The following is a 56761-nucleotide window of genomic DNA, read 5'->3' as shown; positions in this document are numbered from 1 at the left end:
CTGTGCCGTCCGTCCGAGACCGTGCTGGACATCCTGCCTGGCGCACAGCAAGGGGCTTTCTCCAAGGAAGACGGCCAGGCCGTCATCGACGCGAAAGGACAACGTGTTGCCAATCACTGAACTGCCCAACCTGGACCCGCAATCGTTTGACGCCCCCAGCCTGCAGCGGCTGCTGCCGCAGGCACGGGCCACGCACGCGCCCCGCATCCTGCTGCTGTATGGCTCGGTGCGCGAGCGCTCCTACAGCCGCCTGCTCACCGAAGAAGCTGCCCGGCTGCTGCGCCACATGGGCGCCGAGCCCCGCATCTTCGATCCGCACGGCCTGCCCCTTCCCGATGCGGCGCCCGACAGCGACCCCAAGGTCCGCGAACTGCATGGGCTGGCCCGCTGGACCGAAGGCATGGTGTGGACCTCGCCTGAACGCCACGGCGCCATGACCAGCATCCTCAAGGCCCAGATCGACTGGATTCCCCTGTCCTTCGGCGCCGTGCGTCCCACCCAGGGCAAGACCCTGGCCGTGATGCAGGTCTCGGGCGGCTCGCAATCCTTCAACGCCGTCAACCAGATGCGCGTGCTGGGCCGCTGGATGCGCATGCTCACCATCCCCAACCAGTCGTCGGTGGCCAAGGCCTACCAGGAGTTCGACGACGCAGGCCGCATGAAGCCCTCGCCCTACTACGAGCGCGTGGTGGACGTGATGGAGGAACTGGTCAAGTTCACCCTGCTGACGCGCGACTGCACCGGCTACCTGGTGGACCGGTACAGCGAACGCAGGGAGAGCGCCGAGGCGCTATCGCGGCGGGTCAACCAGGGCAGCATCTAGCAAAGCGCACGCGGGCACTGGCACTGGCACTGGCACTGGCACTGGCACTGGCACTGGCACTGGCACTGGCACTGGCACGGGCGCGGGCACGGGCGCGGGTCCTCCCCAGCCGACGAGCAGCCTTTCATGATCTTTCGGCACATGCTGCAGCAGTACCCGTGCATCAAGGCCGGCAGGCAGCCGGACCGCCCTCAGTTCATGCGCGGCAGATTCGCCGCCTTGATGGCCGCGCCCATGGACTCATGGCCCTGGACCAGCTTCCTGCGGTATTCGGCGCCGGTGAGCGGCGCCGGGTCCACACCGGCTGACTCGAAGATGCGCGCCACGTGGGGCCCCTCGGCGGCTGCCATGGCGACGCGCTCCAGCCTGTCGCGCAGGGCGGGGGGCACGCCCTTGGGGTAGGCCAGGCCGATCCAGGAGTCGATCTCCACGTCGTAGCCCTGCTCCCTGAGCGTGGGCACCTCGGGCAACTCCTTCCAGCGCATGGGGCTGGCGCTGGCGAGCAGGCGCATTTTTCCGGCCTTGACGTGCTGGACGATGTCCGAAGGGTTCTGCACGATGACATCGACCTGCCCGCCGATCAGGCCGGCCACGGTCTCTGCGCCGGACTTGTAGTTGATCTCCTCGAACCTGCCGCCCGACTTGCGCCCCAGCTCGTACATGGCCAGGTTGTTGGGCGCGGACGGCGCGCCAAAGAAGATGCCCTTGCCCTGGCGGGACGCGGCCACCAGATCGGCCATGGTCTTGTAGGGCGAGTCCGCGCGCACGGCCACGCCATAGCGGTAGCGGGCCACGCCTGCGATGAAGTCGAAGTCATCGACCTTGTAGTCCACCTTCATGAGGTGGGGCGTGATGGCGATGGTCGAAAACGTCACCACGCCCAGCGTATAGCCGTCAGGCTTTTGCCGGGCCAGAGACGAGACGCCCAGCGTGCCCTGCGCTCCCGCGCGGTTGTTGGGCACCACGGGCTTTTTGAGCAGGCCCTCCATGGCATTGCCGATGGCGCGCGAGGCCACGTCGGTATTGCCGCCTGCGCCGTAGTTGATGATCAGGGTCAGTTCCCACTCGGGAAACGCGTCCGTGCCCTGGGCCAGCGCCGGGGCGCCGGCTGCGGCCGCCAGCGCTGCCGCGCAGAAGGCCGAAAGCAGGCATCTGCGAGATGCGGGGGATGGATATGCATGCATGGTTGTCTCTCGTTGCGATCTTGGGTTCTGTCGTCTTTGGAAGTCGTGCTTTCACGGTGCTGCGCACTACCCACTGACCGGGAAACAGGCACGCCCTGGAAGTGGGGGCACCGAGGAAGGGCAGCCCCGCACCGAGAGTGCCGTCCCCCCCGCGAAGCGATATGGGGAAGCGGCGCAGCCGCTCAGGGGGTCGTCCTTCCTCAATTCATGAAAAAGCCGCCGTTGACGTCGATCACGGCGCCATTGGTGAAGCCCGCAGACTCGCCGCACAGATAGCGGATGGCAGCGCCGACCTCGGCTGCCTCGCCCAGGCGCCGCACGGGGATCTGCTCGGCATAGCGGCGGTTGACCTCGTCGCCGGCCTGCTGCGCCATCGGCGTCAGGATGCGGCCCGGCGCCACGCAGTTGGTGGTGATGCCGTACTGGCCCATCTCCGAGGCGATGGAGCGGCTCAAGCCCAGCACGGCGGACTTGCTCAGCATGTAGGCGGGGCCGGCCCCCAGCCTGACCTACCTGGTGCGCCTGCTGGGCTATGGCGCACCCCATCTGGCGCAGCAGACCCAGGCGGCGCTGCGGCTGGCGCGCGAGCAGCTGGCCAGCTGCCGCATCGACGGAACTACCTGGTACTGGCCCGCCGACGAGAACCCACGCTCGCGCCGCCATGCCTTCGACGAGCGGCTGCGCCTGCTCGCGCCCTTCGATCCCGTGGTCTGGGACCGGCGCCGCTTCACGCTGCTCTGGGGCTGGACCTACAAGTTCGAGGCCTATACGCCACCGGCCCGGCGCCAGCTCGGCTACTACGCCCTGCCCATGCTCTGGCAGGGCCATGTAATCGGCTGGGCCAACCTGCAGGCGCGCGACGGCCGGCTGGAGCCGTCATTCGGCTATGTGGCCGGCGCGGCGCCCGGCGATGCCGCCTTTCGCAGCGTGCTGGATGAGGAGCTGCAGCGCATGGAGCAGTTTCTGGCGCCGCGCTGAGGCTCAGGCAATCGCCCCCTGCGCGCGTTTGCCGCCACACAGGATCAGCGGCAAGACTGCACAGGCGCAGTCCACTCAGAAGGTTCCGCGCAGCGTGAGCGTGGCATTGCGCGGCATGCCGTAGTAGGTGCCGTTGCGCGCGCCGCCCACGGCGGCCCAGTAGACCTTGTCGGTCACGTTGCCGATGTTGAGCGCCGCCGTCCAGTTGCGGTTGATGCGGTAGGAGGCGCGCAGGTCCAGCACGGCATGGCCGGGGTTCTGCACGGTGTCCACGCGGGCATGGCTTTGCGCGCTGAGGTTGGCGCCCACCTTCCAGGCCGACCATTCGCCGGGCAGCGCGTAGCTGGTGGACACGCGCAGCAGGCTGCGGGGTGTGTCGGTGCTCAGCGAGCTGCCTTCGTCGTCGCGCGTGTTCAGCCAGGTGTAGCCGCCAGAGACCTGCCAGCCGCGTGCAAGCTCGCCGCCGATCTCGGCGTCGAAGCCCTTGCTGCGCAGCACGCTGGAGTTGCGGTAGCAGTCATTGGTGGTGACGCCAGGGCACAGGCCTTCGTTGCCGGTGTCGAACACGGCCACGTCGCGCTTCTTGATGTTGAACACCGAGAAGGCCACGTTGAGCTTGCGCTCGAACAGTTCGCCCTTGATGCCGGCCTCGTAGTTGGCGCCCACGGCCGGCTTGAGGCGGTTGCCCTGCACGGTGGCGTACTGCGACTGGGGCTGGAAGGTGCTGGTATAGCTGGCGTAGACCGACCAGAGCGGATCGATGTCGTAGACCAGGCCCGCATAGGGCGTGAAGCGGCCGTTTTCGCGGTAGTCGTTGGTCAGCGCGCCGGTGAAGGTGTCGTTGGAGCGGAACTTGAACCAGTTCAGGCGCCCGCCCAGGTGCAGGTGCAGGCGTTCGGCCAGCTGAAAGCGCCCGCTGCCGTAGATGCCCAGCAGTTGCTTGCGTTCCCTGAGACCGAAGTCATAAGGGGGAGCCACGGGATCGGGGATGCGCGAATGGTCGAAACGGAAGACGTCCAGGGGCATGGCCTCGCCAGAGGAGGCCGACTGGGTCAGCACCTTCTGCTGGGACCAGCTGGTGCCGAACATGACCTTGTGCGTGCCGCCCAGCGCCTGAAAGCTGCCGGTGACGTTGGCATCCAGCCCCGTGGCATCGATGTCGCGCGCAATGAAATCGTTGCCTACATAGCGCAGGCCCTGCAGGGTAACGGGATCGATGGCGCCGCGCGCCGATCCCAGCTTCTGGTCGATGGTGGTCTTGCCGTGGTTGAGCGTGAGCTTGGCCACCCAGTCGCCTCCCATGCGGTGCTCGACCTCGCCGAACACATCGTCCACCTGGGCCTCGTGGCGGTTCCATCGCTGGCCCAGCGAAGTGGAGCGCGGCAGGCCCAGCGAGGCGCCGTTGGAGTAGCTGGGCAGGCCGAAGATGCTGTAGCCGTCGATGTCGGTCTGCTCATGGCGGTAGCCCGCCGTGACCTTGGTGCCGGCGCCCAGGTCGGCGTCGATCACGCCGTAGAGCATGGGCGAGCGCGAATGCACCAGGTCGATGAAGCTGTGGCGGTCGGTATAGGCGGCCACCACGCGGCCGCGCACCGTGCCGGCCTCGTTGAGCGCGCCGCCTCCATCGATCTCGGTGCGGAAGTTGTTCCAGGAGCCGATGCTCTGGGCAAACTCGAAATGCTTTTCCGCACGCGGGCGCTTGCGCACCATGTTGACCACGCCGCTGGGGTCGCCCGCGCCCACCACCAGGGCGCCTGCGCCGCGCAGCACCTCCACGCGGTCGAGAATGGCCGTGTCCATGGGCACCCAGCCCGTGGGGCTGTAGGTGCCGCCGGCCACGCCGTCGAGCAGGTAGTTGGAGTCCGGGATTTCGTAGCCGCGCATCATGTAGACGTGGGCCCCGAAGTTGCGCTGCGACTTGGTGGCGCCCGTGGTCTGCAGGATCACGTCCTCGACGGAAGACAGGTTCTGGTCATCCATCTGCTGGCGCGTGACCACGGTGACCGACTGCGGTGTCTCGCGAATGGACTGCTCCATCTTGCCGATGCTCAGAGCGCGCGTGGTATAGGAGCCGGTCTGCTCGGTGGTGGGGCTGGTGATGGCCTGGGCCGTGACGCGCACCTCGGCCATGGCCTGGGCCGTGCCTGCGGTGCGTGCAGCGGCAGCTGCGGAGGCTGGAGCGGGCGCTGCGGTGCGCAGGCCCCAGTTGCCCGAGCCCGTGCGCACAAGCTCCAGCCCGCTGCCCTGCAGCGCCGCGCGCGCGGCCTGCTCGGGGGTATAGCTGCCGCGCACGGCGGGCGCGGTCAGGCCGCGCACCAGCTCGGCGTCAATGCCGATCTGCTGGCCGCTTTCGGCGCCTATGCGCGCCAGCGCGCTGCCCAGCGGCTGGGCCGGCAGGTCGTAGCTGCGCACGGACGAGGCGGCTGGCGCAGCGGGCGCGGAAGGGGAAGTCTGGGCGTGGGCGCTCAGCGCGCAGGCCAGGGCGGCAGCGGCCAAGGTGCGCAAGGGCAAGGGGCAGGAGAGCAGCATGCGGGTTCTCGACAAGGAGGTTGGAAGGGCCTGAAAAGCAGGTTTCCAAGGCTTGTCGAGCGCGCCACAAAAAGTGTTCATTTTTTTGCGCGCAGGCACCGACCTCACCCGATAGTCACTCGACAGTCACTCGATGGTCACCAGCCAGCCACGCTGGTAGACATTCACGGCAATGGGCAGGGTCTCGGCCAGCGCCGCCAGGGCGCGGTCGGTGTCGTCCAGCGAGAAGGTGCCGTAGACATGCAGGGCCGCCGCACGCGGCGCCACGCGGATGAAGCCCGCGCGGTAGGCGCGCAGGGCCTGCACCACATCGCCCAGCGGCTGGTCGTGCGCCTCCAGCATGCCGCGCTGCCAGGCCGACGCGGTGCCGGGCTCGGTCGCATCCTCGGCAATGCCCGCCGGACCGAAGCGCGCACTGCGGCCTTGGGCCAGCACCTGGCTTGCACCCTGGGGCGTGGTGATCTCCACGCTGTGCTCAAGCATGCTCACCAGGCTGCTGCCGGCCTCCTGGCGCACCACGAAGCGCGTGCCCAGCGCGCGCACCTGGCCATGGACCGTGCGCACGATGAAGGCGGCGGCGCCTTGCCCTGCCTCCCAGGCCTGTGGCGCTGCATGCGCCAGCAGCGTGCCCTGCCGCAGGATGACGGTGCGGCGACCACCACTGAAGTCCAGGTCCGCGGCCGAACGCGCATCCAGCCTGACGGTGCTGCCATCGGGCAACGCAAAATCACGCCGCTCGCCCGTGCCGGTGCGCAGGTCGGCAGCCCATTGGCTGATGGGTGTGTGGCGGTGGGCCACGAAGGCGGTGCCCACGGCCATGCCGCCCAATCCCAGCGCGCCGCGCAGCAGGCTGCGGCGACGGCGGATGCGCGATTCGGCACGCTGCAGCGCCTGGCCCATCAGGCTGCCCGAGGCCGCAGGCGCGCCGGTGCGCAGCGGCGACAGCATCTGCTGCAGCGGTGCCTGCAGCCGCTCCCAGGCCAGGCGGTGACCGGCATCGGCCCGGAGCCATTGCTCGAAACCCTGGCGCTCGCCATCGCTGACGGAGCCCGAGTTCAGCGTGACCAGCCAGCCCACGGCCGCCTCGGTGGCAGCATCCAGACTGCTGCCGTCCTGTGAAAGAGAGGCCGCCATGTCAGCCGCCGCGCGCTACGGCAATGCCGGCCTGCTGGCGGGCCAGCGCGATGGCGATGCGCCGGAAGGCCTCGGCCATGTGGCGGCGCACCGTGCTCAGGGAAATGTCCAGCTGGTCGGCAATGGCCTGGTAGGTCAGGCCGTCGATCTGGCTCAGCAAAAAGGCCTGGCGCGCCTTGAGCGGCAGACCGTCCAGCGCCTGGGCGATGTGCTCCAGCGTCTCCAGCAGCACGGCACGCTCTTCGGGAGAAGGCGCCAGCTCCTCGGGCTGCAGGGCCAGGGTCTCCAGATAGGCCCGCTCCAGCTCGCGCCGGCGCCACAGCGTGAACAGCAGGCGCTTGGCAATGGTGGTCAGAAAGGCGCGCGGCTCCTGCACCACGGCAGCGGGGCGCGCGGCCACCACGCGCACAAAGGTCTCGGACGCCACATCCTGCGCCTCGGCCGTGTCGCGCAGCCTGGCCTTCAGACGCGACAGCAGCCAGGCATGGTGGCCCACATACAGCTGCTGGACCTGGAGCATGGATTCTGGAGGCGTGTGCGGCACGGACATGGGGCGGTATTTTAGCCGCCCGCAATAAGAATGGTTTGCATTCCACCCATGAACGCGCCAGCCATGACGCCCGCCTACCCAGGGGCGATGCCCACGCGAGCGCGTCCCAAGCATCCCAAAGCCAGTGGTAAATTGAGGCTTGGCTTTTGCAAACCACATCTCGCGAGACAGACAGGCAATGAAAAAAATAGCAATTGTGATCGCTGCAACGTTGGCGGCATCGGCGAATGCAGCTTGGCAATACCAGCAGCAGGAAGACAGGATGACGAGTGAGAAAATGCAGTTTGCATATATCGAAAGCAACAACTCACTCAATCTACCGTTCCCTTATGCCGGGAAAAACCACGGCACGCTGACTGTACGCAAGCAACGCAAGGCGGGACTGGAGGTCTATCTCTCCATTGAAAAGGGCCAGATCATTTGCCCCATTTCCAGCGGCTGCAAGATTCAGGTGAGATTTGATGATGGCAAACCCATGGATTTCTCGGGATCGCCTTCAGCCGACCATGACTCGACAATCGTCTTCCTCAAGGACGCACAGCGTTTTATCAACGCAGCGAGCAAGGCCAAGCAAATTCTGGTGCAGGCGAATATCTATCAAGCGGGCTCACCCATCCTTGAATTCCACTCCGGAAAGCCACTTGAGTCTCTGGAGTGGACACGCAAAGCAGTGAAATCTCGCTGAAGGCAAGCGCCTGCGCCAAGGGAGCCCGCCATGGTTGGTGTCCCAGCCTACCTGCCGTGCAGGCGAGTCAGCCAGCGCCCCTCTGGAGCAGAGCACCCAACGCCACCGATCTTGCCCCCGCGGAGCCCACCCGACCCCGCCTAGTCAATAATGTGACCTTTGCCCGCTGCCGCATCCCACACCAGGGAGATGGTCGATGACGGGCACCGCGACACAAGAACATCTGCGCCTTCCTCCGGCCCCCGCGCCACCAAGGAAGGCCCTGCCCGGCACCTGCATGCCGCCGCAACCTGTTGATTCCCAAGCCAATGAGCGACCTCTCGCAAAGCACACAGCCCTCTCCGGCCCCTGATCTGTCGGCGCACACGCCCATGATGCAGCAGTACCTGGGCATCAAGATCAACTACCCCGACACGCTGGTTTTCTACCGCATGGGGGATTTCTACGAGCTGTTCTTCGGGGATGCGGAGAAGGTGGCGCGGCTGCTGGATATCACGCTGACCACGCGCGGGCAGACGGCGGGGCAGCCGATTCCTATGGCGGGCGTGCCCTTCCATGCGCTGGAGAACTACCTGGGCCGGTTGATCAAGCTGGGCGAGTCAGTGGCGATCTGCGAGCAGGTGGGCGAAGTGGGCGCCGCCAAGGGCCCGGTGGAGCGCAAGGTGGTGCGCGTGGTGACGCCGGGCACGCTGACCGACAGTGAGCTGCTGTCGGACAAGAGCGAGGCGATCTTGCTGTCCCTGCACACGGCCGGGCGCCAGCGCTGCGGCCTGGCCTGGATGGCGGTGACGCAGGGGCGCATCCACCTGGCCGAGTGTTCCCACGATGAGCTGGGCGCCTGGATTTCGCGCATTGCGCCCAGCGAGCTGATCTACAGCGCGGGCGTGACCGAGCGTTTCGAGCAGAGCCTGTTCGCGCTGCGCCATGGCGGCTCCATTGCCTGCCCGCTGTCGCCGCGGCCCGACTGGCAGTTTGACGGCGGCCTGGGCGAGCGCAAGCTGCTGGAGCTGCTGGGCGCCGCCAGCCTCAAGGCCTGGGAGGCCGAGGACCTGCCGCTGGCCCATGGCGCCAGCGCGGCGCTGCTGTCGTATGCCGAGCACACGCAGGGCCGCAGCCTGTCGCACATCCACGCTCTGCAGGTGCAGCGCGACGATGAGCTGATTGCGCTGCCGCTGGCCACGCGCCGCAACCTGGAGCTGGTCAAGACGCTGCGCGGTGAGGATTCGCCCACATTGTTCTCTCTGCTGGACACCTGCATGACGGGCATGGGCAGCCGCCTGCTCAAGGCCTGGCTGCTGGAGCCGCGCCGCGACCGCACGCAGGCCATGGCGCGGCTGGAGGCCACGCGGGCGCTGCAGGACGCCAGCGCAGGCGGCATGGCCGCGCCCTGGCAGCAGTTGCGCGAGCAGCTCAAGGGCGTGAGCGATGTGGAGCGCATCACCGCGCGCACCGCGCTGCGCCAGGTGCGCCCGCGCGAGCTGGTGGGACTGGGCCGCACGCTGCACAAGGCGGCCGTGCTGGCCCAGGCCGGGCAGACACCCTCGGCCCACCTGACCCAGCTGTTTGCCGACCTGCAGCCGCCCGAGGGCTGCGCCGAGCTGCTGGTGCGCGCCATCATGGAAGAGCCGGCCGCCCTGGTGCGCGACGGCGGCGTGTTTGCCACGGGCTACGACGCCGAGCTGGACGAGCTGCGCGCCATCCAGAACAACTGCGATGACTTCCTGCTGGAGCTGGAGGCCAAGGAAAAGCTGCTGACCGGCATTCCCAACCTGCGCGTGCAGTTCAACAAGGTGCACGGCTTCTATATAGAGATCACCAACAGCTACAAGGACGCTGTGCCCGAGCGCTACCGCCGCCGCCAGACGCTGAAGAACGCCGAGCGCTACATCACGCCCGAGCTCAAGGCCTTCGAGGACAAGGCCCTGTCCGCGCAGGAGCGCGCGCTGCAGCGCGAGAAATTCCTCTACGAGCAGTTGCTGGACCAGCTGCAGCCCCATGTGCCGGCGCTCACGCGCGTGGCCGGTGCCATTGCGGCCATCGACGTGCTGTGCACGCTGGCCGAGCGCTCGCTGACGCTGAACTGGTGCGCGCCCGAGTTCGTGAACCATCCCTGCATCGAGATCGAGGCCGGCCGCCACCCCGTGGTGGAGGCCCGCATGGCAGAGACCTCCAGCGGCAGCTTCATCGCCAACCACACGCGCATGAACGCCAACACGCGCATGCAGGTCATCACCGGCCCCAACATGGGCGGCAAATCGACCTATATGCGCCAGGTGGCGCTGATCGTGCTGCTGGCGAGCATGGGCTCGCATGTGCCGGCGTCCAGCTGCCGGCTGGGGCCCATCGACGCCATCCACACGCGCATCGGCGCGGCCGACGACCTGGCCAATGCCCAGTCCACCTTCATGATGGAGATGACCGAGGCCGCGCAGATCCTGCACTCGGCCACGCCGCACAGCCTGGTGCTGATGGACGAGATCGGCCGGGGCACCAGCACCTTCGACGGCCTGGCGCTGGCCAGCGGCATCGCCACCCAGCTGCACGACAGGACGCGCGCCTTCACGCTGTTTGCCACGCACTACTTCGAGCTGACCGAGCTGCCGGCCAAGGCACGCGCGGCCGTGAACATGCATGTGAGTGCGGCGGAGTCGGGCCAGGACATCGTATTCCTGCACGAGATCCAGCCCGGCCCGGCCAGCCGCAGCTACGGTATCCAGGTGGCCAAGCTGGCGGGCATGCCGGCCGGCGTGCTGCACCACGCGCGCCATGCGCTGGAGGCACTGGAGGCCCATGCCGACGAGGGCCGCCTGCAGGTGGACCTGTTCGATGCGCCCGACATGCCCGAGCCCGAAAGCCGCCACGACCCGCTGGCCCAGGCCCTGGCCGCCATCAATCCCGACGCACTGAGCCCGCGCGAGGCGCTGGAGGCCCTCTACCAGCTCAAGAAGATCGCCGCCTGAACGCGGTCAATCGCCTCGCACTAAACTTGTCGATCCCGCAGTTTCGGATGTTCCCATGACTTATTGCGTTGCCATCAAGCTCAACGCCGGCCTGGTTTTCCTGGCCGACTCGCGCACCAATGCCGGCCTGGACCAGATCAGCTCGTTCCGCAAGCTCATGGTCTACGAGAACCCCGGCGACCGCTTCATGGTGCTGCTGTCGGCCGGCAACCTGTCCATCACCCAATCGGTGCGCGAGCTGCTGGAGAGCCAGCAACTGCGCGACGAGGCCACGGGCGACATGCTGACCATCTGGAACGTGCGCAGCATGTTCGACGCGGCCCGCGTGCTGGGCGCGGCCGTGCGCCATGTGTTCGAGCGCGACGGCGTGGCGCTGTCCCGGTCGGGCGTGGACTTCAATATCTCGCTGGTGCTGGGCGGCCAGATCCAGGGCGAGAACATGCGGCTGTTCCAGGTCTACTCGGCGGGCAACTTCATCGAGGCCACGAGTGAGACGCCCTACTTCCAGATCGGCGAGTCCAAGTATGGCAAGCCCGTGCTGGACCGCGTGATCACGCCGCGCACGCCGCTGGACGAGGCCGCCAAGTGCGCCCTGGTGTCCATGGACAGCACGCTCAAGTCCAACCTCTCGGTGGGCCTGCCGCTGGACCTGATCGTGTACGAGAAGGACCGCTTCGCCTCCGACAAGATCGTCAGCATCGACGAGAGCAATCCGTATTTCCGCATGCTGCACGACAGCTGGGGCGAGCGCCTGCGCCATGTCTTCGACAGCATCGAGGACCCGGCCTGGGATGGCGGCGATTCCGCGGTGCCCATTCGCGTGCACAGCCGCCAGGCCCAGCCGCTGACCAAGGTCACCGCGCCGGCCGGCGCCCTGCGCGCCAACGCGCGCACCATGGGCCGGCTGCCGCCTGCGGCGCTGCGCCAGCCCTATCACAGCGGCACGGGCGCAGGCCTGGGCACCTCCACGGCCGACGGGCTGGCCACCTCGCCCATGACGCCCCTGCAGCCGGGCCCGGCATCGCCCATGCGGCCGGACGCCGGGCAACCCTCCGGCCACCAGCAAGGCATGCCGGATGCTCCGGACCGAACCGGCCAGGAGCCCCAGCCGTGAACGCGGCCCGGCCCGCGCTGCGGGCCGACAGCGATGCGGGCACGGAATCGGCACCGCTGCCCGTGGTCTTCTCGCATGCCAACAGCTTTGCGCTGCCCACCTACCGGCTGCTGTTCTCGCTGCTGGCCGAGCGCGGGATCGCGGCGCAGGGCGTGGAGCGCTTCGGCCATGACCCGCGCTTTCCCGTCACCAACAACTGGCCGCACCTGGTCGAGCAACTGGCCGAGTTCACGCGCGCCGAGGTCGAGCGCGTGGGCGGTCCGGTCTTTCTGGTCGGGCATTCGCTGGGCGGTTTCCTGAGCGTGATGACGGCTGCACGCCACCCCGAACTGGCGCGTGGCGTGCTGCTGATCGACTCGCCCCTGCTCAGCGGCTGGCGCGCCAACGCCGTGGGCGTGGCCAAGCGCACGCAGCTGGTGGGCTCGGTCTCGCCGGGCAAGATCAGTGCCCGCCGCCGCAATGCCTGGGACAGCGACGAGGAGGCGCTGGCCTACTTCCGCGCCAAGAAGGTGTTTGCGCAATGGCACCCGCAGGTGCTCCAGGACTATGTGCAGGGCGGCCTGGCCGATGTGGACGGCCGGCGCACACTGCACTTCACGCGCGAGGTGGAGACCGCCATCTACAACACCTTGCCGCACAACCTGGCCTCGCTGCTGCACCACCATCCGCTGCGCTGCCCGGCGGCCTTCATCGGCGGGCGTGCCTCGGTGGAGATGCGCCAGGTGGGCATGGACCTGACGCGCCGCATCACGCGCGGGCGCGTGATGATGCTGGACGGCAGCCACCTGTTCCCCATGGAGCGGCCCCACGCCACGGCCGCGGCCATCGAGGCCTCGCTGCTGAACCTGCTCGGCCCCGAGGGCTGAACCGGGCACCCCGAATGTGAAAAGGCCACCTTGCGGTGGCCTTCTGCGTTGGTGCCTGAGGAATGCCTGGGGCCCTTCGCCCAAGCCTGGGTCAAACCTCGCTCCAGCTCACGACCCCGGTGAAGGCCGTCACCAGCACGATGATGCCGAAGGCGATGCGGTACCAGGCAAACGGCACGAAGCTGTTGGTGGAGATGTAGCGCAGCAGCCAGCGCACGCACAGCCAGGCGCTGATGAAGGAGAACACCAGGCCCACGGCGAACATGGGGATGTCGGCCGCCGACAGCAGGGCGCGCTCCTTGTAGAGGCTGTAGACGCCGGCGCCGATCAGCGTGGGAATGGCCAGGAAGAACGAAAAGTCGGTCGCCGCCTTGCGCGACAGGCCCATCAGCATGCCGCCGATGATGGTGGCACCGCTGCGGCTGGTGCCGGGAATCATGGCCAGGCACTGCACCAGGCCGACCTTGAGGGCGTCCAGCGGCGTCATCTCGTCCACGGTCTGCACGCGCATGGCCGATGCCGGACGGCGTTCGGCCCACAGGATGACGAAGCCGCCCAGGATGAAGGTGGTGGCCACCACGGTGGGCGTGAACAGGTGCGCCTTGATGAACTTGCCGAAGATCAGCGCCAGCACCACGGCCGGCAGGAAGCCGATGATGACGTTCAGCGTGAGCCTTTGCGCCTGGCGGCTGGTGGGCAGGTCGACCACGGTGGAGCGGATCTTTTGCCAGTACACCAGCACCACGGCGAAGATGGCGCCGGTCTGGATGGCGATGTCGAAGACCTTGGCCTTGGCATCGTCGAAGCCCAGCAGCGAACCTGCAAGGATGAGGTGCCCGGTGGAAGAGATGGGAAGGAACTCCGTCAGCCCTTCCACGATGCCCATGATGGCGGCCTTGACCAGCAAAAGAATGTCCACGGCAAGCGTCCTGTCGCAATGCAAAAGTGGGCCATTATCTGCGCTGGCCATGGCCTGCCGGTGTCCGCCTGCCCGCCTGTCAGCGGCAATCGCAAACTTTTACAACGCCGGGCCCGCAACGTTGCTGCGCGCCCGGCACTGTGCTGCAATGTGGGTGCGCTGGACTTCAGCGCGCCTTCAAAACCATTCCATCATGAAAAAAATCGTTGTTCTGGCAGTTGTCTCCCTGGCCTGCAGCATGGGCATGGCCGCAGGGGACAAGGCTCCCACGGCCCAGCAAAAGCTGATGGGCACCTGCAACACCGAAGCCACCGGCAAGAAAGGCGATGAACGCAAGGAGTTCATGAAGTCCTGCCTGTCCGACGGCAAGAAGCGCCAGCAGGAACGCATGAAGACCTGCAACGTGGACGCCACGGGCAAGAAGGGTGATGAGCGCAAGGCGTTCATGAGCGAGTGCTTGAAGAAGGACTGAAGCTCCCCCTGAGCGGCTGACGCCGCTTCCCCCTCTCTACCCGCTTCGCGGGGGAGGGGGACGACGCCCTCGCCGCGAGGCGGCTCTTGCTCGGCGTCTCTGGTGTCGGGCCGCGCCAGATTTGGAGGCTGCGCCCTATTTCTGCAGCAAGCCTTCATTGAAGCCACCGTTTTCGGTGGCTTTGCTGTTTAGACGGATAGTTTTCTGATTTGGCTATCAATGGAGCCGTGCACTACCGACAGCCGTTCAAACTCGCAGGGCTCAAGCGCGGGCAGCCGAGCAAGGGCCGCCCCGCAGTGAGGGCTGCGTCCCCCTCCGCGAAGCGAGAAGGGGGAAGCGGCGCAGCCGCTCAGGGGGTCATCTTCCTGGCTCTGCGTTTGCGCCACCAGATGATGACGCCGGTGATCGACAGGACTGCGACGAGCATGCCGACGAAGGACATGAGCACGCGGCCGGGGGTGCCGAGGATGCGGCCGCTGTGCAGGGGCAGCTGCAACTGGACGAAGACGTCGGCTGCGGTGCCGTGCCAGGGGCGGTAGGTGCCCAGGACTTCGCCGTTGTCCGAGCTGACGTAGATGTTGGACAGGCCCATGCCCATGGCACCGGTTTCGTCGTGCGGGTCGAAGAAGGAGATGTTGTAGAACGGGAAGTCGCCGCCCCACCAGATGCCGCCTGCGGGCTGGGCGAAGCCCAGGCGCTTGGCCTCGCTCTGGGCGATGGCGATGGCCTGGGCGAACGAGACCTGGGGCACGAGGAGCGTGCCCTGGGGCGCGGGCTTGAGGGTTTCGTAGGGGCCGGGCGTGGTGGTGGAGACGGTGCTCATCACCGGGTAGAAGACTTCGCGGTACAGGTTCAGCGAGAACGAGGTGAAGGCCACGATGACGATGACGGCCCAGACCCACAGGCCGCCCGCGCGGTGCAGGTCGAAGTTGAGCTTGTAGGCGCCGCCGCCCCAGCGCACGCGCCATGAGGGCAGCCAGCGCCGCCACCACGATCCCACGGCCGCCGTCAGGCGCGGGGCGCCTTTCCTGAGCTTGACGGGAAAGGTCAGCAGCAGCGCGACAAAGCTGTCGGCCACCCACAGCAGGGCCAGGCTGCCCATGAACCAGTAGCCCCAGCGGTCCGTGCCCCAAAAGCGCGGGGCCAGCAGGCTTTCGTGCAGGTGGCGCAGCCAGGGCATGAGGTTGCGCTGGCTGAGCGCAAAGCTGCGCCCGTTGCGCTGGCCGGTGATCCGGCCGCTGACGGGATCGACAAAGACCGTGTCATAGCCCAGCGCAGGCGCCTGGCCCGTGGCCGGGTCGGGCCGGGGGCGCACCATGAACATGGCGGCTTCGCCCTCGACCAGGCCCAGGGTCATGTAGCTGATCTCGGCGCGCGGCTCGCTGGCCTGCACGGCGGCGGCCAGCTCCAGCGGGGTCTTCAGCGGGCCGCGTGCCGGGGTCTCCAGCATGTCGGCGTTGAGCCATTCGTCGATTTCATGGTCCCAGGACAGCACGGCCCCGGTGAGGCCGGCCATGGTGAGGAAACCGGCCAGCACCAGGCCGATCCAGCGGTGCACCACCGTCCACAACGCGCGCATGCTTCAGATCGCTCCGGCTCAGAAGTCCACCGATGCGCTCAGCGAGAAGGTGCGCGGCATGGACTGCACCAGGTAGTTGGCGCCCGGGTAGCCGCCCACGGACGACCAGTAGCCCTTGTCGAACAGGTTGTCGATGCGCGCGCGCAGGGTCAGCAGGCGGTTGTTGCCGATGTCCATGAGATAACGCGCGCCGATGTCGGTGCGCGTCCACGAGGCCACCTTCAGCGTGTTGGCGCCGTTGGCGTACTGGCTGGAGGTGTGCATCACGCGCGCATTGAGGGCCAGGCCCGAGACGCCGGGCACATCCCAGTCCACGCCCAGGTTGAGCAGGCGCTTGGGCACGCCGATGGCGTAGTTGCCGATGGTGGTGGCATCGGCGGCCTCGCGGATCTTGGCCTCGCTGAAGGTCACGCCGCCCAGCACGCGCAGGCCCTTGACAGGTTCGCCGAAGACCGTGGCCTCCAGGCCGCTGTTGCGCTGCTTGCCGTACTGGCCGAAGACCTGGTTGGCCACATAGGCCGAAGGCATGTCCGTGGTGTACAGCGCCACCGTGGCGCCCAGCTGCTGGCCCTGCCACTTGAAGCCGATTTCCTTCTGGCGCGACTTGTAGGGCGCGAACACCTGGCCGCCGTTGGACACGGGCAGGTCGTTGGCCGTCTGCGGCGCCACGGCGCCCTTGGTCAGGCCTTCGATGTAGTTGGCGTAGACCGAGGTGTTCTCGCTGGTCTTGAACACCAGGCCCAGCATGGGCGTGGTGGCCGACTTCTTGTAGTTGTCGGTCTGCGCGCCCGTGTTGTAGTCGTAGCTGCTTTGCTCGATGCTCTGGCGGCGCACGCCCACGGTCAGGCGCAGGCGCTCGTCCAGCATCGTCAGCGTGTCGCCGATGGCAAAGCTGTTGAGTTGGGTTTCGCCCACGCGCGTGGGATCGGCCAGGTTGCCGCCGAACAGCGTCATTGCCGGGCGTGCGCTGCTCCAGGGGTTGTAGATGTTGTTGACCACGCCAAAGCCCATGCCCCAGGCATTGCGCTCGGTGGCCGAGTAGGTGCTGGCGGTGGCCACCAGCTCGTGGCCCACGCTGCCCGTGGCCAGGCGCGTGCGGATGCCGACCTCGCCCGTGCCCACGCTGTCCTTGCGCTTGTTGTCGAAGCGCGTGCCCGTGGTGTCGCCGGCCGCATTGCTCACGGTCACGCCGCTCAGGGAGTTGTCTTCCTTGCCGCGGCGCAGGCCGCCGGCGGCCCAGGCCGTGGTCGTGTCGTTGATGTCCCATTCGGCGCGCAGCGTGGCGAACAGGTCGCGCTCGGTGGAGTACGACCAGTTCTGGCCGTAGTTGGTCTTGTTGTCGGGCACGGCCGGGATGAAGTTGCCCGGCGTCACGCTGGGGCGGCCGCCGTTGTAGCTGTTGCGCTGGTAGCCCACGTCGCCCGACAGGCGCACGTTGCGGCTGCGCCAGTCCAGTCCCACGCCCAGGGCGGTGAGCGAGCGGTCTTCGCCATCCACGCCCGTGCCGCCGTCGCGGCGCACGGCGTTCAGGCGGATGCCGGTGCTCTGGTCAGGGCCGAAGCGGCGCGAGATGTCGGTGGAGACAAAGGCCTGGCCGCCCGTCTGGATGCCGGCGCCCACGCGCGTCAGCGCATCATTGCCGGCGCGCTTGGGCAGCAGGCTGATGGTGCCGCCAATGCCGCTGCCGCCCGGTGCCGCGCCATTGAGGAAGGCATTGGCGCCGCGCAGCACCTCCACGCGCTCGAAGAATTCCGAGGCAATGTACTGGCGCGGCAGCAGGCCGTACAGGCCGTTGTAGGCGATGTCGTCCGAGTACACCGGGAAGCCGCGCAGCACATACAGCTCCTGGAAGTTGCCGAAGCCGCGCGCCTGGCGCACGCCCGGGTCGTTGAGCAGCACGTCGCCCACGCTCTTGGACTGGGTGTCTTCGATCAGCTGCTGGGTGTAGCTGGTGGTGGAGAAGGAGGAATTCTTCCAGTCCAGCGTGCCCAGCACGCCGTTGCGCGCGCCCGTGGCCACCTGGCCGCCTGCGAAGGGCTTGGACAGGCCCTGGGCCGATGCGTCGGCACTGGCCTCCACCGTCACGGCCTCCAGCACGGGGTCGCCGCCCCGGGTCTGGGCAATCAGGGCCTGCTGGCTGCACAGGCAGAGAACGGCCAGGGAAATCGGGCGAATGGAGGGCACGAGGATGATACTGAGAATGATTTACAGAATCCGTTAGCTTACCAACCACATTAGGGCGCTGCTATGAATTTTCTCAATCTGTTGCATCGAAGCAATCCTCCAAGTGATTGAATTCAAAGGCCCTTCGCAATAGTTTGTGCGCACTCCCCATAGCCGCAATCTTCCAACGACCACGGAGATCCCTGCAGCTCGCGGCGCCCCGATGCATCTGGCACCCTGCCGGCGCACGTCCGTCGCATGGCGCTGGCCCGGCCCGCGTCCTGCAACGACAGTCCTGTCCCATACAGGCCCGCAGAACCGGGCCGCACGCCAGGACACCGCCATGCAAATGACACCGCTGATCGCCATCCACATGAGCGCCGCCCTCGCCGCCACGGCCACGGGTGCCATCGCCCTGCTGGCACGCCGCCAGGCCGCCGTCCATCCCCGCCTGCACCGCGCGGCCGGCTACGCCTTCGTCACGCTCATGGTCTGCGCGGCGGTGTCCGCCTGCTTCATCCGCGACTACCGCCTGCCCAACTGGGCAGGCTACACGCCCGTCCACCTGCTGGTGCCGCTGACCTTTGCCGGCCTGGGCCGCTCGTTCTGGCACCTGTACCACGGCAACATCGCCGGCCACCGCAAGATCATGCGCAGCGTCTACATCGGCGCCTGCGTCGTGGCGGGCCTGTTCACCCTGCTGCCCGGCCGCTACCTGGGCGACCTGCTGTGGCAGCAGCTGGGCCTGGCCTGACGCCGCTTTCCTTCCCCCTGACGGAGAACTTCCCATGCGCACCCTCGATACCCTTGATCCCCGCGATCCCTCTGCTCGCCACGACGACGATGCCCTGGAGCGCATGGCGCGCCGACGCGCAGGCGCCAAGATGGGCTGGATGATCCACGCCAGCGTCTATGTGCTGGTCAACCTCGGGCTGGCGGCGCTGTCGCTGTCCCAGGGCAGGCACTGGGCCATCTTCCCGGCCCTGGGCTGGGGCCTGGGGCTGGCCATCCACGGGGCCGTGGTCTGGCTGGCCCTGCCGGGCAACGGCTGGCACGGGCGCATGGTGGAGCGCGAGCGGCAGGCGCTGCAGTCACGCCAGGGCCGCGCCCGCTGAACGACGCCATGGGACTACCATTGCTCTCCATGCCCGACCTCGCATCCAACGCCCCATCCCAGCGGGCCGCACAGGGCCACATCGTGGAACGGACCACGCTGCTGCGCCACGGCATCGCAACGACCTCGGCCTGCGCCCTGATTGCCGCCGCATTCAGCCTGAGCAACCACGGCCGCTGGGACGTGAACCTCATCTACTCGCTGTCGATCGGCCTGACCAGCTGGCTCACCATCGAACTGGGCCGCTGGCGCCTGACGCGGGGCCAGGACATTCCCTGGCCCGGCGGCTGGCGCGGCGCCGCGCTGGTGGTGGCCGGCATCGTGACGGGGTTCGTGATCGGGTCGCTGATCGGCACGGCCTACAGGCAGTGGGCCGATCCCGACGCCAGCACGGCCCTGATGCACCGGCTGTGGATACCGCTGGCCGTCACCATCGTCGCCAGCACGGTGATGTCGCTGGCCTTCTTCCTGCTGGGCTACTCGCGCCACCTGCAGATGCAGGCCGAGCAGGCCCGACGCCAGGCGGCCGAGGCCAAACTCACCCTGCTGCAGGCCCAGCTGGAGCCGCACATGCTGTTCAACACCCTGGCCAACCTGCGCGTGCTGGTGGCCAGCGACCCGCAGCGCGCCCAGGCCATGCTGGACCATCTGATCGCCTACCTGCGCGCCACGCTGGGCGGCTCGCGTAGCACCGAGCATGCGCTGGGCGAAGAGTTCGCACGCCTGCGCGACTACCTGGCGCTGATGTCCATCCGCATGGGCCCGCGCCTGCAATACACGCTGGACCTGCCCGAGGCCCTGGCCCAGGTACCCGTGCCGCCGCTGCTGCTGCAGCCCCTGGTGGAAAACTGCATACGCCACGGACTGGAGCCCAAGCTGGAAGGCGGGCATATCGCCGTGCGCGCGCGCCGCACCGCCGGCGGCCCGCTGGAGTTGACCGTGGCCGACAACGGCATGGGCCTGGATTCCGGTGCGCCCGCCCTGCCCGGCAGCCGCTTCGGCACGGCCCAGCTGCGCGAGCGCCTGGCCAGCCGCTATGGCGACGCCGCGCACTTCGAACTGGCCGCCCTGCCCGAAGGCGGCACGCTCGCCAAAATCACCATTGCCAACGCCGGTTGAAATGACCCACTCCCCCCGCGCCCTGATCGCCGAAGACGAACCCCTGCTGGCCGAGGACCTGCGCCAGGCCCTGGCCCGTGCCTGGCCCGAGTTGCAGATTGCCGCCATGGTGGGCGACGGCCTGAGTGCCGCCCGGCAGGCGCTGGCGCTGCAGCCCGATGTGCTGTTCTTCGACATCCGCATGCCGGGCCAGAGCGGCCTGGAGGCCGCCGCCGAACTGGCCGACGCCTGGCCCGAGGCGCAGCCGTTTCCCATCCTGGTCTTCGTGACCGCCTATGACCAGTACGCCATGGACGCCTTCGAGGCCCAGGCCGTGGACTACCTGCTCAAGCCCGTGCAGCCCGAGCGGCTGGCGCGCAGCGTGCAGCGCCTGCGCGAGCTGCTGGCCCAGCGCACGGTGGCCCCGGCCGGCGCTGCGCTGGCGCAGGCGCTGGAGCAATTGCGGCACCTGGCCGGTGCCACGGCCCCCGCCGCCACCGCTACCGAGCCGCCGCTGCAGATGATCCAGGCCGGCGTGGGCACGCAGATCCAGATGGTGCCCGTGCACGACGTTGTCTACTTCGAGGCCGCCGACAAGTACGTGCGCGTGCTCACGGCCTCGCATGAATACCTGGTGCGCACGCCGCTCAAGGAGCTGCTGCCCCGGCTGGACGCCGAGGAATTCTGGCAGGTGCACCGCGGCACGGTGGTGCGTGCGGCGGCCATTGCCAGCGCCCAGCGCGACGAGGCCGGCCGGCTGTGGCTGCAGCTGCGCGAGCGAGGGGAAAAACTGGCCGTCAGCCGCCTCTACGCGCAGCGGTTCAAGGCGATGTAGGTGGCGATGTAGGTGGCGATGTAGACGCCGGCTCCGTCAGCGCAGCGGCGGCTGATCGGGCAGGTCCAGCACGTCGTCCCAGGCCACGCCCTGCATCTCGTCCCAATGGGCGACGATCACGCAGCGGGGGCCATGCCCGGCCACGGGGGCCGATTGCTGGCCAGCACGGTTGAGCCCTGCCAGCGTGCGCTGCACATGGTCGATCGATCCCCGGTCCAGCGCGGCCAGCGGCTCGTCGATCAGCAGCAGCGGCACGCCGCTGGCCCAGCCCGCCGCCATCCACAGCTTGCGCAGGCTGCCCGTGGACAGGGCCAGCAGGGGCTTGTGCAGATGGGGCTCCAGGCCCAGGCCGTCGGCATGGGCCTGCCAGGCCGCCTCGCTCCACGCCGGGTGCAATTGCCGCTGTGCCTGCACCCATTCCTGCGCGGGCCCGGCGCGCTCGGCATTCGACAGTTCGGCGCGCGGGTCGCGCCAGAACAGCGCGGGGCGCTGCGACGGGTCCGGCTGCTGCGGATACGCCAGGCGCCCGGCCTGCAAGGGCAACTGGCCGGCCAGCATTTGCAGCAGGCTGGTCTTGCCGCAGCCCTCGCCGCCGCGCACCAGGCACAGGCCCACGGGCCAGTGGTGCGAGGCGCCATCCCACAGCAGCAGGCCCGGCTGCCCGAAGCGCAGGGACTGCGCGCTCACCATGGGCGGCGCCATCGATTGCTGTGCGGTGTCCATCTGAATGTCTTTCCGGTTCTTCGATGCGGGCGATTGTGCACGCGGCACAATGCCGGGCTTTCTCTTTTCCCATCACGCAGGCGGACCCCAACATGACCCTCGACTACCTGGATTTCGACTACAGCGAAGACGACGAAGGCACAGGCTGCTGGGACGCCATGGCCAGCGTGCCCGCCACGCGCGTGCCAGCCCTGGCGGCCGAGGTGGAGCAATTGCTGGCCTGGGCACACCGCCGCTTCAAGGGCCGGCGCGGTCCCATCGAGGAAGGCGGCGACTGGGACTACGAGCTGCAGGCCCAGGACGATGGCAGCAAGCCGCTGGCCTGGCGCTTTGACGCAGCCACGGCGCGCCTGCAATCCGTGGCGGCGGGGGATGGCCGCACCACGGTGAACCTGTCGATCAGCGGCAGCGCAGCCTTCGGCGAAGCGTTGCGCCAGGCCTTCGAGCTGCAGGACTGAACATCAGCGCGCGACAGCCTGCGGCCCCTGCACGGAGGCCGGGCCCAGCGGCTGCCAGCGCCCGGCCACGTTCTTGAGCAAGGTGTTGACGGCGGCCAGCCGCCGGTTGCGCACATCGATCAGGCTGCGCCGCGCCGACAGCACCGTGGTCTGGGCGCTGAGCACATTCAGATAGGCCACCGTGCCCGCGCGGTACTGGTTGTTGACGACATCCAGCGCCTTCTGCGCGGCGGCCACGGCCTCGATCTGCACCTGCTGCTCGCGCGCCAGGGCGGATGCGGTGACCAGGTTGTCCTCCACCTCCTGCAACGCCGTCAGCACGGTCTGGCGGTAGGTGGCGGCGGCCAGGTCCAGCGAGGCACGCGCCGACTCCACGGCCGCCGTGCGCGCGCCGCCGTCGAACAGCGCCAGCGCCAGCGACGGGCCCAGCGACCAGAACAGGTTGGGCGCACTCACCAGGTTGGACAGCGATGCACCCCGGTAGCCGGCCGTGGCCGACAGCGTGAGCGCCGGGAAGAAGGCCGCGCGCGCCACGCCCACCTGGGCGTTGGCGGCGGCCACGCGGCGTTCGGCCGCAGCAATGTCGGGGCGCTGCTCCAGCAGTTGGGACGACAGCAGGGCCGGCACCTCGGGCGGCGGCGGCAGTTCGGCGCCGGCCTCCAGGCTGAAGGCGGCCGGCGGCAGGCCCAGCAACGCGGCCAGGGCGTGCTCCAGCTGGGCGCGGCTGGTCTGTGCCTCGATGAGCTGGGCCTGAGTGCTTTTGTACTGCGCCTCGGCCTGGGCCACATCGGCCGACGAGGCCACGCCCGCGCGGTAGCGGTTGTTGGTGAGCTTCAGGCTTTGCTCGTAGCCCTGCAGCGTTTCCTGCAGCAGCCGCACGCTGGCATCGGCCGCGCGCAGCGAGAAATAGGTCTGCGTGATCGATGCCTGGGCCGACAGGCGCGCGGCGGCCAGGTCGTCGCTGCTGGCTTGGGCGCTGGCCTGGCTGGCGCTGACCGTGCCCGACACGCGGCCCCACAGGTCCAGCTCCCAGCTGGCGTTCAGGCCCAGCGAGTAGTTGGTCGAGATGTTGCCGCTACTGGCGGTGTTGCCGCCCGTGCCTGATACACCTGATGCACCGGAGGCCCCGCCGCTGCGCGAGCGCGTGGCGCCGGCCGTGCTGCCCAGCGTGGGGAACAGCCCGGCCTGGCTGCTGGCCACGGCCGCCTGCGCGGCACGCAGGCGCGCGGCGGCCTGGGCAATGCTCTGGTTGCCGGTGGCGGCCTGCTGCTGCAGGCGGTTGAGCTGCTCGTCGCCGAACAGCTCCCACCAGTTGTCGGGCACTTGCGCGCGCGACGGATCTGCGGGCCGCCAGATGCCGGCCTCGGCCGCCTCGGGCGTGGCTTCCTTGAACTGGGCCGGCACCTCGAGTGCGGGGCGCTGGTAGGCGCTCTGCGTGGAACAGCCGGCCAGCAGCGCGGCGGCCAGCCAGATCGCCGGGGTTTGGAGTGTCTTCAGCTGCATGGCCTTGGGCTTTCGGATTCGGTTCACTGGGGTGATGCGGCGGGCACAGGGGTGCCGGGGTCTTTGCCCTGCACGCGGCCACGCAGGCCCATGACACGCTGGCGCAGCCTGTCCAGCAGCACATAGACCACGGGCGTGGTGTAGAGCGTGAGCAGCTGGCTCAGCATCAGGCCGCCCACGATGGCAATGCCCAGCGGCTGGCGCAGCTCGGCGCCATCGCCCCGGCCCAGGGCCAGCGGCAGCGCGCCGCAGATGGCCGCCAGGCTGGTCATGAGGATGGGGCGCAGCCGCAGCTCGCAGGCGCGGTAGATGGCCTGGGCGGCCGTGGCGTGGCCGGCGCGCTGCCGCTCCAGCGCGAAGTCGATCATCATGATGGCGTTCTTCTTGACGATGCCGATCAGCAAAATCACCCCGATCAGCGCGATCAGCGAGAACTCCGTCTTGAACAGCATCAGCGCCATCAGCGCCCCCACGCCGGCCGAGGGCAGCGTGGACAGGATGGTCAGCGGATGCACCAGGCTTTCATAGAGCACGCCCAGCACCAGGTAGATGGTGATGATGGCCGCCAGGATCAGCAGCGGCTGCCCCGAAAGCGCCTGCTGGAAGGCCCCGGCCGTGCCGCTGAAGCTGCCGCGCACCGACACGGGCACGCCCAGCTCGGCCACGGCCGCGCGGATGGCATCGCTGGCATCCGACAGCGCCACGCCCTCGGCCAGGCTGAAGCTGATGGTGCTGGCCGGCGTGCCCCGGTCGTGGTTCACCGCCAGCGGCGTGTTGGTGGTGGTGATGCGCGCAAACGAGGTCAGCGGCACCTGCACGCCCTGGTTGTTCACGAAGAAGAAGCCGCGCAGCGTCTCGGGGCTTTGCAGGTAGCGGGGCGCGGCCTCCATCACCACGCGGTACTGGTTGAGCGGGTTGTAGATCACGCCCACCTGGCGCTGGCCGAAGGCGTTGTTGAGCGTGCCGTCGATCTGCGACACCGTCAGCCCCAGGCGCGTGGCCGCGTCGCGGTCGATCACCAGCGAGGTCTGCAGGCCGAAGTCGGACACATCGCTGTTCACGTCCGTGAGCTGGGGCAGCTGCGACAGCACCTGGCGGATGCGCGGCTCCCAGGTGCGCAGGTCCTGGATGTCGTCGGCCTGCAGCGTGTAGTCGTACGAGCCCGAGCTTTGCCGCCCGCCGATGCGGATATCGCTTTGCGTGACCATGAACAGCCGCGCGCCGGGCTCGTTCTTGAGCTTGTCGCGCAGGCGGTTGATCACCTCGTCGGAAGACACCTTGCGCTCGGCCAGCGGCTTGAGCGACATGAACATGTTGGCCGCATTGCGCTGCCCGCCGCCCGTGAAGCCCGTCACGTACTCCACGGCCGGGTCTTCCTGCACGATGGACAGGAAGCGCTTGAGCCGCTGCTCCATGGCCTGGTAGGAGGTGGACTGGTCGGCCCGGATGAAGCCCATCACGCGGCCCGTGTCCTGGCTGGGCATGAAGCCCTTGTCGATGGCCATGTACAGGTGCACGTTCAGCGCCACCACGCCGGCCAGCACCAGCAGCACCAGCGGCTGGTGGCGCAGGCACCAGGCCAGGCTTGCGCGGTAGCCGGACATGGCACGCCGCTCGGCCCGGCCCACCCAGGCGCCGAAGCGGTCCCAGGCGCGCTGCAGGCCGTTGCGCGGCCGGCCCGGCTGCGGCACGCGCTGCGGCCGCAGCAGCGCCGCGCACATCATGGGCGTGGTGGTCAGCGACACCACCATCGAGATCAGAATGGCCGCCGACATCACCACCGCGAACTCGCGGAAGAACCGCCCCACGATGCCGCCCATGAACAGGATGGGCACGAACACCGCGATCAGCGACAGGCTCATGGACACCACGGTGAACCCGATCTCACGCGCCCCGTCCAGCGCCGCGCGCAGCGCGGTCTTGCCGCGCTCCATGTGGCGCATCACGTTCTCCAGCACCACGATGGCATCGTCCACCACAAAGCCCGTGGCCACGGTCAGCGCCATCAGCGACAGGTTGTCCAGCGTGTAGCCGGCCAGGTACATCACGCCGAACGTGCCCGCCAGCGACACCGGCACGGCCACGGCCGGAATCAGCGTGGCCCGGCCATTGCGCAGGAACAGGAACACCACCAGGATCACCAGCGCCACGGCGATCAACAACGCACGCTCCACCTCCACCACCGAGGCACGCAGCGTGGGCGTGCGGTCGGACACGATGGTCAGATCGATGGCCTCGGGAATGGACGCCTTGAGCTGCGGCAGCAAAGAGCGCACGCGCGCCACGGCCTCCAGGATGTTGGCATCGGGCTGCTTGAAGATCTGCAGCAGGATGGCGGGCTTGCCATTGGCCACGCCGTAGTTGCGCACGTCCTGCACCGAATCCGTGACATCGGCCACGTCCTGCAGCCGGATCGCATTGCCATTGCTCCAGCGCAGCACCAGCGGCGCATAGTCGGCCGCCACGCGCGCCTGGTCATTGGCGGTCACCTGCCAGTAATGGTCCTCGCGCTCCACCGCGCCCAGCGGCCGGTTGGCATTCGTGGCCGAAATGGCGGTACGCACCTGGTCCAGCGACACGCCATTGGCCGCCAGCTTCACCGGGTCCAGCTCCACGCGCACGGCCGGCAGCGCCCCGCCGCTGATGGAGGCCTGGCCCACGCCCTCCACCTGCGAGAGCTTCTGCGCCAGCACGGTGGACGCCGCGTCATACATCTGCCCGCGCGTCAGCGCGCTGGACGTCAGCGCCAGGATCATGATCGGCGCATCGGCCGGATTCACCTTGCGATACGTAGGATTGCCCGGCATGCCCGAAGGCAGCAGCGTGCGCGCCGCATTGATGGCGGCCTGCACATCGCGCGCCGCGCTGTCCACCGTGCGCGACAGATCGAACTGCAGCGTAATGCGCGTGCTGCCCAGGCTGGAGCTGGACGTGATCTCATTGACCCCCGCAATCGCCCCCAGCGCCCGCTCCAGCGGCGTCGCCACCGTGGCAGCCATGGTGTCCGGGCTTGCACCCGGCAGGCTGGCCGACACCGAAATCGTCGGATAGTCCACCTGCGGCAGCGGCGCCACCGGCAGCAGGAAATACGACACCGCCCCGCCAGCGCCAGGCCGATGGTCATCAGCATGGTGGCAATGGGCCGGAAGATGAACGGCGCCGAGAGATTGGAAAGCTGGCTCATGATCCAGCCCCAAAAATCCCAGGCCGAGCGAAGCGATGGCCCGAGCAAACTCCCCTTCTGCCCGCGCCTGCGTCGTGGCGCTTGCGGGGTTGCAGTCCTGCCGAAGGACAGGACTGCTTCGTCCTCTGACTCGCCGTGATTGTCTGAACGCAGCGCGCCAGCGCGAAGTGAGTTTCACGGCGAACCCCGCAAGCGCCACGACGCAGGTGGCCCCGCAGCGAAGCGAAGGGGTCGCGGGCAGTGGGGCGCGCTTCTTTGCCTACTTTCTTGCTGCGAGGCAAGAAAGTAGGTCGGCCGCCGGGCCGAACCCCGGCCAGCGGCGCCAGCCAAAAGCGCAGATCAAGCTCAAGCATGGGCCTGCTCCGAAGAAGCACCCCGACGATCCCGCCACCGCTGCGCCCACCCTTCAAAAGTCAGATAGATCACCGGAGTAGTGAACAGAGTCAACAACTGACTCACCAGCAAGCCCCCCACCAACGTCACCCCCAACGGATGCCGCAACTCACTGCCCACCCCCGTCCCCAGCATCAACGGCAAGGCCCCCAGCAAAGCAGCCAAGGTCGTCATCAGGATAGGCCGGAACCGCAGCAGACAGGCCTGGTAGATGGCCTCGCGCGGCGTGTGCCCCTCCTCGCGCTGCGCCTCCAGCGCGAAGTCGATCATCATGATCGCGTTCTTCTTGACGATGCCGATCAGCAGCACGATGCCGATGATGGCGATGATGTCCAGGTCCAGCCCCGCCAGCAGCAGGGCCAGCAGCGCGCCCACGCCGGCCGAGGGCAGCGTGGACAGGATGGTCACCGGGTGGATGGTGCTCTCATAGAGCACGCCCAGCACGATGTACATGGTGATCACCGCCGCCAGCACCAGCAGCAGCGTGTTGGACAGCGAGGCCTGGAAGGCCAGGGCCGCGCCCTGGAAGGCGGCGTCCACCGACAGCGGCATATGGCCCTCGGTGCGCAGCTGGGCCATCAGGTCCTGCACGGCCTTGACCGCATGGCCCAGCGACACGCCGGGCGCGGTGTTGAACGAGATGGTGGCGGCGGGCAGCTGGCCCACATGGTTCACGGCCAGGGCCATGGGCCGCTCGCTGACCGTGGCCACCGAGGACAGCGGCACGGGCGCGCCCGCGCTGGAGGCCACATAGATGGCCTGCAGCGACTCGGGCCCGATCTTGAACTGCGGCGCCACTTCCAGCACCACGCGGTACTGGTTGGACTGCGTGAAGATGGTGGAGATCAGCCGCTGGCCGAAGGCGTTGTACAGCGCCGTGTCGATGGCCGCGACCGTCACGCCCAGCCGGCTGGCCTGGGCCCGGTCGATCTGCACGAAGGCCTGCAGGCCCTGGTTCTGCAGGTCGCTGCCCACGTCCACCAGCTCGGGCAGGTCGTGCATGCGCTCGACCAGGGCCTGGGTGCTGGTGGTCAGCTGCGCCATGTCGGGCGAGGACATCAGCAGCTGGTACTGGGTGCGCGCCACGCGGTCCTCGATGGTCAGGTCCTGCACGGGCTGGGCGTACAGGCGTATGCCCGGGATCTGCAGCGCATCGTCGGACAGGCGGCGCAGCACGGCGGGCACGCCATCGCGCTGGCCATGGGGCTTGAGGTCGATCAGCAGCCGGCCCGTGTTCAGCGTGGTGTTGCTGCCATCGACGCCGATGAAGGACGAGATGCTCTGCACGGCCGGGTCCTTGAGCAGCAGCTCGGCCAGGGCCTGCTGGCGCTCGGCCATGGCGGCAAACGAGATGGACTGGTCGGCCTCGGTCGTGGCCTGGATGGTGCCCGTGTCCTGGTCCGGGAAGAAGCCCTTGGGCACGGCAAAGTACAGCAGCACGGTCACGGCCAGCGTGGCCAGGAAGACGATCCAGGTCAGGCCCCGGCGGTCCAGCACCCAGGTGAGGATGCGGCCGTAGCCGGCGATGGTGCGGTCGAAGAAGCGGCCCGTGGCGTGGTACAGGCGGCCATGCTTTTCCTCCGCGGCCCCTTCGGGCTGGTGGCGCAGCAGCCGTGCGCACAGCATGGGCGTGAGCGTCAGCGAGACCACGGCCGAGATCAGGATGGCCACCGCCATGGTGATGGCGAACTCGTGGAACAGCCGCCCCACCACGTCGCCCATGAACAGCAGCGGGATCAGCACGGCGATCAGCGAAATCGTCAGCGAGATGATGGTGAAGCCGATCTGCTTGGCGCCCTTGAGCGCGGCCTGCATGGCCGGCTCGCCCTTTTCCACGAAGCGCGCGATGTTCTCGATCATCACGATGGCATCGTCCACCACGAAGCCGGTGGAGATCGTCAGCGCCATCAGCGTGAGGTTGTTGATCGAAAAGCCAGCCAGGTACATCACGCCGAAGGTGCCGATCAGCGACAGCGGCACGGCAAAGCTCGGGATCAGCGTGGCCGAGGCGCTGCGCAGGAAGACGAAGATCACCGCCACCACCAGGGCGATGGCCAGCATCAGCTCCAGCTGCATGTCGTTGACCGAGGCGCGGATGGTCACCGTGCGGTCGGTCAGCACCTGCACGTCCAGCGAGGCCGGCAGGGTCTCCTTGAGCTGGGGCAGCAGCGCCTTGATGCGGTCCACCGTCTCGATCACGTTGGCGCCGGGCTGGCGCCGGATGTTGAGGATCACGCCCGCGCGCGAACCGCCTTCGGGCGTGCCGGCCCAGGCGGCCAGGCGCGTGTTCTCGGCATCGTCCACGGTCTGGGCGATGTCGGACAGGCGCACGGGCAGGCCGTTCTTGAAGGCGATGATGAGGTTGCGGTACTCGGCCGCCGACTGCAGCTGGTCGTTGGCATCGATGGTGGAGGCGCGCGCCGGGCCGTCGAAGCCGCCCTTGGCCTGCTTGACGTTGGCCGCGGCGATGGCGGTGCGCACATCGTCCAGCGTCATGCCCAGGCCGGCCAGCGCCGTCGGGTTGGCCTGGATGCGCACGGCAGGCCGGCGCCCACCGGCAATCGCCACCAGGCCCACGCCGTTGACCTGCGAGAGCTTGGGCGCGAGCCGGTTTTCCACCAGGTCATTGACGCGGATCACCGGCAGCGAGGGCGAGGTGATGGCCAGCGTGAGGATGGGCGCATCCGCCGGGTTGACCTTGCTGTACAGCGGGGGCATGGGCAGGTCGCTGGGCAGCAGGTTGGAGCCCGCGTTGATGGCGGCCTGCACCTGCTGCTCGGCCACGTCCATGGCCATGTCCAGCGCAAAGCGCAGCGTGATCACCGAGGCGCCGCCCGAACTGGTGGACGACATCTGCGACAGCCCCGGCATCTGGCCCAACTGGCGCTCCAGCGGCGCCGTGACGTTGGAGGTCATCACGTCGGGGCTGGCACCGGGGTACAGCGTGGTGACCTGGATGGTGGGGTAGTCCACCTCGGGCAGGGCCGAAATCGGCAACAGCCGGTAGGCCAGCAGGCCGGCGATCAGCACCGCCACCATCAGCAGCGATGTGGCGACGGGTCGCAGGATGAAGATGCGGGAAAGATTCATGGGGCCGCCTGGAAGGGCTTGCAGTCTTCAGGTGCCGGGGCGCTGCTCAGCGCCCGGCCGGAGCGGGAGCTGCGGGAGCCGCCGGAGCAACAGGCGCAGAGGGCGCGGCAGGTGCCGGGCCGGGCGAAGGCTGAGGCGATCCGGGCGACGGTGCCGGCGACTGGCCTGCGGGCGCGGAGCCTTCGGCCGCCGGCGCGGTCACGTTGCCGCCGTTGCCGCCGTTACCGCCACTGCCACCGTTACCACCATTGCGCTGCCCACCGCGCTCGGCACGCAGCTTCTGCAGGTAGGCCTTGCGCTCGTCGGGGTTCATGGTCGCCAGCTTGGCGCGCACATCGGGCGGCAGGTTGCGCATGCCGCGCGGCTGGCCGGAGGCATCCTGCACGGCCTGGTCCACCTTCTGCACCTTGTCGGGCTCGATCACCGTGACCTTGGCGCCTTCGCGCAGGCGGTCAATGCCATCGACCACCACCTGCTCGCCAGGCTTGAGCTCGCCCTTCACGCTCACCCGGTCGCCATCGGTCACGCCCACGGCGATGCGCCGCTGCGTCACCGTGCCATCCTCCTGGACCAGGTAGACGTAGTTGTTCTGCACGGCCGTGGTCGGCACGGTCAGCGCCTGCTCCAGCCGGTCCACTTCCAGCTTGACGTTGACGAACTGGTTGGCGAACAGCCGGCCCTCGGCATTGTCGAAAGCGGCCTTGGCCTTGATGGTGCCGGTGGCGATGTCGATGCTGTTGTCCACCGCATTGAGGCGGCCGCGCCCCAGTTGCTGCTTCAGGTCACGATCCCACAGCTCCACGGGCAGCTCGCGCCCCTCGGCCAGGCGCCGTGCCAGCGTGCCCACATGGGCCTCGGGCACGGAGAACACCGCATCGATGGGCTTGACCTGGGTGATGGTGACGATGCCGTTGGTGTCCGAAGGGTTGACCACATTGCCCCGGTCGGCCTGGCGCAGGCCCAGCCGGCCCGCAATGGGCGCCGTGATGCGCGTGTAGCTCAGTTGCAGCTTGGCCGCATCGGCCTGGGCCTGGTCGGCGGCCACCGTGCCCTGGTACTGGCGCACCAGCGCAGCCTGGGTATCGACCTGCTGGCCGGCAATGGAATCCTGTGCCTGCAGCTCCTTGTAGCGCTGCAGGTCCAGCTGGGCGTTCTTGAGCAGCGCCTGGTCGCGCTGCAGCGTGCCCTGGATCTGGTTGAAGCTGGCCTGGAAGCTGCGCGGATCGATCTCGGCCAGCAGCTGGCCGGCCTTGACCTCGTCGCCTTCCTTGAAATGCAGGCGCAGCAACTCGCCCGACACCTTGGCGCGCACCACCGCCGTGGCGCGCGGGTTCATGGTGCCGATGGCGCTGATCAGCACGCGCATGTCGCGCCGCTCCACCACGCCCACGGACACCGGCTGCGCCTGGGCACCCATGGCGCCGGGGCCGCCAGGCCCACCCGGCCCGCCGGGGCCGCGCCGGCCGCCTCCCGCACGCCCGCCACCCGGGCCGGGCGCACCGGCCGAGGCCTGCTCGCCCTGCGCCGGCGCCCGCTTGTTCCACCACCACAGCCCGCCCCCCGCCACCAGGGCCAGAGCCACCACGCCCCACATCAGGGCGGGCCGTACCCGGCCGCGCTGGCGTACGCCGTGGGCATCTGCAACAAAGGGGCTGCTTGACAGGCGTTTCATGGTCACTGCGGGAAGTCGTGGGAGGAAACCGTGGGTCCGGCCCCAGAACAGGGAACGGCGGCGGATGCGGCTATGGTAGCCAGTCCCATGCTCTCCAAAACGAGGCAGATCGCCGTTTTACGCAGGCATTACCCCCGCTTTACCCCGGCTTTACCCGCTCTGACATGGTCGTTTTCGGAACAGGTCGAGCACCCGTCGGCAGGGTCTCAGACAGGGCACGGCGCTCAAAACACTGTTGACCCAGGCACGGCCAATGCGGGGCGCATCAGCCCGAAAGTCCATTGAAAACAAGGCATTGCACCGCACCCCGGCGCGGCCCGCGCCTCGCCACCCGTTGGACTGCCCCCCGCGCTTGTGGCTACGATGCGCGGCCGCCGGCCTGCAAGCGCAGGCCGCCATCCATCCGTCACAGGAGAACACCATGACGACTGCCAACCCACGCCTGACCGACCACCCCGAAGAAGCCGCCGTGCGCGTGCCGCTGGAGCTGTACATGCGCGGCCATGCCGAGGACGACAGCGCCCACATGCGCGCCGCCTTCATGCCCACCGCCCGCATCGAAAGCGTGCGCGAAGGCCCGCTGACCTCCTGGGACATCGACACCTACTGCGCCCGCTTCAAGGGCCAGCCCGCCGCCGACGAGGCCACGCGCCGCCGCAGCATCGACGCCATCGACATCGGCGGCACGGCGGCCAGCGCCAAGATCACCCTGGTGCACGGCGCCATCACCTTCATCGACTACTTCGTGCTGCTCAAGACCGAGGCCGGCTGGAAGATTGCCAACAAGGCCTTCCATGCCCAGCCGCACTGACATCACCAGGGCTTGAAATGGGCCAGCAGGCCGTAGGTCAGCGCACCAGCCAAGGTCGGCATGGCAATGCCTCCACGCACCAGGCGTGCGAGGCAGATGGCCAGCAAAGCCACGGAGATCACGGCCACCCGCCCCCAGCGGACATCGCTGACCAACAGCCCCCAGGTTGACACCACGAACAGGGCAGCGATGGCGGCGGGCCCGACACCCGCCAGCCACCTCTGCACCTTCCGGGACGCCCGTGCAGAGTGCCCTCTGCGGCGTGCCTGCCACAACGGCAACCAGCGCAGGCCAAAGGTGCCGGCACCGCACAACAGCAAGATCCAGAATGTGTACGACATGGTGATCAGCCCCTATCGGCCGTGGCCGCATGTGCCAGCGCACCGCACAGGATCGCCAGCGCCAGGGCGTGGTAGCCCGGGATGAAGCGAACCAGCACCGCAGCGACCACGGCGGCCGTGAGCACCGCACGCCACCAGCGCAGCACCCCCGCCTCCAGCAGCAGCGCAAAGAACAATGCGGGCAGAACAAAGGCCAGCCCCTCGCGGACGGCTGCCGGCCATCGATCCACCTCGCCCACCAGCGTCACCCCCATCACCGTGCCGCCCACCCAGGCCGCGTAGGCGCCAAGTTGCAAGCCCAGAAACCAGTGCTCGCGCTCGGCCTCTGGCACGCCCTGCATCTTGCTCATGGCGGTGGCAAACACCTCGTCGGTCAGGCCAAAGGCCAACCAGGGTGTGGCCAGGCGCTGCCGCGGCCCCAGCACCACCTGCAGGGCCGGGCCATACAGCACATGCCGCGCATTCATCAACAGCACCGTGGGCAAAGCGGTCCACAGCCCAGCTCCCGAAGCCAGCAACGAAATCAGCAGGAACTGGCTGGCTCCGGCATAGACCAGCACGGAAGCCAGCACCGCAATGGATGGAGCAAGACCCGCCTGAACGGCCGCCACGCCAAAGGAAAAAGCAATCGGCAGATAGCCCGTCGCCACGGAGAGGCTGGCCGTCAGGCCGGCAGCCAGCGGACGAGCGCCGCTCACGCCGCGCCTCCGAACCATTTCGCTACAGGATTGCCGACAATCGTGCCGGGCAAGCCGGCCTCATTCCCAGCCAAACACATGATCGCCTCCCTCTATGAAAGAAGATCGATCAATATAGCGTCTCAACTCCTGTCACTGCAGCCCCATTCCACCCGCCTGCGGCGCCCCGTCTACCCCACCCCGCACACCAGCGGCGTGATGCCCTCGGACCCGTCATCCTCCAGGGGCTGCGGGGGCTGGGCGGCGGCAAGCTTGCCTTCTTCCACGGTCATGCCGCGCGGCAGGGCAACGCCGTTCTTGGCGGCCAGGACCTCGGCCATGATGCTGACGGCGATTTCGGGAGGCGTCTTGCTGCCTATGTACAGGCCGATGGGGCCGCGCAGGCGCGCCAGTTGCGCGTCGCCCAGGCCGAAGTGCTCGCTCAGGCGCTGCAGGCGCAGGGCGGTGTTGCGGCGCGAGCCGATGGCGCCCACGTAGAAGGCCGGGGATTCCAGGGCTTCCATGAGGGCCAGGTCGTCGAGCTTGGGGTCGTGCGTGAGGCCGATGATGCAGGTGCGCGCATCGGCGCGCATGGTGCGCACAAGGTCGTCGGGCATCTCGCGCGACAGCTGCACGCCGGCCACGCTCCAGTGGCGGCTGTATTCCTCGCGCGGGTCGCAGACGGTGACCGCAAAGCCGTTGAACAGCGCCATGGTGGCCAGGTATTCGGACAGCTGGCCTGCGCCGATGAGCAGCATGCGGTACTCGGGACCGAAGCTGTTGGCGACCTGCTGCCCGGCATGCACCAGCGGCTCGGGCGCGTCGCTGACCTGCTGGACGACCTGGCCGGTGGCCTTGTCCACGGTGCGCCGCACCATGCGGCCTTCGTCCAGCCATTGGACGAGTTGCTGCAGCGCAGCAGCGTCGGGATTGAATTCGAGCAGCAGCTCCAGCGTGCCGCCGCAGGGCAGGCCGAAGCGGTGGGCCTCGTCGGCGCTGACGCCGTAGCGCAGCAGCCGGGGCGCACCGTCGCGCAGGGCGTCGGCGTCCGAGGCGTGGCTGTAGCGGGCGATCAGGTCGTCCTCGATGCAGCCGCCGGACACGGAGCCGACCACGGCGCCCGAAGCCCCCAGCGCCATGATGGAGCCGATGGGCCGGGGCGACGAGCCCCAGGTACGCACCACCGTGGCCAGCAGCGCGCGCTCGCCCTGAGCGCGCCATTGCGCGAGGTGGCGCAGAACATGAACATCCAGGTTTTCCATTGCAAATCTCCACGCCGGCACCTGGCTTGCCTGTGCAGCTGGGCGCCTGGCGTTTTTCGGCGGCTATTGTCTCTCTGCATCAAGAAGGGTGCAGCAGCATGTAAAAAGGGCTTGGTAGCGCAGGGCGAAGCATAGAAGCCACAACAAATCTGAGGCCAGAGACGCCGAGCAAGAGCCGCCTCGCGGCGAGGGCGTCGTCCCCCTCCCGCGAAGCGAGAGAGAGGGGGAAGCGGCGCAGCCGCTCAGGGGGAGCGCCCTAGTACCGCGAGAGCAGCCAGCCAGCCCCGAGAACGACGACGATGGCCAGCCCCCAGCACCACAGCGGGATGGCGCGGCGCGAGCGTTCCTCGGCCTCGGTGGCCGGTGCGGCATCCAGCGGCGTGGCCACGCCGGCTGCGGCGTCGTGCTCCCAGGCCTGGGCGTCCACGGTGGGCTCGATGTGGCCGGTTTCATCGGCCAGGCCGGCAGGCAGGTGGGACAGGTCGGCGGTGTCGCCTGCATCGGCAGGCGCTGCCGGCGCGCGCGGGTGGCGCTGCTGCATCAGCGTGTCGAATCGTGCGAAGAAGTCGTCGGCCATGTTGCGCGCGGCGCCGTCGATCAGCCGCTGGCCCAGCTGGGCGATCTTGCCGCCGACCTGGGCCTGCACGCTGTAGCTGAGCAGGCAGCGCGGCTGGCCTGCGGCGTCAGCGGGCTCGGGGGTGAGGGTGACGTCGGCCTCGCCCTTGCCGAAGCCGGCCACGCCGCCCTGGCCTTCAAAGGCGATGCGGTAGCGCTCGGGCGGCGTGATGTCGGACAGCGTGACCTTGCCGCTGAACTTGGCCGATACCGGCCCCACCTTGACCGCCATGCCCACGGCGTACTGGTCATCGCCCAGGGGTTCGAAGCGGTCGCAGCCGGCCAGGCAGGCCTTGAGCGTTTCTGGATCGTTGAGCGCCTCCCAGGCCTGCCGCTGGCTGACGGCAAGGGAACGGCTGGCTTGCATTTCCATGGCAATTCCTTTCTGCGATGGGGGGTGGCCGCAAGCGGCTCAGCGGCCTGGCGCCGCCAGCAGCCGCGCCAGGTGACCGGCCAGCTGCTGCAGCGATTCCAGGTTGTGTACCGCAAGCATGGCATGGGCATGACGATGCAGCACGGCCGCCCCCTGGGCCAGTGGGGCATACCCGTCAAAGCGCAACAGCGGGTTGAGCCACAGCAGCCGCGCGCTGTGGCGGCGCAGCCAGGCCAGTTCGCGGTCCAGCTCGGCGGCATCGCCGGTGTCCAGGCCGTCGCTGATGATGAGCACCAGGGTGCGCCGGCCCACCAGGCCTGAAACCCGGTGGCGCGCATGCAGGCGGCGCAGTTCGCCCAGGCTGCTGCCCAGGCGCGTGCCGCCGCCAAAGTCGGCAATGGCGGCGTTGGCGCGCTCGAGCATGGCGTCGGTATCGGCCTGGGCAAAGGCCGGGCCCAGGTCGCGCAGCTCGGTGCCGAAGCTGAAGACCTGGCGGCGCAGGCCCGCATGGCGCTGCGTGCTGGTGGCCGCGTGCAGGAAGGCCAGCAGCAGCCGCGCATAGCGCTCCATGGAGCCCGAGACATCGACCAGGGCCAGCCAGGGCAGCGGCAGGCGCCGCCGTTCGCGCCGCAGCAGCTGCAGCATTTCGCCGCCGTGGCGCGATGCCGCACGCAGGCTGGCAGCCCAGTCGGGCACCGCGCCGCGCTGGCCCGTGCGCGTGCGGCGGCTGCGGTAGCGGGGCAAGGGAAGGGCAATGTCCCTGGCCAGGCGCTGCACCAGCAGGTATTCGCTGGCGCTGAGCTGGTTGAAGTCGGCATGGCGCAGGCGGTGGCGCTCGCTGGCCGTCATGGCGGCGTCCAGCTTCAGCTCTTCATCGACGGCGGCCCTGCCCTCGCCTGCCTGGCGGGGCGACAGGGCTTCCTGCACGCGCGGGCGGTGGCGCGGCGCGGACGGCCGGGGCGCCTGCGGCAGCAACTGGGCCAGCAGTTGCCGGGCCACATCGGGATTGCGGAAGTAGGCGTCGAACAGTTCGCGGAACACGGCGCGGTCCTGGGCGTTGCTCACCAGGACGGCCTCCAGCGCTGCGGCCATGTCCTCGCGCGCCAGGCCGACCAGGGACAGGGCCTGCTGGGCCAGCGCCATGCGCCCGCCATCCACGGGCACGCCCGCACGGCGCAGCGCACGCGCAAAGCCGACCAGGTTGCCGGCCAGCTTGCCGCTGCGCGCATCGCCCAGCCAGCTGGTGCGCCCGCCCCCGTCGGCGGCACCGGCCGCACCGGCTGCCCCAGCCGTCACGGCGCGGGCTCCGGCGCCAGCAGTTGCTGCAGCCGCTCGGGCGTGAGCGCGGCCACGTCCTCGCGCTGCTTGAAGAGGATGCCGGCCGTGTCGTGCACGACTTCGGGATCGACCACCAGGGTGTCCAGCGCCACCAGGGCCTTGGCCCATTCCACGCTTTCGGCAATGCCGGGCACGCGCTGGAAGGCGTCGGCAAAGGGCTGGCTGCGCAGCCGTCCCACGAAGCTCGCCACCTGGGCGGTCAGGGCCTGCCCAGCCCCGGGCACCAGGGCGCGCACGATGGCCAGCTCGCGCTCGCGCCCGGGATAGTCCAGCCAGTGGTAGAGGCAGCGGCGCTTGACGGCGTCGTGCAGGTCGCGCGTGCGGTTGCTGGTGAGCACGGTCACGGGCGGCACGCGCGCCGCCACCGTGCCCAGCTCGGGAATGCTGACCTGGTACTCGCCCAGGTATTCGAGCAGAAAGGCCTCGAAGGGCTCGTCGGCACGGTCGATCTCGTCGATCAGCAGCACGGCGCCGGGCTCGGGCTGCTGCAGGGCCTGCAGCAGCGGGCGGCTTACGAGGTAGCGCTCCTGGTAGACCTCCTGTTCGGCGCGCTGCAGTCGGTCCTGCTGCGGTGCGGCCGCGGGCTGCGCCGAGGCCAACTCGGCCGCGCGCAGGTGCAGCAGCTGGGCCGCGTAGTTCCATTCATACAGCGCCTCGCGCTGCTCCATGCCGTCATAGCACTGCAGCCGGATCAGGCGGCGCGCCAGCACGCGTGCCAGCGCCTGGGCCAGCGCGGTCTTGCCCACGCCGGGCTCGCCCTCCAGCAGCAGCGGCCGCTGCAGCCGCAGGGCCAGGAAGACGGCCGTGGCCAGGCGCCGGTCGGCGAAATAGCCTTCGTCCTGCAGCGCGGCGACCAGGGCGTCTATGGAGGCAATGGCTTGCTCGGAAGGCATCCGCCGTGTCACCCCAGCATCTGCGATACCGCACGCTGCGTCTGCACGCTGATCAACTGCGCCCGGTAGCGCGCGCTGGCATGCAGGTCGCTGTTGAGGTCGGCATGGTCGATCAGCACCTGGGCGGCCGCGTCAGGCGTGAAGCTCTGGTTGAGCGCGGCCTCCAGCCCCGCATGGCGGAACACGCTGAGCCCGGCGCCCGTGATGGCCACGCGCACGCCGCTGTCGGTCTGGGCGACGAAGACGCCCACCAGGGCGAAGCGCGAGGCGGGCTGCTTGAACTTGAGGTAGGCGGCCTTCTTCGGCACGGGAAAGCGCACGGCCGTGATCAGCTCGCCGCTGCCCAGCGCCGTGGTGTACATGCCCTGGAAGAAGTCGTCGGCCGCGATCTCGCGCCGGTCGGTGACGACGGTGGCGCCCAGGCCCAGCACGGCGCTGGGGTAGCAGGCAGCGGGGTCGTTGTTGGCCAGCGAGCCGCCGATGGTGCCGCGCGCACGCACCTGGCGGTCGCCGATGCCGCCGGCCAGCTCGGCCAGGGCCGGGATGGCGGCCTGGACCTGCGGGTTGGCGGCCACATCGGCATGGCGCGTCATGGCACGGATTTCCACGGTCTGGCCGTTGACGGCAATGCCGGCCAGGCCCTGGACGCGGTTCAGGTCCACGATCTGTTCGGGCCGCGCCAGACGCAGGCGCATCGATGGCAGCAGGCTCTGGCCGCCGGCCAGGTACTGGCCGCCTTGCGCGGCCAGCGCGGCGGCGTCGGCCGTGGTGCCCGGGGCTTCATAGGTGAATGCGTACATGGCGCTCTCCTCAGGAGGTGGCTGCGGCGTCGATGGCCGACCAGACACGGTGCGGGCTGGCCGGCATGTCCAGGTCCCTGACACCCAGGGGATGCAGTGCGTCGAGCACGGCATTGATGACGGCGGGCGGCGAGCCGATGGCCCCCGCCTCGCCGCAGCCCTTGGTGCCCAGCGGGTTGTGCGTGCAGGGCGTGCAGACGGTGCCGAGCTTGAATTCGGGGAAATCGTCGGCGCGCGGCATGGCGTAGTCCATGAAGCTGCCGGTGAGCAGCTGGCCGGTCTCGCGGTCGTAGACGCAGTTTTCCAGCAGCGCCTGGCCTATGCCCTGGGCCACGCCGCCGTGCACCTGGCCCTCGACGATCATGGGATTGATGATGGTTCCGAAGTCGTCCACGGCGCTGAAGCGGTCCACGCGCACCACGCCCGTGGCCGGGTCCACCTCGACCTCGCAGATGTAGGTGCCTGCGGGAAAGGTGAAGTTGGTGGGGTCGTAGAAGGCGGTTTCGTTGAGGCCGGGCTCCAGCTTGTCCAGCGGGTAGTTGTGCGGCACATAGGCGGTGAGCGCGATCTGGGCGAAGGGGATTTTCTTGTCCGTGCCGCGCACCGTGAACTCGCCGCCCGCGAAGTCGATGTCGGCGTCGCTGGCCTCCATCAGGTGGGCCGCGATCTTCTTGGCCTTGGCCTCGATCTTGTCCAGCGCCTTCATGATGGCCGCGCCGCCCACGCTGATGGAGCGCGAGCCATAGGTGCCCATGCCGAACGGCACACGGCCCGTGTCGCCGTGGACGATGTCCACGTTCTCCACGGGTATCCCCAGGCGCGCGGCCACCACCTGGGCAAAGGTGGTCTCGTGCCCCTGGCCGTGGCTGTGCGAGCCCGTGAACACGGTGACGCTGCCCGTGGGGTGCACGCGCACCTCGCCGCATTCGAACAGGCCGGCCCGCGCGCCCAGGGCGCCCGCGATGTTGCTGGGCGCCAGGCCGCAGGCCTCGATGTAGCTGCTGTAGCCCAGGCCGCGCCTGAGGCCCCGCGCCTCGCTGTCGGCACGGCGCGCGGCAAAGCCGGCCACGTCGGCCAGGGCCTCGGCCTTGTCCATGCAGGCGCCATAGTCGCCCACGTCGTACTGCAGGGCCACGGGCGTCTGGTAGGGGAAGCTGGTGACGAAGTTGCGCCGCCGGATCTCGGCCTGGGACAGGTTCAGCTGCCAGGCGCAGCGGCTGACCAGGCGCTCCAGCAGGTAGGTGGCCTCGGGCCGGCCCGCGCCCCGGTAGGCATCGACGGGCGCGGTGTGGGTGAACCAAGCATCGACTTCCACATAGACCTGGGGCGTGGCGTACTGGCCGGCCAGCAAGGTGGCATAGAGGATGGTGGGCACGGCGCTGGCGAAGGTGCTCAGGTAGGCGCCCAGGTTGGCATCCGTGTGCACGCGCATGGCCAGGAACTTGCCGCTGGCGTCCATGGCCATCTCGGCATGGCTGACGTGGTCGCGGCCATGCGCGTCGGTGAGGAAGGACTCGCTGCGGTCGGCCGTCCACTTGATGTTGCGGTTGAGCTTTCGCGCACCCCAGGTCAGGCAGACATCCTCGGCATACAGGAAGATCTTGGAGCCGAAGCCGCCGCCCACGTCGGGCGCGATCACGCGCACCTTGTGCTCGGGCAGGCCCATGACGAAGGCCGTCATCAGCAGCCGCTCGACGTGCGGGTTCTGGTTGGCCACGTACAGCGTGTACTCGTCATTGGCGCGGCTGTAGCTGCCGATGGCCGCGCGCGGCTCCATGGCGTTGGGAATCAGGCGGTTGTTGACCAGGTCCAGCTGGGCGACGTGGGCGGCGCCGGCGAACACGGCATCCACGGCGGCCTTGTCGCCGATGGCCCATTTGTAGCAGTGGTTGTCGGGGGCGATGTCATGCACCACCGCGCCGGGCACGCTGCCGTCCGCGGCGTCGGCCACCAGCACCACGGCGGGCAGCGGGTCGTAGTCCACCTCCACCAGCTCGGCCGCGTCGCGCGCCTGCTCCAGCGTCTCGGCCACGACCATGGCGACCTGGTCGCCCACGTAGCGCACCGTGTCCAGCGCCAGGATGGGATGCGGCGGCTCCTTCATGGGCTCGCCGTTGGTGCTGGTGATCAGCCAGCCGCAGGGCAGGCCGTTGATCTTGTCGGCCGCCACGTCGGCGCCCGTGAGCACGCCGATGACGCCGGGCGCGGCCTTGGCCGCATCGGTGGAAACGGAGCGCACACGCGCATGCGCGTGCGGCGAGCGCACGAACACCGCATGGGCCTGGGCGGCCAGCGCGATGTCGTCGGTGTACTGGCCCGCGCCCGTGAGGAAGCGGTAGTCCTCCTTGCGCTTGACGGGCTCGCCGATGTGGGGGAGCTTGGAAAAGTCGGATGCACCCATGGCTGTCTCCTTGTGGTGGCCTGCGGCGCTCAGGCCGCAGGCCCTGCCATGGCCTGGCTGCCCTTTTTCACGGCGGCCACGATGTTCTGGTAGCCCGTGCAGCGGCACAGGTTGCCCTCCAGCGCCTCGCGGATCTCGCGATCGCCCGCGCACGGCTGGCGCTGGCACAGGTCCACGGCGCTCATGACCATGCCCGGCGTGCAAAAGCCGCATTGCAGGCCGTGGCACTCCTTGAAGGCCGCCTGCATGGGGTGCAGGCCGCCGTCGATATCCGCCAGCCCTTCGATGGTGCGCACCTCGCAGCCCTCGGCCTGCACGGCCAGCATGGCGCAGGACTTGACGGCGTGGCCGTCGACGATGACGGTGCAGGCACCGCACTGGCTGGTGTCGCAGCCCACATGCGTGCCGGTCAGGCGCAGGTGCTCGCGCAGCGCATGCACGAGCAAGGTGTTGGGAGGAACATCAATGCGCTGCGCGCGCCCGTTGACGGTGAGCTGGACATTCATCGTGCTGTCTCCTGCCTGTGATCGGCGGTGATCTGGAACGTGGGGGAACGCCGGAAACCTCGCCTGCCATGGTCGCCCTGCCCGCAGGCGCCCGTTCTAGGGTTGACCCGCAAGCCCGGGCCGGGCGGCGCGGATATTCTCAAAATGACACAGTTGCCAGCGCAGCCTCCGCCATCAGCGGCCGGGTCCTCGCCTGCGCCCGCTTCTGCGCCCGCTTGTGCACCCGCTTCTGCACCCGCCTGCCAGCCCGTTCGCAATCCCTTGCCAGCCAGCCACAGGAGTTCCCGTCCCATGTTCGCCCTGAGCCCCGACGCCGCGCAGCCCTGCCCCGCCGATCCGCGCCACCAGCAGGTCGCCCGGGCCCGCAGCCTGGTTTTCGGCGATCAGGCGCTGGCCGGTTCACCGCCCGGCATCGCACCCTGGCTGTGGCGCTCCTGGCAGCGATGCCTGGCGGCAGGCCGCCGCCCGGACGAGCGCGTGGTCTACGAAGCATTGGGGCCGCATGCGCTGCGCCAGACCCGTGATGGCCATGAGGTGCTGCTGCAGGCCGCGCGCCCCGTGATGGCCCAGCTGGTGGGCGCCGTGGGCGCCATGCACTACTTCAGCCTGCTGACCGATGCACGCGGCACGGTGCTGGAGGTGCAGGGGCCGCTGGAGCGCAGCGACATCCGCGTGCAGGCCATCGCCCGCGTGGGCGTGGACCTGTCCGAGCAGGGCGTGGGCACCACGGCCATTGGCGCGGCCCTGGCCGAGCACAGCCCCGTCTGGCTGCACCGGGCAGAGCATTTCTTCGAGGCCAACCGCCACTACAGCTGCGCGGGTGCGCCGCTGTCCGGCCCGGACGGGAGCTGCCTGGGCATGCTGGACATCACGGGCGTGGATGTGCCGGAGCGGCCCGAACTCATGCACCTGGCGCTGCGCTGCGCCCGCGCCATCGAGGACCGGCTGCTGCGCGCCCTGCCCCATGCCCTGCTGCTGCACCTGAACTGGCCCGGCGGGCCGCTGGGCCAGGAGGGCGAAGGCCTGCTGGCCGTGGACGCCGAAGGGCATGTGGCGGGCAGCAATACCCTGGCCCGCCAGCTGGTGCCCCAGCCGCTGTCGCTGCCGGGCCAGCCGCTGCACTGCAGCGAACTGCTGGCCATGCCCTGGACGGCGCTGGTGGACCATGCGCGCCAGCGCCCCAACGAGCCGCTGCGCCTGCCACTGTGGTCGGGCCTGCGGCTGCAGGCGCTGGTGCAGCCCGGCCCCCAGCTGCGCCAGCTGCTGCCTGCGCTGGGCACGGCAGCGCTGGCCACCGCCGCCCAGCCCAGCCCGCTGCGCGCCAGCGAGGGGGTGCTGATAGAGCAGGCCCTGCAGGACGCCCAGGGCAATGTGACCCGGGCCGCCCGCGCGCTGGGCATCAGCCGCGCCACGCTGTACCGCAAACTGGGGGCCCGCAAGCCACACACCACCACTTGAACGGGACGTTTCCTCGGGTTCACACGGATTTCTTTTAGGGGGAGCAGGCCGCCTGCGGCGGTCGGGTCTCCGTAGAATCGACGGCTTTGGTCCATGCGCCGACAAGAGCGCTGCGCGCCGGCCTACAGGCTGGCGTACGGCGACGGACCCAATACAGCCTACTTTTTGGAGACACCATGCAGGCTTTGCTCAAATTCTCAAGGGGGGTCGACTGGCTCAACAGCCTGGTCGGGCGATGGCTTATCTGGCTGATCCTGGCCTCCACGGTCATCAGCGGCATCAATGCCATCGTTCGCAAGGTGTTGCACACCAGCTCGAACGCCTACCTCGAAGTGCAGTGGTACCTGTTCGCGGCCTCCTTCCTGCTGGCCGCCGGCTACACGCTGCTGCAGGGCGAGCATGTGAAGGTGGATGTGATCGCCAGCCGCCTGTCCAAGCGCACGCAGATCTGGATCGACATCTTCGGCTTCGTCTTCTTCCTGACCCCCATGGCGCTGGCCATCCTGTGGTTCGGCACGCCGTTCGTGATCCAGGCCATGCAGACCGGCGAGATGTCGGGCAATGCAGGTGGCCTGGTGCGCTGGCCCGTCTACCTGATGATCCCCATCGGCTTCGGGCTGCTGCTGCTGCAGGGCATGTCGGAGCTGATCAAGCGCATCGCTTTCCTGAAGGGCCTGATCGACGATCCCACGGCCAAGAAGGGCGAGAAGACCGCCGAGGAAGACCTGGCCGACGCCCTGCGCGGGCTGGCAGGGGCCAAGGACAAAAGCGGGCAAAGCGCCTGATCGGGGAAACAGACATCATGGAATTCGTAATCCACAACCTGGCCCCGATCATGTTCGCGGGGCTGATACTTTTCCTGCTCGTGGGTTTTCCCGTGGCATTCAGCCTGGGCGCCTGCGGCCTGTTCTTCGCCTTTGTCGGCATCGAACTGGGCGTGCTGCCCGAAGCCCTGCTGCAGGCCCTTCCGCTGCGCATCTTCGGCATCATGCAGAACGAGACGATGCTGGCCATACCGTTCTTCACCCTCATGGGGCTGATACTGGAGCGAAGCGGCATGGCCGAGGACCTGCTGGAGACCGTGGGCCAGCTCTTCGGCCCCGTGCGCGGCGGCGTGGCCTTTGCGGTGATCTTCGTGGGCGCGCTGCTGGCGGCGACCACGGGCGTGGTCGCGGCATCGGTGATCTCCATGGGCCTGATCTCCCTGCCCATCATGATGCGCTACGGCTATGACCGCCGGGTGGCCTCGGGCGTGATCGCGGCCTCCGGCACGCTGGCGCAGATCATTCCGCCGTCCCTGGTGCTGATCGTGCTGGCCGACCAGCTGGGCCGCAGCGTGGGCGACATGTACAAGGGCGCCTTCCTGCCGGGCCTGATGCTGACGGGCTGCTATGCGCTGTTCATCGTCGTGCTGGCCATCTTCAAGCCCGCCATGGTGCCCGCCCTGCCGCCCGAGGCGCGCACGCTGCGCGAGCCCAATGGCAATTCCGGCCTGCCTTCCACCCTGGTGCTGACCGTGCTGTGCGTGGCCGCCTCCATCGTGGTGGGACAGTACATGCCCCAGCTGCACACCTGGTGGTCCGGCGAGGTGGTGGAGAAGGTCGCGCTGGACGAGACCATCGTGGTGTCCATGTGCTTCGGCGTGGCCCTGGCCTTCATCGCCGCCATGTTCAACAAGCTCACGGGCCTGCACCTGCTCAGCCGCATGGCCGAGCGCGTGACCTTCGTGCTGATCCCGCCGCTGCTGCTGATCTTCCTGGTGCTGGGCACCATCTTCCTGGGCGTTGCAACCCCCACCGAAGGCGGCGCCATGGGCGCGCTGGGCGCGGCCATCATGGCCTTCGCTCGCGGCCGCCTGAACATGGACCTGCTCAAGCAGGCGCTGATGTCCACCACCAAGCTGTCGTGCTTCGTGATGTTCATCCTGATCGGCGCGACCATGTTCGGCCTGACCTTCCAGGGCGTGGACGGCCCCAAGTGGGTGGAGGAACTGCTGGTGTCCCTGCCCGGCGGCGAGATCGGCTTCCTGATCGTGGTCAACATCATGATCTTCGTGCTGGCCTTCTTCCTGGACTTCTTCGAGCTGTCCTTCATCGTCGTGCCGCTGCTGGCTCCCGTGGCCGACAAGCTGGGCATCGACCTGGTCTGGTTCGGCGTGCTGCTGGCCGTGAACATGCAGACCTCGTTCATGCACCCGCCCTTCGGCTTCGCGCTGTTCTTCCTGCGCAGCGTGGCGCCCGCCAAGGCCTACGTGGACAAGGTCACCAAGAAGATGACCGAGCCCGTGACCACCATGCAGATCTATGCAGGTGCCATCCCCTTCGTGGTGCTGCAGCTGTTCATGGTGGCCCTGATCATCATCTTCCCCGGCATCGTCTCCAGCGGGCTGGACAAGAAGGTGGAGTACGACCTGGACAAGGTGCGCCAGGAGATGGAGGCATCCATGCCCGAGGCCATCGACTTCAACGACCCCATGTTCAACGGCGACGGCGCGAACCAGCCGCCTGCCCCCGGAGCAACGCCTGGCGAGCCCTCGGCCCCGGGCAGCGAGGACGATGCACTCAAGGCGCTGCAGGACCAGTTGCAGCGCGAGCAACCGGCAACGCCGGGCGAGAGCAAGTCCGGCAGCTGATCGCAGGCTCCCTCAAGGACAGCAAAGGCCCCGCAACCGCGGGGCCTTTTTTCGTTCGGACCCCGGCGTGCGCCGGTCCCCTGCGCGCATGAAAAAAGCCGGGCAGTGCCCGGCTTTCCCGCATGACGCCCGAGGGCGCCGCGACTTCACAGCTTTTGCGCCGACATGAAGGCGTCGTAGCGCGCCTCGGCAAAGCGGAACCACAGCACCTCGTCGCGCTGGAAGTTGCGGTAGTCGCCGTAGATCTTCTTCCATGCAGGGTTTTTCTCGGCCAGCTCCGCATAGACCGCCATGGTGGTCTTGTAGGAAGCATCGAGCACGGTCTGCGGGAAGGCCAGCACCTTGGCCTTGCTGGCCACCAGTTGCTTGAGCGCGCCGGGATTGCGCGCGTCGTAGCGGGCCTGGGTGACCACATGGGCCTCGTGCGATGCGGCCTGCACCATGGCGCGCTGCTCGGGCGTCAGCGCGGCCAGCGCCTTCTGGTTCACGTAGAACTCGAGGTTCAGGCTGCCTTCCCACCAGCCGGGGTAGTAGTAGAACGGAGCGACCTTGTTGAAGCCCAGCTTGAGGTCGTCATAGGGGCCGATCCATTCGGCCGCATCGATGGTGCCCTTTTCCAGCGCCTGGTAGATTTCGCCGCCCGGGATGTTCTGGGGCACGCCGCCCATGCGCTCGATGATCCGGCCCGCGAAGCCGCCGATGCGGAACTTCAGGCCCTTGATGTCCTCGGGTGTCTTGACCTCCTTGCGGAACCAGCCCCCCATCTGTGCGCCCGTGTTGCCGCCCAGGAAGTTGACGATGCCGTATTCGGCATAGAACTCGCGCATCAGCTTGCCGCCGTTGCCGTCCACGATCCACGCCGTGAGCTGGCGCGAGTTCATGCCGAACGGAATGGCGCCGCCAATGGCGAAGGCCTCATTCTTGCCAAAGAAGTAGTAAGGCGCCGTGTGCGCGATCTCCACCGTGCCGTTCTGCACGCCATCGACCACGCCGAAGGCGGGCATCAGCTCGCCGGCCGCATGCACCGAGACCTCGAACTTGCCGCCCGACATCTCCTTGATCGCCTTGGAAAACACCTCGGCCGAGCCGTAGATGGTGTCCAGCGAGCGCGGGAAGCTCGACGCCAGGCGCCAGCGTATTGCCGCCTGAGCGTGAACGGCCGGTGCCGCTGCGGCAGTCAACACACCGGCCAGACCGGCGTGCTTGAGTGCTTTTCTTCTGTCCATCACTGTCTCCTCCTGGTTCGCTCTGCTTGAGAGCATTCAAAAAAGGCCGGACTGCTCTTGGCAGCCCGGCCCACATACTTTCTCGGAACAACAAAAAAAAGCCCGCTGTCCCCTGCTGCATTCAACAGAGGGGACGCGGGCTTGGCCTGCAGGCTTGGAAGGCATGGACCGTCCTTGTGCGTGCTGCTGGCTGGGGAGACCTGGCCTTACAGCTTGGCCGTGGTCATGTAGCTGTTGTAGCGGAACTCCGAGAAGCGCTCCCACAGCAGCTGGTCGCGCTGGAAGGTGCGCAGGCTCTGGTTGATCTTCTTGAACATGGGCGACTTGGCGTCATGCTCGGCCATGATCTCCATGACGGCCTTGTAGCCGGCATCCATGAAGTCCTTGGGGAAGGCCTTGAGCTGGGTCTTGTCGGCCACCAGCTTCTTGAGCGCCACGGGGTTGTTGGCGTCGTACTTGGCCGTCATGTCGCGTGCCGCCACGTTGCAGGCTGCATCGACCATGGCCTTGTACTCGGGCGACAGGGCCGCATACGCCTTGGTGTTGATGAAGAACTCCAGCTCGGCGCCGCCTTCCCACCAGCCGGGGTAGTAGTAGTAGGGAGCGACCTTGTTGAAGCCCAGCTTCTGGTCGTCGTAGGGGCCCACGAATTCCACGGCATCCAGCGTGCCCTTTTCGAGCGCCTGGTAGACCTCGCCCACGGGCATGTTCTGGGCGACCACGCCGAGCTTGAGCATGGCGTCGCCGAACAGGCCGCCGCCCAGGCGCATCTTCAGGCCCTTGAGATCGGCCACCGACTTGATTTCCTTGCGGAACCAGCCACCCATCTGGGTGCCCGTGTTGCCTGCGCTCTGGCTCTTGATGTTGTACTGGGCATAGAACTCGTCCATGAGCTTGCGGCCGCCGCCGTGCTCCATCCAGGCATCCATCTGGCGGGCGGTCAGGCCGAAGGGCACGGCGCAGCCGAAGGCGAAGATGTAGTCCTTGCCGGTGAAGTAATAGGGCGCCGTCAGCGCCATCTCGATGGTGCCGTTCTGGATGCCGTCGACCACGCCGAAGGCGGGCATCAGCTCACCGGCCGCATGCACCGAGACTTCGAACTTGCCGCCCGACATCGCCTTGAGCGTCTTGGAGAACATTTCGGCCGAGCCGAAGATGGTGTCCAGCGACTTGGGAAAGCTCGCAGCCAGACGCCAGCGGATCGCCTCCTGGGCATGGACTGCGGGTGCGGCTCCCACAGCCAGCACGCCAGCGATTCCCGCATGTTTGATGATCGAACGACGGTCCATGAATGTCTCTCCGCGATGTGTTGTGTCAGTCAGAAAAAGCCCCCACGCCCCCCTTGCTGCGCAAGGTCCGCGGCCACCCCGAGGGGGCCGCTTTTTGCATTGGGGCGACCCGGCGGCAAAAAAAACGCACGTTCGCACGTGCATTCACACTGTATCAGGTGGTATCGATTCTAAAAACGCCGCAAAGCAAGCGCGGACGGGGTTTTCCCCCGCGTAGTTCTGCTCGGCTGGCCGGCTGCCCGGCGCCGCTCAGGCCACCGCGCGCTCGGGTGCCAGATGGGCGCGGACCGAGGCCTCGATGCCCGCCGCATCCAGGCCCTGCAGGGCCAGCAGCTTGGCGGGATCGCCATGCTCGATGAACTCGTCGGGCAGGCCCAGTTGCAGCAGCTGGCGCGTGATGCCCGCGGCCTGCAGCGACTCGGCCACGGCGCTGCCTGCGCCGCCCATGATGCAGCCCTCTTCCACGGTGACGATGAGCTCGTGCGTGGAGGCCACCTGGCGCAGCAGTTCCTCGTCCAGCGGCTTGGCCCAGCGCATGTTGACCACGGTGGCGTCCAGCGCCTCGGCCGCGGCCAGGGCCGGGTACAGCAGGGTGCCGAAGGCCAGGATGGCGACCTGCTTCTTGGCAGACTCGCGGCGCACCTCGCCCTTGCCGAAGGGCAGGCCCTCCAGGCTCTCCAGCGGCGCCACACCCACGCCCGCGCCACGCGGGTAGCGCACGGCCACGGGATGGTCCTGCTCGTAGGCCGTGGTCAGCAGCTGGCGGCATTCGCGCTCGTCGGCCGGGCAGGCCATGCTCATGTGCGGAATGCAGCGCACGAAGGCGATGTCATACGCACCTGCGTGCGTGGCGCCATCGGCGCCGACCAGGCCTGCGCGGTCCAGCGCAAAGACCACGGGCAGCTTTTGCAGCGCCACGTCGTGGATCAACTGGTCGTAGCCGCGCTGCAGGAAGGTCGAATAGATGGCGACGACGGGCTTGAGGCCCTCGCAGGCCATGCCGGCCGCGAAGGTGACCGCATGCTGCTCGGCGATGCCCACGTCGTAGTAGCGGCCCGGAAAGCGCTTGTGGAATTCCACCATGCCCGAGCCCTCGCGCATGGCGGGGGTGATGCCCACCAGGCGCTGGTCCTTGTCCGCCATGTCGCACAGCCAATGGCCGAAGACCTGGGTGAAGGTCTGCTTCGGGGGCGTGGCCGGCTTGACCAGGCCCACGCTGGGATCGAACTTGCCGGGGCCGTGGTAGGCCACGGGATCGGCCTCGGCCAGCTTGTAGCCCTGGCCCTTCTTCGTGACCACGTGCAGGAACTGCGGGCCCTTGAGGCTCTTGATGTTCTCCAGAGTGGGGATCAGCGAATCGAGGTCATGCCCGTCGATGGGGCCGATGTAGTTGAAGCCGAAGTTCTCGAACAGCGTGGCCGGCACGACCATGCCCTTGGCCTGCTGCTCCAGCCGCTTGGCCAGCTCCAGCAGCGGAGGCACCTGCTTGAGCACGCTCTTGCCCATGTCGCGTGCCTTGGCGTAGAACTGCCCGCTCATGAGCTGGGCCAGGTAGCGGTTGAGCGCGCCCACGGGCGGGCTGATGCTCATGTCGTTGTCGTTGAGGATGACCAGCAGGTTGGCATCGGTCACGCCGGCGTTGTTCAGCGCCTCGAAGGCCATGCCGGCCGTCATGGCACCGTCGCCGATGACGGCGATGGCGCGGCGGTCCTCGCCCTTTTGCTTGGCGGCCAGGGCCATGCCCAGGGCGGCCGAGATGCTGGTCGAGGAGTGCGCCGTGCCGAAGGTGTCGTACGGGCTCTCGGCGCGCTGCGGAAAGCCCGACAGGCCGCCGAACTGGCGCAGCGAGGCCATGCGCTCGCGCCGGCCCGTGAGGATCTTGTGCGGATAGGTCTGGTGGCCCACGTCCCAGACCACGCGGTCGTAGGGCGTGTCGAACACCGCATGCAGCGCCACCGTCAGCTCCACCGTGCCCAGGTTGGAACTCAGATGCCCGCCGGTCTTGGAGACGCTGTCGAGCACATAGGCACGCAGTTGCTGGGCCAGGGTCTTGAGTTCGGCACGCGACAGACGCCTCAGATCCGCGGGATCGTCGATGGTCTGCAGCAGGGAGTAGGTGTTCGTGGTCATGCTAGGTATCTTGGAGCGGCAACGCCGCGGTCCGTATTGTCAGTGGGTGCGGCTCACCACCATGTCGGCAAGCGCCGCCAACGCGCGGGTATCAGGCAGGCCGCTGCGCGCCAGCGCCGCATGCGCCAGGGCGCACAGCTCGTCGGCATGGGCGCGGGCCTGGTCCAGGCCCAGCAGCGAGACGTAGGTCGGCTTGTCGTTGGCCGCGTCCTTGCCGGCCGTCTTGCCCAGGGTGGCCGAGTCGGCCACCACGTCGAGGATGTCATCCACCACCTGGAAGGCCACGCCCAGCGCCTGCCCGTAGTCGGACAGCGCCTGCCAGGCCTGGGCATCCACGCCCTCCTTGCAGGCCGCGCCCATGAGCACGCTGGCATGCAGCAGGGCGCCGGTCTTGAGGCGGTGCATCTCGCGCAGTTGGGCCTCGCTCAGTTGCAGGCCCACGCTGGCCAGGTCGATGGCCTGGCCACCGGCCATGCCCTGCGCGCCTGCGGCACGGCCCAGCAGCCGGCACAGCCGCGCCTGCAGGGCGTCCGGCATGCTGCCGGCCTGATCGGGCTCGGGAACGAGCAGCTCGAAGGCCAGCGCCTGCAGCGCATCGCCAGCCAGCAGGGCCGAGGCTTCGCCGAACTGCACATGCACCGTGGGCTTGCCACGGCGCAGCACGTCGTTGTCCATGCAGGGCATGTCGTCGTGCACCAGCGAATAGGCATGGATCAGCTCCACCGCGCAGCCGGCACGCACGGCGGCGGGCTGCAGGCCATCCACGGCCTCCGCAGCGGCCCAGACCAGCAGCGGGCGCAGGCGCTTGCCGCCATCGAGCACGGCGTAGCGCATGGCCTCGCCCAGGCCTGCGGGCGCATCCACGCCCACCCATTGCGACAGCGCGCTTTCGGTGCGCGCCAGGCGATCGGTCATCCAGCAGGGGAAATCCAGCGCGCCGGGGCCGGCCGGCTGGGAAACATCGGAAGCGCAAGTCATCACGGCACTCATGGCAATCTTCAATCCTGGCTCCACGGGCCAGCGTCCCCTCGTCAAGCACCTTGACCTGTTCCTGCACCGCGTCGAGCTGGCCGCGGCAATAGCCGAGCAGCTGCGCCGCGCGCTGGTAGCCTGTCAGCATCTGCTCCAGAGGCAGCTGGCCCGACTCGATCTGCGCGATGAGCTGCTCCAGCTCCTGCAGCGCGGATTCGTAACTGGTGGGCTCGGCAAGAGCCTTGGGAGCAGCCTTGGGCATGGTGCGATGGCGGTGCGTTGTGGGGAACCGACGATTCTAGGCGCCCCTCCATGACCGTGCCGCCAATAACCGGACAGCCCTTGACAGGCGGCATCCGGCGCGCGCAATACACGTACCGGGCATCCGGAAATAACCCCACGGGCTATAATCCCATTCCCCGTCAAACCGGCCCCTTGCCTGGGCATACGGTCGGGCTCATCGACAAGAGACAGCGCCTCGGGCGCCGCTTCTTTTCACGTCGTGAAGCCTGCCTCCATGTCCAGGAACGGCCGGTTTTGCTTTTTCCAATCCCGTGCGCACGCGCACCCTCCCTGTGGGGAGTCTTTAGGTCAGGTCACCCATGTCTGATTTAAGTCTTCAACTGCAGCAGGCCGCAAGCCAACTACCAGTTTCCAGTTACTTCGACCCTGCGTTGTTCCAGCGCGAGTTGGAGACCATCTTTCAACGCGGCCCGCGCTACGTGGGCCACCAACTGGCCGTTCCCGAGATAGGCGACTACTACGCCCTGCCCCAGGAAAAGGAAGGCCGCGCGCTGGTGCGCAATGCCAGGGGGCAGGTGGAGTTGATCTCCAACGTCTGCCGCCACCGCCAGGCCGTGATGCTCAAGGGCCGGGGCAATCTGATGACCGAAGGCAAGGGCCATGCGGGGGGCAACATCGTCTGCCCGCTGCACCGCTGGACCTACAGCACCAGCGGCGAGCTGCTGGGCGCACCGCACTTCAGCCACGATCCCTGCCTGAACCTGAACAACTACCGGCTGCGCGAGTGGAACGGCCTGCTGTTCGAGGACAACGGCCGCGACATCGAGTCCGACCTGGCCGGCATGAAGCTGCGCGAGCAGCTGAGCTTCGAGGGCTTCGTGCTCGACCATGTCGAGATGCACGAGTGCAACTACAACTGGAAGACCTTCATCGAGGTCTACCTCGAGGACTACCACGTGGGTCCCTTCCACCCGGGCCTGGGCAATTTCGTGACCTGCGACGACCTGCAGTGGGAGTTTGCCAAGGAGTACTCGGTGCAGACCGTGGGCGTGGCACCCGGCTTTGCCCAGCCCGGCTCGGACACCTACAGGAAGTGGCACGACGTGCTGCTGGCCTACCGCAACGGCGAGCTGCCCGAACGCGGCGCGATCTGGCTGACCTACTACCCGCACATCATGGTGGAGTGGTATCCGCACGTGCTCACGGTCTCGACCCTGCACCCGCTGGCGGTGGACCGGACGCTGAACGTGGTCGAGTTCTACTACCCCGAAGAGATCGCGGCCTTCGAGCCCGAATTCGTGCAGGCGCAAAAGGCCGCCTACATGGAGACCTGCATCGAGGACGACGAGATCGGCGAGCGCATGGACGCCGGCCGCAGGGCACTGTATGAGCGCGGCGACAACGAGGTCGGCCCCTACCAGAGCCCCATGGAAGACGGCATGCAGCACTTCCATGAGTGGTATCGCGGCGTGATGGGTGACGCAGTCCCTGCACGCTGATCTGCTCCGGCTCTCCCGACGGCCCGCATTCGTGCGGGCCGTCTGCATTGGGCCGCTTGCATCGGGCCGTCAGTATTGAGCGGCAGGCCCGCTGCCCAGCTCCTCTGAATGCAAGCGCCCTGATGTGCCCAATGGGCAGGGCTGGCGGCGGCAATGCATCCCGAGGCAAGTCCAATGTCTTGGCTTATGCAATACAGTTCCTTGCGCGTGTCCCTGCCACGGCCCTGGGCCGTACGCAGCCAGGCGGCATGCGCCACAAACAAAACCCAACCCTTTTCTCGTCCAGCGCCGCGGTCCTTGTGCGGCTCTATCCGGTCATTTATATGCAAGCCCTGTGGATGGTGGCGGCCGCATTCGTCTTTGCGGTCATGAGTGTGTGTGTGAAGTTCGCCTCCCAGGATTTCAACGCGGCGGAAATCGTCTTCTACCGCGGGCTGGTCAGCATGGTGGCGCTGTGGTGGCTGGCGCGCCACCAGGGCATCTCGCTGGCCACGCGCTACCCGCGCGAGCATGCCTGGCGCAGCTTCGTGGGCGTGACGTCCATGGGCGCCTGGTTCTACTCCATCGGCCATCTGCCGCTGGCCACGGCCGCCACCTTCAACTCCATGAGCAGCATCTGGATGGCGGTCTTTCTGATCGGCCAGGGCCTGCTGCTGCGCCACCAGCTGCGCCGCCAACCCGAATCGCATGCGCTGCGCGCGCTGCCGCCGTTTCCCTGGAGCCTGGTCGCCACCGTGGCCCTGGGTTTCGTGGGCGTGATCCTGGTGCTGCGCCCCAGCGCGGCGCCGCAGGAATTCGTGGCCAGCGCGGGCGGCCTGATCGGCGGGGTGTTCGCCGCCATGGCCTATATGCAGGTGGCCACGCTGTCGCGCATGGGCGAGCCCGAGGCGCGCGTGGTCTTCTACTTCGCACTGGGCTCGGCCGTGGCCGGCGCCCTGGCCATGTGCTTCACGGGCGTATCCGCCTGGCCGGGCTGGCGCGCGCTGTGGCTGCTGCCCGTGGGCGTGCTGGCCGCCGTGGCCCAGGTCTGCATGACGGCGGCCTACGCCTCGGCCAGCAACAGTCGCAACACCCTGGTCGTGGCCAACCTGCAGTATTCGGGCATCGTCTTCGCGGCCCTGCTGAGCCTGGCGATGTTCGGCGAAAGCGTGCCGCTGATCGGCTGGGCCGGCATTGGCCTGATCGTGGCCAGCGGGGCCCTGGCCACGGCCCTGCGTTCGCGCGGCTGACGCCGCCGGCCCGCCTGGGGCCGTCGCATAATGGATCGGATCTTTTGCCGCAGGCGCACCACCGCCTGCACAGGCCTTCGGAGTTCCGCATCCATGACTTCCAACACCCCCTACCAGACCCACCAGACCCTGATCTCCGTCCAGGAACTGGCCGCGCTGCAGGCCAGCGGCCGTCCGCTGATGGTCTTCGACTGCAGCTTCGACCTGACCCAGCCTGCGGCCGGCAAGGCCCAGTACCTGCAGGCGCATATTCCAGGCGCCGTCTTCGCCGACCTGGACCATGACCTCAGTGCCAAGCATGGCGTGCCCGGCGCTCATGGCAGCGTGGCGGCCAGCGAGCAGGCCGCCTCGGGCGGCCGCCACCCGCTGCCCAACCGCGAACGCTTTGCCGTGTGGCTGTCCAGCATCGGTTTTTCCAACGACATGCAGGCCGTGGTCTATGACCGCAACGGCGCCAACTACTGCGGGCGCCTGTGGTGGATGCTGCAATGGGCCGGCCATGGCGATGTGGCCGTGCTCGACGGAGGCCTCCAGGCCTGGCAGGCCGCAGGCCAGCCCGTGGCATCGGGCGAGGAAAGCGCGCGCTTCCAGTCCAACTTCGAGCTGCGCGAGCCGCTGCAGCAACTGGCAACGGCGCAGCAGGTGCTCGATGCACTGGGCAGCGCAGGCCAGACCGTGGTCGATGCACGCGCCCCGGCCCGCTACCGCGGGGAGGTCGAGCCGCTGGACCCTGTGGCCGGCCACATCCCGGGCGCGCTCAACCGGCCCTTCACCGAGAACATCGCTGCCGATGGCCGCTTCAAGCCTGCCGCCCTGCTGCGCGCGGAGTTCGACCAGCTGCTGGCAGGCCGCGATCCTTCCAGCGTGGTGCACCAGTGCGGCAGCGGCGTGAGCGCGCTGCCCAATCTGCTGGCCATGCGCATTGCGGGGCTGCCGCCTGCAAGGCTGTTCGCGGGCAGCTGGAGCGAGTGGTGCAGTGACCCGAAGAGGCCGGTGGAGCGCGGCTAATTCGGCTTATGCCTCCCCTTGGGGAGGCTGCACAATGACAGCACTGTGTCAAAAGGCCGACATGCAACAACACCACTGCAGCGGCCTGCTCCCGAGCCCCCAAACGGCGGGGCCCGAGCAAAATCGAGTCATCCAAACCTTGCTACAGGTGTAAGGTAAATCTTACAAACACCGTCTCACAACCAGACATCCGGCGCAGACCTGCCCCGACTTCAACGGCGAAGGGCCCTCCTCCACAATCCATCTCAACAGATCGCAACAGGTTGAACATCTTGTTTCTACCCGGGCGTTGCGGCTGCCGAGATGCAAAGGATGGTCCTATGAACAATGAACAGCTGCTTGCCGAAATCCGCGAAGCCAACCTCACTTACCTGATGCTGGCCCAGACCCTGATCCGCCAGGACAAGGCCGAAGCGGTGTTCCGCCTGGGACTGAACGAAGAATCGTGCGACCTGCTGGCCGCACTGTCGGCAGCCCAGGTGCTGAAGCTGGCCTCGCGCAATACCTTGCTCGCCAGCTTCCGGGTGGACGACGAAATGGTCTGGAGCTTGCTGACCAACCACAGCAGCAACAAGATCGGCAACGGTGCGACCAACACGCTGCACGCCAACATCCTGATGGCCAGCCGCGTCTCCGAAGTCCTCTGATCCGCCTGAAGAACTCTGGAGCCCGCCATGTCCACCCCCGCCAAAAGTGTCCTGAACGAGTCCAAGCAGATCGAGCGCGCCGCCATGCTCATCGAGATGGGTGCACGCATGCAGGTGCTCGAATCCGAGACCACGCTGTCCTACGAGCGCCTGATCCGCCTGTACAAGGAGATCGCCGGCAAGTCGCCTTCCAAGGGCCAGCTGCCGTTCTCGACCGACTGGTTCCTGACCTGGCAGGAGAACATCCACAGTTCGCTATTCCTGAATATCTACGAGTACCTGTCCAAGGGCGCCGAGCTGGATGCCGTTGAACAATTGACCAAGGCCTACCGTCTCTATACCGAGCAGATCCAGGCCGCCGAGCTGGAAGCGCTGCTGTCCTTCA

Annotated in this window: 45 protein-coding genes and 4 pseudogenes (2 of these 49 cut by a window edge); 22 read left to right on the top strand and 27 right to left on the bottom strand. The window is 68.2% G+C overall.

Translation table 11 applies throughout. The features are described from left to right. Nucleotides 1-120, top strand: the 3' end of a protein-coding gene (gene arsC / locus CLV01_RS10810; protein ID WP_099734326.1) for an arsenate reductase (glutaredoxin). It extends 312 nt beyond the left edge of the window; 120 of the gene's 432 nt are visible here — the last part of the coding sequence; its start codon lies off the left edge, out of view; its stop codon occupies nucleotides 118-120. Continuing rightward, on the top strand, nucleotides 107-823 hold the full coding sequence (gene arsH / locus CLV01_RS10805; protein ID WP_099734327.1) for an arsenical resistance protein ArsH: 717 nt from the start codon (nucleotides 107-109) through the stop codon (nucleotides 821-823). The genes arsC and arsH overlap by 14 nt, the downstream gene beginning before the upstream one ends. Before the next feature lie 191 nt (nucleotides 824-1014). Here the strand turns inward: arsH and CLV01_RS10800 are convergent, their stop codons facing one another. Together CLV01_RS10800 and CLV01_RS10795 are read right to left on the bottom strand one after the other, a co-directional pair. Then, entirely contained in the window at nucleotides 1015-2007 is a 993-nt protein-coding gene (locus CLV01_RS10800) for a tripartite tricarboxylate transporter substrate binding protein (RefSeq protein WP_099734328.1), read from the bottom strand. Between the two features lie 200 nt (nucleotides 2008-2207). After that, a pseudogene (locus CLV01_RS10795) lies at nucleotides 2208-2504 on the bottom strand (SDR family oxidoreductase); the annotation flags it as partial. On the opposite strand from CLV01_RS10795, the pseudogene CLV01_RS10790 reads away from it, so the two are divergent. Further along, nucleotides 2500-2985: pseudogene (locus CLV01_RS10790) on the top strand (DNA glycosylase AlkZ-like family protein); the annotation flags it as partial. The pseudogenes CLV01_RS10795 and CLV01_RS10790 overlap by 5 nt on opposite strands. 75 nt (nucleotides 2986-3060) lie before the next feature. Here the strand turns inward: CLV01_RS10790 and CLV01_RS10785 are convergent. The 3 genes from CLV01_RS10785 to CLV01_RS10775 all read right to left on the bottom strand — a co-directional run bounded on the left by CLV01_RS10785 (nucleotide 3061) and on the right by CLV01_RS10775 (nucleotide 7168). Next, nucleotides 3061-5514 (bottom strand): TonB-dependent siderophore receptor, encoded by a 2454-nt coding sequence (locus CLV01_RS10785; RefSeq protein WP_099734329.1) that lies wholly within the window; start codon nucleotides 5512-5514, stop codon nucleotides 3061-3063. Nucleotides 5515-5640: 126 nt separating this feature from the next. Next, complete coding sequence (locus CLV01_RS10780; RefSeq protein WP_099734330.1) at nucleotides 5641-6648, bottom strand: FecR domain-containing protein; 1008 nt, start codon at nucleotides 6646-6648, stop codon at nucleotides 5641-5643. A 1-nt stretch (nucleotide 6649) separates the two neighbouring features. After that, nucleotides 6650-7168: a sigma-70 family RNA polymerase sigma factor gene (locus tag CLV01_RS10775; RefSeq protein WP_013803538.1), complete on the bottom strand. Its 519-nt coding sequence runs from the start codon at nucleotides 7166-7168 to the stop codon at nucleotides 6650-6652. A gap of 208 nt (nucleotides 7169-7376) precedes the next feature. Here CLV01_RS10775 and CLV01_RS10770 point away from each other — a divergent pair, with 208 nt between their 5' ends. From CLV01_RS10770 to CLV01_RS10755, 4 genes are all read left to right on the top strand, one after another. Continuing rightward, a complete protein-coding gene (locus CLV01_RS10770) occupies nucleotides 7377-7883 on the top strand; it encodes a hypothetical protein (RefSeq protein ID WP_099734331.1) in 507 nt (168 codons plus the stop codon). Nucleotides 7884-8254: 371 nt separating this feature from the next. Then, nucleotides 8255-10843 (top strand): DNA mismatch repair protein MutS, encoded by a 2589-nt coding sequence (gene mutS / locus CLV01_RS10765; protein WP_099735188.1) that lies wholly within the window; start codon nucleotides 8255-8257, stop codon nucleotides 10841-10843. A 55-nt stretch (nucleotides 10844-10898) separates the two neighbouring features. Further along, nucleotides 10899-11957: a proteasome-type protease gene (locus CLV01_RS10760; RefSeq protein ID WP_043824518.1), complete on the top strand. Its 1059-nt coding sequence runs from the start codon at nucleotides 10899-10901 to the stop codon at nucleotides 11955-11957. Beyond that, nucleotides 11954-12823, top strand: coding sequence for an alpha/beta fold hydrolase (locus CLV01_RS10755; protein WP_099734332.1), 870 nt, complete (start codon nucleotides 11954-11956; stop codon nucleotides 12821-12823). The genes CLV01_RS10760 and CLV01_RS10755 overlap by 4 nt, the downstream gene beginning before the upstream one ends. Before the next feature lie 91 nt (nucleotides 12824-12914). Here the strand turns inward: CLV01_RS10755 and CLV01_RS10750 are convergent, their stop codons facing one another. After that, nucleotides 12915-13742 (bottom strand): undecaprenyl-diphosphate phosphatase, encoded by an 828-nt coding sequence (locus tag CLV01_RS10750; RefSeq protein WP_013803592.1) that lies wholly within the window; start codon nucleotides 13740-13742, stop codon nucleotides 12915-12917. A gap of 193 nt (nucleotides 13743-13935) precedes the next feature. Here CLV01_RS10750 and CLV01_RS10745 point away from each other — a divergent pair, with 193 nt between their 5' ends. Then, nucleotides 13936-14214 carry a PsiF family protein gene (locus tag CLV01_RS10745; RefSeq protein ID WP_043781210.1) on the top strand — a complete coding sequence of 93 codons (279 nt, stop codon included), beginning with the start codon at nucleotides 13936-13938 and terminating at the stop codon, nucleotides 14212-14214. A gap of 349 nt (nucleotides 14215-14563) precedes the next feature. Here CLV01_RS10745 and CLV01_RS10740 read toward each other — a convergent pair whose 3' ends face one another. Both CLV01_RS10740 and CLV01_RS10735 read right to left on the bottom strand, forming a co-directional pair. Beyond that, entirely contained in the window at nucleotides 14564-15793 is a 1230-nt protein-coding gene (locus CLV01_RS10740) for a PepSY-associated TM helix domain-containing protein (RefSeq protein WP_099734333.1), read from the bottom strand. Nucleotides 15794-15811: 18 nt separating this feature from the next. Beyond that, nucleotides 15812-17977, bottom strand: a complete 2166-nt coding sequence (locus tag CLV01_RS10735; protein WP_099734334.1) for a TonB-dependent receptor — start codon at nucleotides 17975-17977, stop codon at nucleotides 15812-15814. A gap of 322 nt (nucleotides 17978-18299) precedes the next feature. Here CLV01_RS10735 and CLV01_RS10730 point away from each other — a divergent pair, with 322 nt between their 5' ends. Genes CLV01_RS10730 through CLV01_RS10715 form a run of 4 tightly spaced genes read left to right on the top strand, consistent with a single transcriptional unit; the run spans nucleotide 18300 to nucleotide 21003 of the window. Continuing rightward, nucleotides 18300-18710 (top strand): DUF2306 domain-containing protein, encoded by a 411-nt coding sequence (locus CLV01_RS10730; protein ID WP_097203067.1) that lies wholly within the window; start codon nucleotides 18300-18302, stop codon nucleotides 18708-18710. Nucleotides 18711-18744: 34 nt separating this feature from the next. After that, on the top strand, nucleotides 18745-19071 hold the full coding sequence (locus tag CLV01_RS10725; protein ID WP_099734335.1) for a 2TM domain-containing protein: 327 nt from the start codon (nucleotides 18745-18747) through the stop codon (nucleotides 19069-19071). Between the two features lie 29 nt (nucleotides 19072-19100). Then, nucleotides 19101-20189: a sensor histidine kinase gene (locus CLV01_RS10720; RefSeq protein ID WP_099734336.1), complete on the top strand. Its 1089-nt coding sequence runs from the start codon at nucleotides 19101-19103 to the stop codon at nucleotides 20187-20189. Between the two features lies 1 nt (nucleotide 20190). Continuing rightward, nucleotides 20191-21003, top strand: a complete 813-nt coding sequence (locus tag CLV01_RS10715) for a LytR/AlgR family response regulator transcription factor (RefSeq protein ID WP_099734337.1) — start codon at nucleotides 20191-20193, stop codon at nucleotides 21001-21003. 36 nt (nucleotides 21004-21039) lie between these two features. On the opposite strand, the gene CLV01_RS10710 is transcribed toward CLV01_RS10715, so the two are convergent. Then, complete coding sequence (locus CLV01_RS10710) at nucleotides 21040-21726, bottom strand: ABC transporter ATP-binding protein (RefSeq protein ID WP_180288375.1); 687 nt, start codon at nucleotides 21724-21726, stop codon at nucleotides 21040-21042. 92 nt (nucleotides 21727-21818) lie between these two features. Between CLV01_RS10710 and CLV01_RS10705 the strand changes: the two genes are divergently transcribed. Continuing rightward, nucleotides 21819-22184, top strand: a complete 366-nt coding sequence (locus CLV01_RS10705) for a hypothetical protein (protein ID WP_065347487.1) — start codon at nucleotides 21819-21821, stop codon at nucleotides 22182-22184. 3 nt (nucleotides 22185-22187) lie between these two features. Here CLV01_RS10705 and CLV01_RS10700 read toward each other — a convergent pair whose 3' ends face one another. From CLV01_RS10700 to CLV01_RS10685, 4 genes and pseudogenes are all read right to left on the bottom strand, one after another. Beyond that, on the bottom strand, nucleotides 22188-23687 hold the full coding sequence (locus CLV01_RS10700; RefSeq protein WP_099734339.1) for an efflux transporter outer membrane subunit: 1500 nt from the start codon (nucleotides 23685-23687) through the stop codon (nucleotides 22188-22190). 23 nt (nucleotides 23688-23710) lie between these two features. After that, nucleotides 23711-26871 (bottom strand): annotated as a pseudogene (locus tag CLV01_RS10695) (multidrug efflux RND transporter permease subunit). A 345-nt stretch (nucleotides 26872-27216) separates the two neighbouring features. Continuing rightward, a complete protein-coding gene (locus CLV01_RS10690; protein ID WP_099734341.1) occupies nucleotides 27217-30354 on the bottom strand; it encodes an MdtB/MuxB family multidrug efflux RND transporter permease subunit in 3138 nt (1045 codons plus the stop codon). 46 nt (nucleotides 30355-30400) lie between these two features. Continuing rightward, nucleotides 30401-32026, bottom strand: a complete 1626-nt coding sequence (locus CLV01_RS10685) for an efflux RND transporter periplasmic adaptor subunit (protein WP_099734342.1) — start codon at nucleotides 32024-32026, stop codon at nucleotides 30401-30403. Between the two features lie 421 nt (nucleotides 32027-32447). Between CLV01_RS10685 and CLV01_RS10680 the strand changes: the two genes are divergently transcribed. Beyond that, nucleotides 32448-32837, top strand: coding sequence for a nuclear transport factor 2 family protein (locus CLV01_RS10680; RefSeq protein ID WP_046988116.1), 390 nt, complete (start codon nucleotides 32448-32450; stop codon nucleotides 32835-32837). Between the two features lie 2 nt (nucleotides 32838-32839). Here CLV01_RS10680 and CLV01_RS10675 read toward each other — a convergent pair whose 3' ends face one another. The 9 genes from CLV01_RS10675 to CLV01_RS10635 form a co-directional block, all read right to left on the bottom strand. Further along, complete coding sequence (locus CLV01_RS10675) at nucleotides 32840-33178, bottom strand: AzlD domain-containing protein (RefSeq protein WP_034365400.1); 339 nt, start codon at nucleotides 33176-33178, stop codon at nucleotides 32840-32842. A gap of 5 nt (nucleotides 33179-33183) precedes the next feature. Then, complete coding sequence (locus CLV01_RS10670) at nucleotides 33184-33876, bottom strand: AzlC family ABC transporter permease (RefSeq protein ID WP_099734343.1); 693 nt, start codon at nucleotides 33874-33876, stop codon at nucleotides 33184-33186. Nucleotides 33877-34046: 170 nt separating this feature from the next. Next, on the bottom strand, nucleotides 34047-35117 hold the full coding sequence (locus CLV01_RS10665; RefSeq protein WP_099734344.1) for an XdhC family protein: 1071 nt from the start codon (nucleotides 35115-35117) through the stop codon (nucleotides 34047-34049). A 256-nt stretch (nucleotides 35118-35373) separates the two neighbouring features. Next, nucleotides 35374-36105 carry a CoxG family protein gene (locus tag CLV01_RS10660; RefSeq protein ID WP_099734345.1) on the bottom strand — a complete coding sequence of 244 codons (732 nt, stop codon included), beginning with the start codon at nucleotides 36103-36105 and terminating at the stop codon, nucleotides 35374-35376. 39 nt (nucleotides 36106-36144) lie between these two features. Continuing rightward, nucleotides 36145-37401, bottom strand: a complete 1257-nt coding sequence (locus CLV01_RS10655; RefSeq protein ID WP_099734346.1) for a vWA domain-containing protein — start codon at nucleotides 37399-37401, stop codon at nucleotides 36145-36147. Further along, entirely contained in the window at nucleotides 37398-38336 is a 939-nt protein-coding gene (locus tag CLV01_RS10650; RefSeq protein ID WP_099734347.1) for an AAA family ATPase, read from the bottom strand. The genes CLV01_RS10655 and CLV01_RS10650 overlap by 4 nt, the downstream gene beginning before the upstream one ends. Nucleotides 38337-38344: 8 nt before the next feature. Continuing rightward, complete coding sequence (locus CLV01_RS10645) at nucleotides 38345-39136, bottom strand: FAD binding domain-containing protein (protein WP_013803613.1); 792 nt, start codon at nucleotides 39134-39136, stop codon at nucleotides 38345-38347. A gap of 10 nt (nucleotides 39137-39146) precedes the next feature. Further along, complete coding sequence (locus CLV01_RS10640) at nucleotides 39147-41537, bottom strand: xanthine dehydrogenase family protein molybdopterin-binding subunit (protein ID WP_099734348.1); 2391 nt, start codon at nucleotides 41535-41537, stop codon at nucleotides 39147-39149. A 29-nt stretch (nucleotides 41538-41566) separates the two neighbouring features. Then, a complete protein-coding gene (locus CLV01_RS10635; protein ID WP_013803615.1) occupies nucleotides 41567-42043 on the bottom strand; it encodes a (2Fe-2S)-binding protein in 477 nt (158 codons plus the stop codon). A 291-nt stretch (nucleotides 42044-42334) separates the two neighbouring features. On the opposite strand from CLV01_RS10635, the gene CLV01_RS10625 reads away from it, so the two are divergent. The 3 genes from CLV01_RS10625 (at nucleotide 42335) to CLV01_RS10615 (ending at nucleotide 46133) form a co-directional block, all read left to right on the top strand. Beyond that, complete coding sequence (locus CLV01_RS10625; protein WP_099734350.1) at nucleotides 42335-43501, top strand: helix-turn-helix domain-containing protein; 1167 nt, start codon at nucleotides 42335-42337, stop codon at nucleotides 43499-43501. Between the two features lie 176 nt (nucleotides 43502-43677). Then, a complete protein-coding gene (locus tag CLV01_RS10620; protein ID WP_034391292.1) occupies nucleotides 43678-44286 on the top strand; it encodes a TRAP transporter small permease subunit in 609 nt (202 codons plus the stop codon). A 17-nt stretch (nucleotides 44287-44303) separates the two neighbouring features. Further along, a complete protein-coding gene (locus tag CLV01_RS10615) occupies nucleotides 44304-46133 on the top strand; it encodes a TRAP transporter large permease (protein WP_065346830.1) in 1830 nt (609 codons plus the stop codon). Between the two features lie 146 nt (nucleotides 46134-46279). Here CLV01_RS10615 and CLV01_RS10610 read toward each other — a convergent pair whose 3' ends face one another. The 5 genes and pseudogenes from CLV01_RS10610 to xseB all read right to left on the bottom strand — a co-directional run bounded on the left by CLV01_RS10610 (nucleotide 46280) and on the right by xseB (nucleotide 52012). Then, on the bottom strand, nucleotides 46280-47359 hold the full coding sequence (locus CLV01_RS10610) for a TRAP transporter substrate-binding protein (protein ID WP_034391287.1): 1080 nt from the start codon (nucleotides 47357-47359) through the stop codon (nucleotides 46280-46282). A 206-nt stretch (nucleotides 47360-47565) separates the two neighbouring features. Beyond that, a complete protein-coding gene (locus tag CLV01_RS10605) occupies nucleotides 47566-48648 on the bottom strand; it encodes a TRAP transporter substrate-binding protein (RefSeq protein ID WP_012204166.1) in 1083 nt (360 codons plus the stop codon). Nucleotides 48649-48897: 249 nt separating this feature from the next. Beyond that, a complete protein-coding gene (gene dxs, locus CLV01_RS10600; protein WP_034391284.1) occupies nucleotides 48898-50778 on the bottom strand; it encodes a 1-deoxy-D-xylulose-5-phosphate synthase in 1881 nt (626 codons plus the stop codon). Between the two features lie 39 nt (nucleotides 50779-50817). Further along, on the bottom strand, nucleotides 50818-51768 hold the full coding sequence (locus tag CLV01_RS10595; RefSeq protein ID WP_012204164.1) for a polyprenyl synthetase family protein: 951 nt from the start codon (nucleotides 51766-51768) through the stop codon (nucleotides 50818-50820). A gap of 8 nt (nucleotides 51769-51776) precedes the next feature. After that, nucleotides 51777-52012 (bottom strand): annotated as a pseudogene (gene xseB / locus CLV01_RS10590) (exodeoxyribonuclease VII small subunit). Between the two features lie 340 nt (nucleotides 52013-52352). On the opposite strand from xseB, the gene CLV01_RS10585 reads away from it, so the two are divergent. From CLV01_RS10585 to flhC, 5 genes are all read left to right on the top strand, one after another. After that, nucleotides 52353-53492, top strand: a complete 1140-nt coding sequence (locus tag CLV01_RS10585) for an aromatic ring-hydroxylating oxygenase subunit alpha (RefSeq protein ID WP_012204162.1) — start codon at nucleotides 52353-52355, stop codon at nucleotides 53490-53492. Between the two features lie 323 nt (nucleotides 53493-53815). Beyond that, a complete protein-coding gene (locus CLV01_RS10580) occupies nucleotides 53816-54721 on the top strand; it encodes a DMT family transporter (protein WP_034391274.1) in 906 nt (301 codons plus the stop codon). A 93-nt stretch (nucleotides 54722-54814) separates the two neighbouring features. After that, complete coding sequence (locus CLV01_RS10575; RefSeq protein ID WP_099734351.1) at nucleotides 54815-55729, top strand: sulfurtransferase; 915 nt, start codon at nucleotides 54815-54817, stop codon at nucleotides 55727-55729. Nucleotides 55730-56049: 320 nt separating this feature from the next. Then, a complete protein-coding gene (gene flhD / locus CLV01_RS10570) occupies nucleotides 56050-56376 on the top strand; it encodes a flagellar transcriptional regulator FlhD (protein WP_012204159.1) in 327 nt (108 codons plus the stop codon). Between the two features lie 27 nt (nucleotides 56377-56403). Then, nucleotides 56404-56761: the 5' portion of a flagellar transcriptional regulator FlhC gene (gene flhC / locus CLV01_RS10565; RefSeq protein WP_012204158.1), read on the top strand. It continues 185 nt past the right edge of the window; the window shows 358 of its 543 coding nt (coding positions 1-358); the start codon lies at nucleotides 56404-56406; the stop codon falls past the right edge of the window.

The organism is Delftia sp. 60, assembly GCF_002754395.1.
Lineage (GTDB): Bacteria > Pseudomonadota > Gammaproteobacteria > Burkholderiales > Burkholderiaceae_C > Comamonas > Comamonas acidovorans.
This window is presented reverse-complemented; position numbering and strand designations above follow the sequence as displayed.

What these genes read in the sequence shown, in the direction of transcription:
- CLV01_RS10800 (WP_099734328.1), bottom strand. Translation starts at nt 2,007, where the DNA reads ATGCATGCATATCCATCCCCCGCATCTCGCAGATGCCTGCTTTCGGCC.
- CLV01_RS10785 (WP_099734329.1), bottom strand. Translation starts at nt 5,514, where the DNA reads ATGCTGCTCTCCTGCCCCTTGCCCTTGCGCACCTTGGCCGCTGCCGCC.
- CLV01_RS10780 (WP_099734330.1), bottom strand. Translation starts at nt 6,648, where the DNA reads ATGGCGGCCTCTCTTTCACAGGACGGCAGCAGTCTGGATGCTGCCACC.
- CLV01_RS10775 (WP_013803538.1), bottom strand. Translation starts at nt 7,168, where the DNA reads ATGCTCCAGGTCCAGCAGCTGTATGTGGGCCACCATGCCTGGCTGCTG.
- CLV01_RS10770 (WP_099734331.1), top strand. Translation starts at nt 7,377, where the DNA reads ATGAAAAAAATAGCAATTGTGATCGCTGCAACGTTGGCGGCATCGGCG.
- mutS (WP_099735188.1), top strand. Translation starts at nt 8,255, where the DNA reads ATGATGCAGCAGTACCTGGGCATCAAGATCAACTACCCCGACACGCTG.
- CLV01_RS10760 (WP_043824518.1), top strand. Translation starts at nt 10,899, where the DNA reads ATGACTTATTGCGTTGCCATCAAGCTCAACGCCGGCCTGGTTTTCCTG.
- CLV01_RS10745 (WP_043781210.1), top strand. Translation starts at nt 13,936, where the DNA reads ATGAAAAAAATCGTTGTTCTGGCAGTTGTCTCCCTGGCCTGCAGCATG.
- CLV01_RS10740 (WP_099734333.1), bottom strand. Translation starts at nt 15,793, where the DNA reads ATGCGCGCGTTGTGGACGGTGGTGCACCGCTGGATCGGCCTGGTGCTG.
- CLV01_RS10730 (WP_097203067.1), top strand. Translation starts at nt 18,300, where the DNA reads ATGCAAATGACACCGCTGATCGCCATCCACATGAGCGCCGCCCTCGCC.
- CLV01_RS10725 (WP_099734335.1), top strand. Translation starts at nt 18,745, where the DNA reads ATGCGCACCCTCGATACCCTTGATCCCCGCGATCCCTCTGCTCGCCAC.
- CLV01_RS10720 (WP_099734336.1), top strand. Translation starts at nt 19,101, where the DNA reads ATGCCCGACCTCGCATCCAACGCCCCATCCCAGCGGGCCGCACAGGGC.
- CLV01_RS10715 (WP_099734337.1), top strand. Translation starts at nt 20,191, where the DNA reads ATGACCCACTCCCCCCGCGCCCTGATCGCCGAAGACGAACCCCTGCTG.
- CLV01_RS10710 (WP_180288375.1), bottom strand. Translation starts at nt 21,726, where the DNA reads ATGGACACCGCACAGCAATCGATGGCGCCGCCCATGGTGAGCGCGCAG.
- CLV01_RS10705 (WP_065347487.1), top strand. Translation starts at nt 21,819, where the DNA reads ATGACCCTCGACTACCTGGATTTCGACTACAGCGAAGACGACGAAGGC.
- CLV01_RS10700 (WP_099734339.1), bottom strand. Translation starts at nt 23,687, where the DNA reads ATGCAGCTGAAGACACTCCAAACCCCGGCGATCTGGCTGGCCGCCGCG.
- CLV01_RS10690 (WP_099734341.1), bottom strand. Translation starts at nt 30,354, where the DNA reads ATGAATCTTTCCCGCATCTTCATCCTGCGACCCGTCGCCACATCGCTG.
- CLV01_RS10685 (WP_099734342.1), bottom strand. Translation starts at nt 32,026, where the DNA reads ATGAAACGCCTGTCAAGCAGCCCCTTTGTTGCAGATGCCCACGGCGTA.
- CLV01_RS10680 (WP_046988116.1), top strand. Translation starts at nt 32,448, where the DNA reads ATGACGACTGCCAACCCACGCCTGACCGACCACCCCGAAGAAGCCGCC.
- CLV01_RS10675 (WP_034365400.1), bottom strand. Translation starts at nt 33,178, where the DNA reads ATGTCGTACACATTCTGGATCTTGCTGTTGTGCGGTGCCGGCACCTTT.
- CLV01_RS10665 (WP_099734344.1), bottom strand. Translation starts at nt 35,117, where the DNA reads ATGGAAAACCTGGATGTTCATGTTCTGCGCCACCTCGCGCAATGGCGC.
- CLV01_RS10660 (WP_099734345.1), bottom strand. Translation starts at nt 36,105, where the DNA reads ATGGAAATGCAAGCCAGCCGTTCCCTTGCCGTCAGCCAGCGGCAGGCC.
- CLV01_RS10650 (WP_099734347.1), bottom strand. Translation starts at nt 38,336, where the DNA reads ATGCCTTCCGAGCAAGCCATTGCCTCCATAGACGCCCTGGTCGCCGCG.
- CLV01_RS10645 (WP_013803613.1), bottom strand. Translation starts at nt 39,136, where the DNA reads ATGTACGCATTCACCTATGAAGCCCCGGGCACCACGGCCGACGCCGCC.
- CLV01_RS10640 (WP_099734348.1), bottom strand. Translation starts at nt 41,537, where the DNA reads ATGGGTGCATCCGACTTTTCCAAGCTCCCCCACATCGGCGAGCCCGTC.
- CLV01_RS10635 (WP_013803615.1), bottom strand. Translation starts at nt 42,043, where the DNA reads ATGAATGTCCAGCTCACCGTCAACGGGCGCGCGCAGCGCATTGATGTT.
- CLV01_RS10625 (WP_099734350.1), top strand. Translation starts at nt 42,335, where the DNA reads ATGTTCGCCCTGAGCCCCGACGCCGCGCAGCCCTGCCCCGCCGATCCG.
- CLV01_RS10620 (WP_034391292.1), top strand. Translation starts at nt 43,678, where the DNA reads ATGCAGGCTTTGCTCAAATTCTCAAGGGGGGTCGACTGGCTCAACAGC.
- CLV01_RS10615 (WP_065346830.1), top strand. Translation starts at nt 44,304, where the DNA reads ATGGAATTCGTAATCCACAACCTGGCCCCGATCATGTTCGCGGGGCTG.
- CLV01_RS10610 (WP_034391287.1), bottom strand. Translation starts at nt 47,359, where the DNA reads ATGGACAGAAGAAAAGCACTCAAGCACGCCGGTCTGGCCGGTGTGTTG.
- CLV01_RS10605 (WP_012204166.1), bottom strand. Translation starts at nt 48,648, where the DNA reads ATGGACCGTCGTTCGATCATCAAACATGCGGGAATCGCTGGCGTGCTG.
- dxs (WP_034391284.1), bottom strand. Translation starts at nt 50,778, where the DNA reads ATGACCACGAACACCTACTCCCTGCTGCAGACCATCGACGATCCCGCG.
- CLV01_RS10595 (WP_012204164.1), bottom strand. Translation starts at nt 51,768, where the DNA reads ATGAGTGCCGTGATGACTTGCGCTTCCGATGTTTCCCAGCCGGCCGGC.
- CLV01_RS10585 (WP_012204162.1), top strand. Translation starts at nt 52,353, where the DNA reads ATGTCTGATTTAAGTCTTCAACTGCAGCAGGCCGCAAGCCAACTACCA.
- CLV01_RS10580 (WP_034391274.1), top strand. Translation starts at nt 53,816, where the DNA reads ATGCAAGCCCTGTGGATGGTGGCGGCCGCATTCGTCTTTGCGGTCATG.
- CLV01_RS10575 (WP_099734351.1), top strand. Translation starts at nt 54,815, where the DNA reads ATGACTTCCAACACCCCCTACCAGACCCACCAGACCCTGATCTCCGTC.
- flhD (WP_012204159.1), top strand. Translation starts at nt 56,050, where the DNA reads ATGAACAATGAACAGCTGCTTGCCGAAATCCGCGAAGCCAACCTCACT.